At 61.3% G+C, this 57,671-nt stretch carries 49 protein-coding genes and 1 pseudogene (2 of these 50 running past the window's edge); 28 read left to right on the top strand and 22 right to left on the bottom strand.

What is annotated here, in order from left to right:
- The 12 genes from LVD08_RS23220 to LVD08_RS23165 all read left to right on the top strand — a co-directional run.
- A protein-coding gene (locus LVD08_RS23220; RefSeq protein WP_047601084.1) for a quaternary amine ABC transporter ATP-binding protein crosses the window boundary here: on the top strand, window positions 1-172 show its final stretch. It extends 659 nt beyond the left edge of the window; only the last 172 of its 831 coding nucleotides appear in the window; its start codon lies off the left edge, out of view; its stop codon occupies window positions 170-172.
- 153 nt (window positions 173-325) lie between these two features.
- A complete protein-coding gene (hutH, locus tag LVD08_RS23215; RefSeq protein ID WP_247269361.1) occupies window positions 326-1,849 on the top strand; it encodes a histidine ammonia-lyase in 1,524 nt (507 codons plus the stop codon).
- 116 nt (window positions 1,850-1,965) lie between these two features.
- A complete protein-coding gene (gene hutH, locus LVD08_RS23210; protein ID WP_247269360.1) occupies window positions 1,966-3,498 on the top strand; it encodes a histidine ammonia-lyase in 1,533 nt (510 codons plus the stop codon).
- Between the two features lie 102 nt (window positions 3,499-3,600).
- A complete protein-coding gene (gene hutI, locus LVD08_RS23205) occupies window positions 3,601-4,806 on the top strand; it encodes an imidazolonepropionase (protein ID WP_247269359.1) in 1,206 nt (401 codons plus the stop codon).
- A gap of 10 nt (window positions 4,807-4,816) precedes the next feature.
- Window positions 4,817-5,620, top strand: a complete 804-nt coding sequence (gene hutG, locus LVD08_RS23200; RefSeq protein ID WP_247269358.1) for an N-formylglutamate deformylase — start codon at window positions 4,817-4,819, stop codon at window positions 5,618-5,620.
- 227 nt (window positions 5,621-5,847) lie between these two features.
- Window positions 5,848-6,819 (top strand): prolyl aminopeptidase, encoded by a 972-nt coding sequence (gene pip, locus LVD08_RS23195; RefSeq protein ID WP_003220824.1) that lies wholly within the window; start codon window positions 5,848-5,850, stop codon window positions 6,817-6,819.
- Window positions 6,816-7,253, top strand: a complete 438-nt coding sequence (dtd, locus tag LVD08_RS23190) for a D-aminoacyl-tRNA deacylase (RefSeq protein WP_098966789.1) — start codon at window positions 6,816-6,818, stop codon at window positions 7,251-7,253. Before pip ends, dtd begins: the two co-directional genes overlap by 4 nt.
- 307 nt (window positions 7,254-7,560) lie before the next feature.
- Window positions 7,561-9,345, top strand: coding sequence for a glucan biosynthesis protein G (locus LVD08_RS23185; RefSeq protein WP_167734086.1), 1,785 nt, complete (start codon window positions 7,561-7,563; stop codon window positions 9,343-9,345).
- Window positions 9,338-11,908: a glucans biosynthesis glucosyltransferase MdoH gene (gene mdoH / locus LVD08_RS23180; RefSeq protein ID WP_247269357.1), complete on the top strand. Its 2,571-nt coding sequence runs from the start codon at window positions 9,338-9,340 to the stop codon at window positions 11,906-11,908. Before LVD08_RS23185 ends, mdoH begins: the two co-directional genes overlap by 8 nt.
- A 209-nt stretch (window positions 11,909-12,117) precedes the next feature.
- Complete coding sequence (locus LVD08_RS23175) at window positions 12,118-12,915, top strand: transporter substrate-binding domain-containing protein (RefSeq protein ID WP_003220833.1); 798 nt, start codon at window positions 12,118-12,120, stop codon at window positions 12,913-12,915.
- A gap of 130 nt (window positions 12,916-13,045) precedes the next feature.
- Entirely contained in the window at window positions 13,046-14,005 is a 960-nt protein-coding gene (locus LVD08_RS23170) for an amino acid ABC transporter permease (protein WP_247269356.1), read from the top strand.
- The gene (locus LVD08_RS23165) at window positions 13,998-14,732 is read left to right on the top strand and encodes an amino acid ABC transporter ATP-binding protein (protein WP_097086999.1); all 735 of its coding nucleotides are present in this window, start codon (window positions 13,998-14,000) and stop codon (window positions 14,730-14,732) included. The genes LVD08_RS23170 and LVD08_RS23165 overlap by 8 nt, the downstream gene beginning before the upstream one ends.
- A 146-nt stretch (window positions 14,733-14,878) precedes the next feature.
- Here LVD08_RS23165 and LVD08_RS28345 read toward each other — a convergent pair whose 3' ends face one another.
- From LVD08_RS28345 to ubiE, 11 genes and pseudogenes are all read right to left on the bottom strand, one after another.
- On the bottom strand, window positions 14,879-15,592 hold the full coding sequence (locus LVD08_RS28345; protein ID WP_371262571.1) for a methyl-accepting chemotaxis protein: 714 nt from the start codon (window positions 15,590-15,592) through the stop codon (window positions 14,879-14,881).
- Window positions 15,593-15,733: 141 nt separating this feature from the next.
- A pseudogene (locus tag LVD08_RS28340) lies at window positions 15,734-16,678 on the bottom strand (methyl-accepting chemotaxis protein); the annotation flags it as partial.
- A gap of 343 nt (window positions 16,679-17,021) precedes the next feature.
- Window positions 17,022-17,729 carry a 16S rRNA (uracil(1498)-N(3))-methyltransferase gene (locus LVD08_RS23155; protein ID WP_027611294.1) on the bottom strand — a complete coding sequence of 236 codons (708 nt, stop codon included), beginning with the start codon at window positions 17,727-17,729 and terminating at the stop codon, window positions 17,022-17,024.
- Window positions 17,726-18,517 carry a twin-arginine translocase subunit TatC gene (gene tatC / locus LVD08_RS23150; protein ID WP_027611295.1) on the bottom strand — a complete coding sequence of 264 codons (792 nt, stop codon included), beginning with the start codon at window positions 18,515-18,517 and terminating at the stop codon, window positions 17,726-17,728. The genes LVD08_RS23155 and tatC overlap by 4 nt, the downstream gene beginning before the upstream one ends.
- Window positions 18,514-18,978, bottom strand: coding sequence for a Sec-independent protein translocase protein TatB (gene tatB / locus LVD08_RS23145; protein WP_247269354.1), 465 nt, complete (start codon window positions 18,976-18,978; stop codon window positions 18,514-18,516). Before tatB ends, tatC begins: the two co-directional genes overlap by 4 nt.
- Window positions 18,979-18,988: 10 nt before the next feature.
- Window positions 18,989-19,270 (bottom strand): twin-arginine translocase TatA/TatE family subunit, encoded by a 282-nt coding sequence (locus tag LVD08_RS23140; protein ID WP_003220847.1) that lies wholly within the window; start codon window positions 19,268-19,270, stop codon window positions 18,989-18,991.
- 25 nt (window positions 19,271-19,295) lie between these two features.
- Window positions 19,296-19,628: a phosphoribosyl-ATP diphosphatase gene (locus tag LVD08_RS23135; protein WP_007909355.1), complete on the bottom strand. Its 333-nt coding sequence runs from the start codon at window positions 19,626-19,628 to the stop codon at window positions 19,296-19,298.
- Window positions 19,621-20,022: a phosphoribosyl-AMP cyclohydrolase gene (hisI, locus tag LVD08_RS23130; RefSeq protein ID WP_007909357.1), complete on the bottom strand. Its 402-nt coding sequence runs from the start codon at window positions 20,020-20,022 to the stop codon at window positions 19,621-19,623. Before hisI ends, LVD08_RS23135 begins: the two co-directional genes overlap by 8 nt.
- Before the next feature lie 80 nt (window positions 20,023-20,102).
- Complete coding sequence (ubiB, locus tag LVD08_RS23125) at window positions 20,103-21,707, bottom strand: ubiquinone biosynthesis regulatory protein kinase UbiB (RefSeq protein WP_027611297.1); 1,605 nt, start codon at window positions 21,705-21,707, stop codon at window positions 20,103-20,105.
- Window positions 21,704-22,327, bottom strand: coding sequence for a ubiquinone biosynthesis accessory factor UbiJ (locus tag LVD08_RS23120; RefSeq protein WP_247269353.1), 624 nt, complete (start codon window positions 22,325-22,327; stop codon window positions 21,704-21,706). The genes ubiB and LVD08_RS23120 overlap by 4 nt, the downstream gene beginning before the upstream one ends.
- Window positions 22,327-23,097 (bottom strand): bifunctional demethylmenaquinone methyltransferase/2-methoxy-6-polyprenyl-1,4-benzoquinol methylase UbiE, encoded by a 771-nt coding sequence (gene ubiE / locus LVD08_RS23115; RefSeq protein WP_007961779.1) that lies wholly within the window; start codon window positions 23,095-23,097, stop codon window positions 22,327-22,329. Before ubiE ends, LVD08_RS23120 begins: the two co-directional genes overlap by 1 nt.
- A gap of 154 nt (window positions 23,098-23,251) precedes the next feature.
- On the opposite strand from ubiE, the gene LVD08_RS23110 reads away from it, so the two are divergent.
- The 3 genes from LVD08_RS23110 to LVD08_RS23100 all read left to right on the top strand — a co-directional run bounded on the left by LVD08_RS23110 (window position 23,252) and on the right by LVD08_RS23100 (window position 25,109).
- Window positions 23,252-23,527 carry a polyhydroxyalkanoic acid system family protein gene (locus LVD08_RS23110; protein ID WP_003220859.1) on the top strand — a complete coding sequence of 92 codons (276 nt, stop codon included), beginning with the start codon at window positions 23,252-23,254 and terminating at the stop codon, window positions 23,525-23,527.
- A 249-nt stretch (window positions 23,528-23,776) separates the two neighbouring features.
- A complete protein-coding gene (locus tag LVD08_RS23105; RefSeq protein ID WP_027611299.1) occupies window positions 23,777-24,199 on the top strand; it encodes a phasin family protein in 423 nt (140 codons plus the stop codon).
- 10 nt (window positions 24,200-24,209) lie between these two features.
- Window positions 24,210-25,109 carry a phasin family protein gene (locus LVD08_RS23100; RefSeq protein ID WP_247269352.1) on the top strand — a complete coding sequence of 300 codons (900 nt, stop codon included), beginning with the start codon at window positions 24,210-24,212 and terminating at the stop codon, window positions 25,107-25,109.
- A 200-nt stretch (window positions 25,110-25,309) separates the two neighbouring features.
- Here LVD08_RS23100 and LVD08_RS23095 read toward each other — a convergent pair whose 3' ends face one another.
- From LVD08_RS23095 to LVD08_RS23050, 10 genes are all read right to left on the bottom strand, one after another.
- Window positions 25,310-25,930, bottom strand: a complete 621-nt coding sequence (locus LVD08_RS23095; protein ID WP_027611301.1) for a TetR/AcrR family transcriptional regulator — start codon at window positions 25,928-25,930, stop codon at window positions 25,310-25,312.
- A gap of 30 nt (window positions 25,931-25,960) precedes the next feature.
- Window positions 25,961-27,643, bottom strand: a complete 1,683-nt coding sequence (phaC, locus tag LVD08_RS23090; RefSeq protein WP_183783795.1) for a class II poly(R)-hydroxyalkanoic acid synthase — start codon at window positions 27,641-27,643, stop codon at window positions 25,961-25,963.
- Between the two features lie 139 nt (window positions 27,644-27,782).
- Window positions 27,783-28,637: a poly(3-hydroxyalkanoate) depolymerase gene (gene phaZ / locus LVD08_RS23085; RefSeq protein WP_027611303.1), complete on the bottom strand. Its 855-nt coding sequence runs from the start codon at window positions 28,635-28,637 to the stop codon at window positions 27,783-27,785.
- A gap of 150 nt (window positions 28,638-28,787) precedes the next feature.
- Window positions 28,788-30,467, bottom strand: coding sequence for a class II poly(R)-hydroxyalkanoic acid synthase (gene phaC / locus LVD08_RS23080; RefSeq protein ID WP_027611304.1), 1,680 nt, complete (start codon window positions 30,465-30,467; stop codon window positions 28,788-28,790).
- A 257-nt stretch (window positions 30,468-30,724) separates the two neighbouring features.
- Window positions 30,725-31,102 carry a gamma-butyrobetaine hydroxylase-like domain-containing protein gene (locus LVD08_RS23075; protein ID WP_103368729.1) on the bottom strand — a complete coding sequence of 126 codons (378 nt, stop codon included), beginning with the start codon at window positions 31,100-31,102 and terminating at the stop codon, window positions 30,725-30,727.
- A gap of 153 nt (window positions 31,103-31,255) precedes the next feature.
- Entirely contained in the window at window positions 31,256-32,593 is a 1,338-nt protein-coding gene (gene hslU, locus LVD08_RS23070) for an ATP-dependent protease ATPase subunit HslU (RefSeq protein ID WP_007968354.1), read from the bottom strand.
- Window positions 32,594-32,648: 55 nt separating this feature from the next.
- The gene (hslV, locus tag LVD08_RS23065) at window positions 32,649-33,179 is read right to left on the bottom strand and encodes an ATP-dependent protease subunit HslV (RefSeq protein WP_007968352.1); all 531 of its coding nucleotides are present in this window, start codon (window positions 33,177-33,179) and stop codon (window positions 32,649-32,651) included.
- A 234-nt stretch (window positions 33,180-33,413) separates the two neighbouring features.
- Window positions 33,414-34,121, bottom strand: a complete 708-nt coding sequence (locus tag LVD08_RS23060; RefSeq protein WP_095138001.1) for an SPOR domain-containing protein — start codon at window positions 34,119-34,121, stop codon at window positions 33,414-33,416.
- 1 nt (window position 34,122) lies between these two features.
- Window positions 34,123-35,862 (bottom strand): arginine--tRNA ligase, encoded by a 1,740-nt coding sequence (gene argS, locus LVD08_RS23055; protein ID WP_096794688.1) that lies wholly within the window; start codon window positions 35,860-35,862, stop codon window positions 34,123-34,125.
- A 230-nt stretch (window positions 35,863-36,092) separates the two neighbouring features.
- Complete coding sequence (locus LVD08_RS23050; RefSeq protein WP_247269351.1) at window positions 36,093-38,312, bottom strand: primosomal protein N'; 2,220 nt, start codon at window positions 38,310-38,312, stop codon at window positions 36,093-36,095.
- A 285-nt stretch (window positions 38,313-38,597) separates the two neighbouring features.
- On the opposite strand from LVD08_RS23050, the gene rpmE reads away from it, so the two are divergent.
- From rpmE to LVD08_RS23035, 3 genes are all read left to right on the top strand, one after another.
- The gene (rpmE, locus tag LVD08_RS23045) at window positions 38,598-38,813 is read left to right on the top strand and encodes a 50S ribosomal protein L31 (RefSeq protein WP_007968345.1); all 216 of its coding nucleotides are present in this window, start codon (window positions 38,598-38,600) and stop codon (window positions 38,811-38,813) included.
- 41 nt (window positions 38,814-38,854) lie between these two features.
- Window positions 38,855-39,637: a thermonuclease family protein gene (locus LVD08_RS23040; protein WP_247269369.1), complete on the top strand. Its 783-nt coding sequence runs from the start codon at window positions 38,855-38,857 to the stop codon at window positions 39,635-39,637.
- Window positions 39,638-39,820: 183 nt separating this feature from the next.
- The gene (locus LVD08_RS23035; protein ID WP_003220889.1) at window positions 39,821-41,089 is read left to right on the top strand and encodes a malic enzyme-like NAD(P)-binding protein; all 1,269 of its coding nucleotides are present in this window, start codon (window positions 39,821-39,823) and stop codon (window positions 41,087-41,089) included.
- Window positions 41,090-41,333: 244 nt separating this feature from the next.
- On the opposite strand, the gene LVD08_RS23030 is transcribed toward LVD08_RS23035, so the two are convergent.
- A complete protein-coding gene (locus LVD08_RS23030; protein ID WP_409347913.1) occupies window positions 41,334-43,778 on the bottom strand; it encodes a penicillin-binding protein 1A in 2,445 nt (814 codons plus the stop codon).
- Between the two features lie 219 nt (window positions 43,779-43,997).
- Between LVD08_RS23030 and LVD08_RS23025 the strand changes: the two genes are divergently transcribed.
- The 10 genes from LVD08_RS23025 to LVD08_RS22980 form a co-directional block, all read left to right on the top strand.
- On the top strand, window positions 43,998-45,062 hold the full coding sequence (locus LVD08_RS23025) for a pilus assembly protein PilM (RefSeq protein WP_096794691.1): 1,065 nt from the start codon (window positions 43,998-44,000) through the stop codon (window positions 45,060-45,062).
- Window positions 45,062-45,628 carry a PilN domain-containing protein gene (locus LVD08_RS23020; RefSeq protein WP_027611312.1) on the top strand — a complete coding sequence of 189 codons (567 nt, stop codon included), beginning with the start codon at window positions 45,062-45,064 and terminating at the stop codon, window positions 45,626-45,628. Before LVD08_RS23025 ends, LVD08_RS23020 begins: the two co-directional genes overlap by 1 nt.
- Window positions 45,625-46,248: a type 4a pilus biogenesis protein PilO gene (gene pilO, locus LVD08_RS23015; RefSeq protein ID WP_247269350.1), complete on the top strand. Its 624-nt coding sequence runs from the start codon at window positions 45,625-45,627 to the stop codon at window positions 46,246-46,248. Before LVD08_RS23020 ends, pilO begins: the two co-directional genes overlap by 4 nt.
- The gene (locus LVD08_RS23010; protein ID WP_247269349.1) at window positions 46,245-46,772 is read left to right on the top strand and encodes a pilus assembly protein PilP; all 528 of its coding nucleotides are present in this window, start codon (window positions 46,245-46,247) and stop codon (window positions 46,770-46,772) included. The genes pilO and LVD08_RS23010 overlap by 4 nt, the downstream gene beginning before the upstream one ends.
- A gap of 13 nt (window positions 46,773-46,785) precedes the next feature.
- Entirely contained in the window at window positions 46,786-48,864 is a 2,079-nt protein-coding gene (pilQ, locus tag LVD08_RS23005) for a type IV pilus secretin PilQ (protein WP_247269348.1), read from the top strand.
- Between the two features lie 4 nt (window positions 48,865-48,868).
- Window positions 48,869-49,387: a shikimate kinase AroK gene (gene aroK / locus LVD08_RS23000; protein ID WP_027611316.1), complete on the top strand. Its 519-nt coding sequence runs from the start codon at window positions 48,869-48,871 to the stop codon at window positions 49,385-49,387.
- Between the two features lie 151 nt (window positions 49,388-49,538).
- Window positions 49,539-50,639: a 3-dehydroquinate synthase gene (aroB, locus tag LVD08_RS22995; protein WP_210556778.1), complete on the top strand. Its 1,101-nt coding sequence runs from the start codon at window positions 49,539-49,541 to the stop codon at window positions 50,637-50,639.
- A gap of 10 nt (window positions 50,640-50,649) precedes the next feature.
- The gene (locus tag LVD08_RS22990) at window positions 50,650-52,239 is read left to right on the top strand and encodes an AAA family ATPase (protein WP_247269347.1); all 1,590 of its coding nucleotides are present in this window, start codon (window positions 50,650-50,652) and stop codon (window positions 52,237-52,239) included.
- A 349-nt stretch (window positions 52,240-52,588) separates the two neighbouring features.
- Window positions 52,589-57,034 (top strand): glutamate synthase large subunit, encoded by a 4,446-nt coding sequence (gene gltB, locus LVD08_RS22985; RefSeq protein WP_247269346.1) that lies wholly within the window; start codon window positions 52,589-52,591, stop codon window positions 57,032-57,034.
- Between the two features lie 33 nt (window positions 57,035-57,067).
- A protein-coding gene (locus LVD08_RS22980) for an FAD-dependent oxidoreductase (RefSeq protein ID WP_007909438.1) crosses the window boundary here: on the top strand, window positions 57,068-57,671 show its start. 815 nt of this gene lie beyond the right edge of the window; the window shows 604 of its 1,419 coding nt (coding positions 1-604); the start codon lies at window positions 57,068-57,070; the stop codon falls past the right edge of the window.

Raw genomic sequence — 57,671 nt, 5'->3', positions numbered from 1 at the left:
GACCATCGTCTTCATCACTCACGACCTCGACGAGGCCGTGCGTATCGGCAACCGCATTGCGATCCTCAAGGATGGCCGCCTGATTCAGGTTGGCACGCCAAGAGAGATCCTGCATTCGCCGGCAGACGAGTATGTTGACCGGTTCGTGCAGCGGCGGGCGGCGGTGGTTTAGTGGACTAAGGGTGAGACTGCTTTTGTGGCGAGGGAGCTTGCTCCCGCTCGAGCGCGCAGCGGTCGCAAAAATTTTGGGCCTGCTTCGCAGTCCAGCGGGAGCAAGCTCCCTCGCCACAGTTGGTGTATCAACAGAATTGGCATGAGGTTTTAGATGTCCCAGGCTGAAAAAATCATCATCACCGGCAACCCCCTGCGTTGGCAGGACGTGGTCGCCGTCGCCCGTCACGGCGCGCAACTGGAGCTGTCGAGCGAGACCTGGGCGCGCATCGAAAACGCTCAGGCCATCGTTCAGCGCATCGTCGAAAGCGGCGAGCGTGCCTATGGCGTCAACACCGGTCTGGGTGGTTTGTCCAACGTCTCGCTGAAGGACGAACAGCTCAGCCAGCTCTCACGCAACACCTTGCTCAGCCACGCCTGCGGCGTCGGCCCGGTGCTGCCTGATGAGCAGACCCGCGCGATCATCTGCGCCGCAATCCACAACTACAGCCACGGCAAATCCGGCATTCACCGGCGGGTGGTCGAAGCGTTGCTGGCGCTGCTCAATCGCGGCATCACCCCGCAGGTTCCGTCGCAAGGTTCGGTGGGTTACCTGACGCACATGGCGCACATCGGCATCGCGCTGCTGGGCGTGGGCAATGTCAGCTATCGCGGGCAGATCACTTCCGCGCAACAGGCGCTGGCCGAAGAAGGCCTGCAACCGGTGCAGCTCGGGGCGAAGGACGGCTTGTGCCTGGTCAACGGTACGCCGTGCATGACCGGCCTCAGCTGCCTGGCGATTGCCGACGCGACGCGTCTGGTGCAATGGGCCGATGTGATCGGCGCCATGAGTTTCGAAGCGCAGCGCGGGCAGATCGCCGCGTTCGATGCCGAGATCATCGCGCTCAAGCCGCACCCCGGCATGCAGCAGGTCGGTAGCAACCTGCGCGCCTTGCTCGATGGCAGTGAAGTGATCGCGACCAGCAAAGGCATTCGCACTCAGGATGCGCTGAGCATCCGTTCGATCCCGCAGGTACACGGTGCGGCGCGCGACCAACTGGAGCACGCGATCAAACAGGTCGAGGCCGAGCTCAACGGTTGCACCGATAACCCGTTGCTGCTGGGCACGCCGTACAACTTCCGGGTGATGTCGCAGGCCAACCCGCACGGTCAGTCAGTGGCGATGGCGGCGGATCTGCTGGCGATTGCCATGGCTGAAATCGGCTCGATTGCCGAGCGCCGCCTCGATCGTCTGGTCAACCCGCACGTCAGCGGTCTGCCGGCGTTTCTGGTGGCCAATCCGGGGGTGAACTCCGGAATGATGATCGTGCAATACGTCGCCGCTTCGCTATGTGCCGAGAACCGCCAATTGGCGCAGCCGGCGGTGCTCGACAACTACGTCACCTCGGGCCTGCAGGAAGACCACCTGAGCATGGGCACCAGCGCTGCACTGAAGCTGCACCGCGCCCTGGAAAACTGCACGCAGATCCTCGCCATCGAGTACCTGCTGGCGGCACAGGCCTTTGAATTCCTCAAGGAGCAGCGCTTTGGCGCGGGCACTGATCGGGCGTGGCGTCTGCTGCGGGAAACCGTCCCGGCCTACGATCAGGATCGCTGGCTGGCGCCGGATATCGCCGCCGCCGCCAGCGTGCTGAAAAACCCGAATGCGCTGCACAACGTATTACCGAATCTGCACTGACAACTACCCATACCAGCGTGCCAAGGCGCGGATCGTCCACAAGACGAGAAACGACGGATAACGGAATGCTCCGGAGCGACTGGTAGTTAATAACAATGTTCAAAAGGAGCATTTTAATGACTGCGCTGAACCTGATTCCCGGCCAACTGAGCCTGGCCCAACTGCGTGATGTCTATCAGCAACCGGTCAAGCTGACCCTCGACCACAGTGCTGCGGCGCAGATCGAGGCCAGCGTCGCTTGCGTCGAGCAGATCCTTGCCGAGAACCGCACTGCCTACGGCATCAACACCGGTTTCGGCCTGCTGGCTTCGACCCGCATCGCCAGCGAAGACCTGGAAAACCTGCAGCGTTCTCTGGTGCTGTCCCACGCCGCCGGCGTCGGCCAGCCGATCAGCGATGAGCTGGTGCGGCTGATAATGGTGCTCAAGGTCAACAGCCTCAGCCGTGGTTTCTCCGGCATCCGCCGCGTGGTGATCGACGCGCTGATCGCGTTGATCAACGCCGAGGTTTATCCGCACATTCCGCTCAAAGGTTCGGTGGGTGCATCCGGTGACCTCGCGCCATTGGCGCACATGTCGCTGGTGCTGCTGGGCGAAGGCAAGGCGCGTTACAAGGGCGAGTGGATGGAAGCCACCGAAGCGCTGAAAGTCGCCGGTCTGACCCCGCTGACCCTGGCGGCGAAAGAAGGTCTGGCGCTGCTCAACGGTACTCAGGTGTCCACTGCATTTGCCCTACGCGGTCTGTTTGAAGGTGAAGACCTGTTTGCCGGTGCGCTGGCAATCGGCGGTCTGACGGTTGAGGCGGTGCTCGGTTCGCGCTCGCCGTTCGACGCACGTATTCACGCCGCTCGTGGCCAGAAAGGCCAGATCGATGCTGCAGTCGCATATCGCGATCTGCTCGGCGAGCGCAGCGAAGTGTCCGATTCGCACCAGAACTGCGAGAAGGTTCAGGACCCGTACTCCTTGCGTTGCCAGCCACAAGTCATGGGCGCCTGCCTGACCCAGTTCCGTCAGGCCGCCGATGTGCTGGTGGTCGAAGCCAACGCGGTGTCCGACAACCCGTTGGTGTTCGCCGCTGAAGGCGATGTGATTTCCGGTGGCAACTTCCACGCCGAGCCGGTGGCCATGGCCGCCGACAACATGGCCTTGGCCATCGCTGAAATCGGCTCGCTGAGCGAACGCCGTATCTCGCTGATGATGGACAAGCACATGTCGCAACTGCCGCCGTTCCTGGTGGCCAATGGCGGGGTCAACTCCGGCTTCATGATCGCTCAGGTGACCGCCGCAGCACTGGCCAGCGAGAACAAGGCGCTGTCCCATCCGCATTCGGTCGACAGCCTGCCGACCTCGGCCAACCAGGAAGACCACGTGTCGATGGCTCCGGCCGCCGGCAAGCGCCTGTGGGAAATGGCCGAGAACACCCGCGGGATTCTCGCGGTGGAATGGCTGGCGGCGGTGCAGGGGCTGGATCTGCGTAACGGTCTGAAGACTTCGGCCAAGCTGGAGCAGGCGCGGGCGATTCTGCGCAAGGAAGTGCCGTTCTATGAGAAGGACCGCTTCTTTGCGCCGGACATCAATGCGGCGACCGAGTTGTTGGCTTCGCGCTGCTTGAGGGAATTGGTCCCGGCGAAATTGCTGCCTAGCCTGTAATGGCCCCTTCGCGAGCAGGCCCGCTCCCACAGGAGAATGCATTTCAACTGTGGGAGCGACCCTGCTCGCGAAATCGATTTTGAATACTGTGGAGACTAAGGGATGAAAACCCTCTGGCAACACTGCCACGTCGCAACCATGGCGCAGGGCGTCTACTCGATCATCGAGGATGCGGCCATTGTGACGTCCGGTGCGCACATCGAGTGGATCGGTCCGCGCAATCTGCTGCCGTCCGGTGAATACCCGGCGGTCAACGATCTGCAAGGCGCGTGGGTGACCCCGGGCCTGATCGACTGCCACACCCACACGGTGTTCGGCGGCAACCGCAGCGGCGAATTCGAGAAGCGTCTGCAAGGCGTCAGCTATGCCGAGATCGCGGCGCAGGGCGGCGGCATTGCCAGCACCGTGCGCGCCACCCGTGAAGCGAGCGAATACGAGCTGTTCGCCAGCGCCGCCAAGCGTCTGAAAAGCCTGATGCGCGACGGCGTGACCACGGTCGAGATGAAGTCCGGCTACGGTCTCGATCTGGCCAGCGAACGCAAGATCCTGCGGGTCATTCGTCGCCTGGCCAAGGAGCTGCCGATCAGCGTGCGCAGTACCTGTCTGGCCGCCCACGCGCTGCCGCCGGAGTACAAGGATCGCGCTGACGACTACATCGAGCACATCTGCGCCGAGATGCTCCCGGCATTGGCCGCCGAAGGGCTGGTCGATGCGGTGGATGCGTTTTGCGAGTACCTGGCGTTCTCGCCGGAGCAGGTCGAGCGGGTGTTCATCACCGCACAAAAACTCGGCCTGCCGGTGAAGCTGCATGCCGAGCAATTGTCGTCGCTGCATGGCTCCAGTCTGGCCGCACGGTATCACGCGTTGTCTGCCGACCATCTGGAGTTCATGGACGAAGACGACGCCATCGCCATGGCCAAGTCCGACACCGTCGCGGTGTTGCTGCCGGGGGCGTTCTACTTCCTGCGCGAAACCCAGCTGCCGCCGATGGACGCCCTGCGCAAGCACAAGGTCAAGATCGCTATCGCCAGTGACCTCAACCCCGGCACCTCGCCGGCGCTGTCGTTGCGCCTGATGCTGAACATGGCCTGCACCTGCTTCCGCATGACCCCGGAAGAAGCCCTGGCCGGCGCGACCATTCACGCCGCGCAAGCGCTGGGCATGGCTGATACCCACGGTTCGCTGGAAGTCGGCAAGGTCGCGGATTTCGTCGCCTGGCACATCGATCGTCCGGCGGATCTGGCCTATTGGCTCGGTGGTGATCTGGACAAACGCGTCGTGCGTCACGGCGTCGAATCAAGTCTGTAGGAGAGCGGTTGTGGATAAGGTTCTGAGTTTCAAACAAGGTCGCGTACCGCTGCTGATCAGCATGCCGCATGCCGGCGTGCGCCTGACGCCAGCGGTCGAAGCCGGGCTGATCGCGGACGCGAAAAGCCTGCCGGACACCGACTGGCACATTCCGCAGCTCTACGATTTTGCCGAGGAGTTGGGCGTCAGCACGTTGGCCGCCGAGTACTCGCGGTTCGTCATCGACCTTAACCGTCCGTCCGATGACAAGCCGTTGTATGTCGGCGCCACCACAGGCCTGTACCCGGCGACGCTGTTCGATGGCATTCCGCTGTTCCGCGAAGGGCACGAGCCCTCGAAAGCAGAGCGCGCGACCTACCTGGAACAGGTCTGGACGCCGTATCACCGCACCCTGCAACAAGAGCTGGCGCGGCTGAAGGCCGAGTTCGGCTATGCGCTGCTGTTCGACGCGCATTCGATCCGTTCGATCATCCCGCACCTGTTCGACGGCAAACTGCCGGATTTCAACCTTGGCACCTTCAACGGCGCCAGTTGCGATCCACAGCTTGCTGGACAGCTCGAAGCCATTTGCGCACGCCACGGCAACTTCAGCCACGTGCTCAACGGACGCTTCAAGGGCGGCCACATCACCCGCCATTACGGCAACCCGGCCGAGAACATCCACGCCGTGCAACTGGAGCTGTGCCAGAGCACCTACATGGAAGAGTTCGAACCGTTCCGCTACCGCGCCGATCTGGCAGAGCCGACGCGGGTGGTGCTCAAGGAGTTGCTGCAGGGCTATCTGGCCTGGGCAAAGTCGCATTACACCGCATAACCCACTGTGGGAGCGGGCTTGCTCGCGAAGGCGGCGCATCAGGCAACATATGCGTTGAATGACATAGCGCTTTCGCGAGCAAGCCCGCTCCCACAGGTTTTCTATGCAGCAGAAAAATTGTGACTGCGTACGGGCATGCTCATTGACGTAAATCGGGTTTATGATGCCGAACGGCAGAATAATAGAAGTCCCCCCAGGGATGACCTCGACCCCTTACGGAGCGCGCAATGCAGACATTGTTTCCGCAGATCAAACCCCACGCCCGGCACGATCTGGCTGTCGATGACACCCACACGCTGTACGTCGATGAAAGCGGCTCGCCGGAAGGCTTGCCGGTGGTGTTCATCCACGGCGGCCCGGGTGCCGGTTGCGACGCGCAGAGCCGTCGCTATTTCGATCCGAACCTGTATCGCATTGTCACCTTCGACCAGCGCGGCTGCGGACGCTCCACCCCGCATGCGAGCCTGGAAAACAACACCACCTGGGATCTGGTCGCTGACCTTGAGCGTATCCGCAAGCACTTGGGCATTGATAAATGGGTGCTGTTCGGCGGTTCGTGGGGTTCGACCCTGGCGCTGGCCTACGCGCAAACCCACCCGGAGCGCGTACACGGTCTGATCCTGCGTGGGATCTTTCTCTGCCGTCCGCAGGAAATCGAGTGGTTCTATCAGGCCGGTGCCAGCCGTCTGTTTCCCGATTACTGGCAGGACTACATCGCGCCAATCCCGCTGGACGAGCGCGACGATCTGCTCAGCGCCTTCCACAAGCGCCTGGTCGGTAACGATCAGATCGCTCAGATGCACGCGGCCAAGGCCTGGTCGACTTGGGAAGGACGCACCGCGACCCTGCGGCCGAACCCGCTGGTGGTCGACCGTTTCTCCGAACCGCAGCGCGCCCTGTCGATCGCGCGGATCGAGTGTCACTACTTCACCAACAACGCATTCCTTGAGCCGAATCAGTTGATCCGCGACATGGGCAAGATTGCCCATCTGCCAGGGGTGATCATTCACGGTCGCTACGACGTGATCTGTCCGCTGGACAACGCCTGGGAGTTGCATCAGGCCTGGCCGAACAGCGAGTTGCAGGTGATTCGCGACGCCGGTCACGCCGCCTCCGAACCGGGCATCACCGATGCGCTGGTGCGTGCCGCGAGCAACATGGCCCGCCGCCTGCTCGACCTGCCGCCCGAAGAAGCATGAAGGGGCTGTTACAGCGCGTGCGCGGTGCGCGGGTAGAGGTTGCGGGAGAGACAGTCGGCGCGGTGGATCAGGGTTTGCTGGTGCTGGTGGCGGTCGAACCCGACGATACCCGTACCAGCGCCGACAAACTTTTGCATAAGCTGCTTAACTATCGGGTATTCAGTGACGCCGAGGGCAAGATGAATCTGTCCCTGGCGGATGTCGGTGGCGGGTTGCTGCTGGTCTCTCAGTTCACCCTCGCTGCCGACACCAAGAGCGGGTTGCGTCCGAGTTTCTCGACCGCGGCCCCTCCGGCATTGGGCGAGGAATTGTTCGACTATCTATTCAGCAAAGCGAAACAGATGCATGGCACTGTGGCATCAGGTAGATTCGGCGCGGATATGCAGGTGCACCTGGTCAACGATGGCCCGGTAACCTTCCTGTTACAGACATGAAAGCGCTTGAAACAGCTTTTCAAGGGCTTTTCGACTGAAAACAGGCGTTTTTCGCGATAAATACTTTGTTACCCCTGATGCGTTGTCACGCGGGCTACTAGATAATCGCGCGCTATGGGGATCAGCGTTCGCTGTTCCATTTTTGACTTAGGTAGAGACTTGTCTGGATCCGATTGGGGAATCATTTTGCCCCAGCGGAGTCGGAACAATGCTCGCCAACCTGGCATATAGATAGCTGGCCGTTGGTTTTTTGATCTGTTTTCGGCGAGGGTTGCTCGTGATTGTTAGTCCCTGTAATGCAGCAAAAATGTCTGCCAAACGCATGCGAAGTGCCCTGGTAGCCGGCTCGGCGCTCCTGTGCCTGCTCAGCGCCGGCCAGCTTTGGGCGTTCAATCTTGACGATGTATCAGCCAAGGCTAAAGAGCTGGCCGGGCAGAAGTTCGAAGCCCCGCGCAGCAACCTGCCGAACGAATTCCGTGACATGAAGTTCGCGGATTATCAGAAAATCCGCTTCCTCACCGAAAAGGCTGAGTGGGCTGATCAGAAGACACCGTTCAAGCTGTCCTTCTATCACCAGGGCATGCACTTCGACACGCCGGTGAAAATCAACGAAATCACGGCGAACACCGTCGAAGAGATCAAATACGATCCGACCCGCTTCGATTTCGGCGACCTCAAGTTCGATCCGAAGGCCACTGAACAACTGGGCTACGCCGGTTTCCGTGTGCTGTACCCGATCAACAAGGCCGACAAACAAGACGAAATCATGACCATGCTCGGCGCGAGCTACTTCCGCGTCGTCGGCAAGGGTCACACTTACGGTCTGTCGGCCCGTGGTCTGGCGATCGACACCGCACTGCCGTCGGGCGAAGAATTCCCGCGTTTCCGCGAGTTCTGGATTCAGCAGCCGAAGCCGGGTGACAAGCATCTGGTGATCTTCGCCCTGCTTGATTCGCCGCGCGCCACCGGTGCCTATCGCCTGATCCTGCGTCCGGGCAGCGACACCATTGTCGACGTCAAGGCGCAGATGTTCCTGCGTGACAAGGTCGGCAAACTGGGCATCGCACCGTTGACCAGCATGTTCCTGTTCGGCGCCAACCAGCCGTCGAAAGTCCTCAACTACCGTCGTGAACTGCACGACTCCAGCGGTCTGTCGATCCATGCCGGCAACGGCGAGTGGATCTGGCGTCCGCTGAACAACCCGAAACACCTGGCCGTGAGCAACTTCAGCGTCGAGAACCCGCGTGGTTTCGGTCTGCTGCAGCGTGGCCGCGACTTCAGCCACTACGAAGACCTCGACGATCGCTACGACAAGCGCCCAAGCGCCTGGATCGAGCCGAAGGGCGAGTGGGGCAAGGGTACCGTTGATCTGGTAGAGATTCCGACCGCCGATGAAACCAACGACAACATCGTTGCGTTCTGGAGCCCGGAAACCATGCCGGAGCCAGGCAAGCCGCTGGACTTCGCCTACCGCCTGCACTGGACCATGGACGAAGCGGCGATTCACGCCCCCGACAGCGCCTGGGTCAAGCAGACCCTGCGCTCGACCGGTGACGTCAAGCAGTCGAACCTGATCCGTCAACCGGATGGCAGCGTCGCCTACCTGGTCGACTTCGAAGGTCCATCGTTGGCGGCTCTGGCCCCGGATGCCGACGTGCGCAGTCAGGTCAGCGTTGGCGATAACGCCGAACTGGTCGAGAACAGCGTGCGTTACAACCCGGAAACCAAGGGCTGGCGCCTGACCCTGCGCATGAAGATCAAGGACGCGAGCAAGTCCACCGAGATGCGGGCCGCCCTGGTACAGCCAGTGGTCACCGCTGATCTGGCCAAGTCTTCGGTACCGGCGTCGAACTCGTCGGTGGCCAAGGCGGACAAGGTCGCGGCCAAGCAACAAGAGAAAGACGAGAAGGAAGCCAAGGCAGCCGAGGCCAAACAGGCCGACGCCAAGCCAGCCGCAGATGCCAAGGACAAGGCCAACAAAGACGCCAAGCAGCCAGCGGCTGCGAACGCGGCCCCAGCCACACCGGAATCGGCACCGACTGAAGAAGTCCTGACCGAGACCTGGAGCTATCAGTTGCCTGCCGATGAGTAACTCTCAAGTACAGCCAGAGACTCTGTCCGAGTATCTGGCGCATCTGCCGATGACCGACGAGCAGCGCGCGGAACTCGCGGGCTGCCAGTCCTTCAGCGAACTGCACCAGCGTCTGTCGTCGCCGACGTTCGACGCGCCTGCCGAAGCCGCCCAGGCTTCGGTGGGCAAGCGCCTGACCCTGAGCACCGCCGAGGAGCTGGAAGAGGCGGAAATGCTGGTGCTCGACGCCAGCGGTCGGGTCAGCATGAAGGCGACTCCGCCGATCCGTCGGACCAAAGTCGTGCCGGAGCCTTGGCGCACCAATATTCTGGTGCGTGGCTGGCGCCGCCTGACCGGGCGCACCAACCCGCCGCAGCCGCCGAAGGACGAAAACGTCTTGCCGGCAGCGCGCTGGCGCACGGTTGGTTCGATTCGACGTTACATTCTGTTGCTGCTGATGCTCGGTCAGACCATCGTTGCCGGCTGGTACATGAAAGGCATCATGCCGTACCAGGGCTGGTCGTTCGTCGATCTGGACGAAGTGCTGCACCAGCCGCTGCTGCAAACCGCCACGCAAGTGCTGCCGTATGCGCTGCAGACCAGCATCCTGATCCTGTTCGGGATTCTGTTCTGCTGGGTCTCGGCCGGTTTCTGGACGGCACTGATGGGCTTCCTCGAGTTGCTCACCGGTCACGATAAATACCGTATCTCCGGCAAAAGTGCCGGCAACGAGCCGATTCCGAAAGACGCTCGTACCGCGCTGGTGATGCCGATCTGCAACGAAGACGTGCCCCGGGTATTCGCCGGTCTGCGCGCCACCTTCGAGTCGGTCGCCGCTACCGGTGATCTGGATCGCTTCGACTTCTTCGTCCTCAGCGACAGTAACGACACCGATATCTGCGTCGCCGAGCAACAGGCCTGGCTGGACGTCTGCCGCGAAGCCAAAGGCTTTGGCAAGATCTTCTACCGCCGCCGTCGCCGCCGTGTGAAACGCAAGAGCGGCAACCTCGACGACTTCTGCCGTCGCTGGGGCGGTGACTACAAGTACATGGTCGTGCTCGACGCCGACTCGGTGATGAGCGGCGAGTGCCTGACCAGTCTGGTACGCCTGATGGAAGCCACGCCGGACGCCGGGATCATCCAGACCGCGCCGCGTGCGTCGGGCATGGATACCCTGTATGCGCGCATGCAGCAGTTCGCTACCCGCGTGTACGGTCCGCTGTTCACTGCCGGCCTGCACTTCTGGCAGCTGGGTGAATCCCACTACTGGGGTCACAACGCGATCATCCGCATGAAGCCGTTCATCGACCACTGCGCCCTGGCGCCGTTGCCGGGCAAGGGTGCGTTCTCCGGTGCGATTCTGTCTCACGACTTCGTTGAAGCCGCACTGATGCGCCGTGCCGGTTGGGGCGTGTGGATTGCCTACGACCTGCCGGGCAGCTACGAAGAACTGCCGCCGAACCTGCTCGACGAGCTCAAGCGTGACCGTCGCTGGTGCCACGGCAACCTGATGAACTTCCGCCTGTTCCTGGTCAAAGGCATGCACCCGGTGCACCGCGCGGTGTTCCTGACCGGCGTGATGTCGTACCTGTCGGCGCCGTTGTGGTTCTTCTTCCTGGTGTTGTCGACCGCGCTGCTGGCGGTGAACACACTGATGGAGCCGCAGTATTTCCTGGAACCGCGTCAGCTTTATCCGCTGTGGCCGCAATGGCACCCGGACAAGGCGATCGCGCTGTTCTCGACGACCATCGTGCTGCTGTTCCTGCCGAAGCTGTTGAGCATCATCCTGATCTGGGCCAAGGGCGCGAAAGAGTTCGGTGGCAAGTTCAAAGTGACCCTGTCGATGCTGCTGGAGATGTTGTTCTCCATGCTGCTGGCGCCGGTGCGGATGATTTTCCACACCCGTTTCGTGCTCGCCGCGTTCCTCGGCTGGGCCGCTACCTGGAACTCGCCACAGCGTGACGACGACTCCACGCCTTGGAGCGAGGCGGTCAAGCGCCACGGTCCGCAGACCCTGCTGGGCTTCTGCTGGGCGCTGCTGGTGATCTGGCTGAACCCGAGCTTCCTGTGGTGGCTGGTGCCGATCGTCGGTTCGCTGATGCTGTCGATCCCGGTGTCGGTGATTTCCAGCCGTGTCGGTCTGGGCCTGAAGTCCCGTGACGAGAGCCTGTTCCTCATCCCCGAGGAATACAATCCGCCGCAGGCACTGCTGGCGACCGACCAGTACACCCACGAAAACCGCTGGCATGCACTGAACGACGGCTTCATCCGCGCCGTGGTCGATCCGCAGCAGAACGCCCTGGCGTGTTCGCTGGCGACGGCCCGTCACGGTCAGGCCGAGCCGATCGAATGGCTGCGTCAGGAGCGTGTACGTCACGCCCTGAAGGCGGGTCCGGCAGCCCTGAGCAATCATGATCGCCTGCAACTGTTGAGCGATCCGGTGGCCTTGGCGCGTCTGCACGAGCTGGTCTGGGCCGAAGGTCACAACGAGTGGCTGGATGCCTGGCGCGCTTCGGTGAAAGCCGATCCGCATGCGCCGCTGTTGCCACTCAAGCCTGTGAGCTTGCAGGCGCAACCGGCCTGATGAAGAAACCCCGCGAAAGCGGGGTTTTTTTTGATCTCGATAAAAAGAGACCTTCACCCCGGCCCTTGATTGTTAAACAAATCGTCCATTAAACCTTGTGCAAAAAATCGAGTGCGTTAGCATCCGTCCCCGAATTGGCGCGCCCGGACGATCTTGTCCATTTCAGTCGGTTTTCGCGCCGCAATTGCAATGGTTTTGGGGACTTGAAGATGAAGAAGTATCTGTCGATGCTGCTGGTCGGCGTCACGGCACTGGTTGCAGTCAATGCGGCGCACGCTGGTGCAATCGATGACGCGGTCAAGCGCGGCACGTTGAAAGTCGGTATGGATCCGACCTACATGCCGTTCGAAATGACCAACAAGCGCGGCGAAATCATCGGTTTCGAAGTCGACATCCTCAAAGCCATGTCCAAGGCCATGGGCGTCAAGCTCGAGTTGGTGTCCACCGGTTACGACGGGATCATCCCGGCCCTGATGACCGACAAGTTCGACATGATCGGCAGTGGCATGACCCTGACTCAGGAACGTAACCTGCGCCTGAACTTCAGCGAACCGTTCATCGTGGTCGGCCAGACCCTGCTGATCCGCAAGGAGCTGGAAGGCACCATCAAGTCCTATAAAGACCTGAACACCGCCGACTACCGCATCACCTCCAAGCTCGGTACCACCGGCGAGATGGTCGCCAAGAAGCTGATCGCCAAGGCCAAGTACCACGGCTACGACAACGAGCAGGAAGCCGTGCTCGACGTGGTCAACGGCAAGGCTGACGCGTTCATCTACGACGCGCCGTACAACGTGGTCGCGGTGAACAAGGTCGGCGCCGGCAAACTGGTGTTCCTCGACAAGCCGTTCACCTACGAGCCGCTGGCCTTCGGTCTGAAGAAGGGTGATTACGACAGCATCAACTTCATCAACAACTTCCTGCACCAGATCCACGAAGACGGCACCTACGATCGCATCCATGACAAGTGGTTCAAGAGCACCGAGTGGCTCAAGGACATGGAATAACACTGGGTCAGTCAGACCGAGTCGCCCCAATCGCGAGCAGGCTCGCTCCCACATTGGAATGCATTCCCCTGTGGGAGCGAGCCTGCTCGCGAAGAGGCCCTCCAGAGCAACACAAATTCCGGAACCTGCAATGAAACAGAAACAAGCCCAATGGCCCTGGCACGTCCTGACCGTGCTGGTGCTGGTCGGCCTGGCGGGCGCGTTGTATTACGCCACGTCGCTGATGTCCTACGAATGGCGCTGGAACCGCGTGCCGCAGTACTTCGCCTATCAGGCCGAAGAATCCCAGCGTGCCACCGATATCTCCACCGTTACCGAGCTGGTACGCAAGGGCGGTAGCGCGCAGGTCACCCTGCGCAACGACGCCGGTGACGAGCAGCACCTGACCGTCGACGAAAACAGCCTGCAATTCGCTCAGGGCGACGATGTGGCGGAAGGCGACGTCGTGGGCGTGACCCGGCATTGGGCGGCAGGGCCGCTGCTGTGGGGCCTTTGGACCACGCTGTGGCTGTCGGTGGTGTCGGGTGTGCTCGGTCTGCTGATCGGTCTCGTCACCGGGTTGTGCCGCCTGTCGAGCAACCCGACCCTGCGCGACCTTTCGAGCATCTACGTCGAACTGGTGCGCGGCACGCCGCTGCTGGTGCAGATCTTCATTTTCTACTTCTTCATCGGCACGGTGATGAACCTGTCCCGGGAGTTCGCCGGGATCGCCGCGCTGTCGCTGTTTACCGGCGCCTACGTGGCCGAGATTATCCGTTCCGGGGTGCAGTCGATTGCCCGTGGCCAGAACGAAGCGGCGCGTTCGCTCGGTCTGAGCGCGGGCCAGTCGATGCGCCACGTGGTACTGCCGCAAGCATTCAAACGCGTACTGCCGCCGCTGGCCGGGCAGTTCATCAGTCTGGTCAAGGACACCTCGCTGGTGTCGGTGATCGCCATCACCGAGCTGCTGAAAAGCGGCCGTGAAGTCATCACCACCTCGTTCTCGCCGTTCGAGATTCTGTTCTGCGTTGCCGGCCTGTATCTGTTGATTAACCTGCCGCTGTCGAAAATCGCCAGCCGGCTTGAGCGGAGGCTCGCGCAAAGTGATTGAAGTCCGCGAACTGGTAAAAGTTTTCGACACCCGTGGCCAGGTAGTCCGGGCTGTGGATAACGTCAGCACCACGGTGGCCAAGGGCGAAGTGCTGGTGGTGATCGGCCCGTCGGGTTCGGGCAAATCGACCTTCCTGCGCTGCCTCAATGGCCTGGAAGAATTCGACTCGGGTTCGGTGAGCATCGACGGCCTGCAACTGGCCGACCCGAAAACCGACGTCAACGCCTACCGCCGCGAAGTCGGCATGGTGTTCCAGCACTTCAACCTGTTCCCGCACATGACCGTGCTGGAAAACCTCTGTCTGGCGCAGAAAGTCGTGCGCAAGCGTGGGCAGAAGGAAAGCGAGGCCAAGGCCTTGGCGTTGCTGGAGAAGGTCGGTATTGCGCAGAAGGCTCGGGAATATCCATCACGCCTGTCCGGCGGCCAGCAACAGCGCGTGGCGATTGCCCGGGCGCTGGCGATGGACCCGAAAGTGATGCTGTTCGACGAACCGACTTCGGCCCTCGACCCGGAAATGGTCGGTGAAGTGCTGGATGTGATGAAGAATCTGGCCGTGGAAGGCATGACCATGGTTTGCGTGACCCACGAAATGGGTTTCGCCCGGGAAGTGGCGGATCGAGTGCTGTTCTTCGATCACGGCAAACTGCTGGAAGATGCTTCCCCGGCGGAGTTTTTTGATGCGCCGAAGGATCCGCGGGCGCAGGCCTTTCTGCGTCAGGTCCTTTAATTTCAGCGTCTGACCTACCGCTTTCGCGAGCAAGCCCGCTCCCACATTAGACCGCGTCCGCATGGACAACCAGGTCAACTGTGGGAGCGGGCTTGCTCGCGAATGCATCACCTCGGTTCAGAGCGAACCGAGGTTTTCGGATCACCTCAAACCTTGAACCGCCCCACCAGCATCTGCAGATGCGTCCCCAGCCGCGCCAGCTCAACACTCGACGCCGCCGTCTCTTCACTCGCCGCCGACGTCTGATCCGACACATCCCGCACATTCAGCACGCTACGGTTGATCTCCTCGGCCACGGCACTCTGCTGCTCGGCTGCCGCTGCAATCTGCTGGTTCATCGCCTGAATCGCCGAGACGGTGCGGGTGATGCTTTCCAGTGAGCCACCGGCGCGGCGGGTCAGTTCGACGCTGCTGTCGGTCAGGCTGCGGCTGTTGTCCATGATCGTTGCCACTTGCTGGGTGCCGTTCTGCAGGCCGACGATCAGTTCCTCGATCTCTTCGGTGGACTTCTGCGTGCGCTGGGCGAGGCTGCGCACTTCATCGGCGACCACCGCAAAACCACGCCCGGCCTCACCGGCACGCGCTGCTTCGATCGCGGCGTTGAGCGCCAGCAGGTTGGTTTGCTGGGCCACGGACTTGATCACGTCGAGCACGCTGCCGATCTTGTCGCTCTCGCGCTTGAGTTCGCCCATGGCTTCGGTGGAGTGGCCGACTTCGACGGCCAGACGCTCGATCTGCGCGATGGCTTCACCCACCACTTTGTCGCCTTCGCGGGCCTGCTGGTCGGCGGCCACAGCGGCTTCGGAAGCTTCCTCGGCGTTGCGCGCGACTTCCTGCACAGTGGCGGCCATTTCGTTCATGGCGGTGGCGACCTGATCGGTCTCGATCTTCTGATTGTTGACCCCGGCGCTGGTCTGCTCGGTGACCGCCGACAGTTCCTCGGCGGCGCTGGCAATCTGCGTGACGCCGTCGCTGATGCCACCGATCAACTCGCGCAGACCTTGCGTCATGCTCTGCATCGAACGTTGCAACTGGCCGAGTTCGTCGCGACGCTGAGACACCAGGTTGTGGGTCAAGTCGCCGGCAGCCACACGTTCGGCGACCTTCAGGGTCTGGTTCAGTGGAATGATGATCTGCCGGGTGATCGCCCACGCGGCCAGCAAACCGAAGGCCACGGCCAGCAGGGTGGCGATGATCAGCATGTTCTTGGCGTGCGCGGCATCGGTATCGCGCACCACGGTTTGTGATTCGGTGAGCTTCTTGCTGAGGTCGAGGAGGATGTCGCCCTGCGCCGTCATGGTTGCCCCGGCCTTGGCATTGTTCACCTGCGAGTCGCGGAACTGAGCGACCGCCGCGCGATAAGCCTTGATCGAGTCGGTGGCCTGTTGCAGGTTGGCGATGTGCTGTTCGGGCAGTTTCGCCGGCAGGCTGTCGAGGTTTTTCAGTGCATTGTCGATGGCGTCCAGCGCGGGCTGCTCCGCCTCGGCCTTGCCGCTGTAGGTGTAGCCGCGCACCTGATAGCGCGCTTGCTGCAACAGTTTGCTCAGTTCGATCACGCTGTTGAATTGCGCGACGCTGTCACCTTGCAGCATGGATTTCTCGACTTCCGAGACTTTGGCCACGGCATTGTCTGCACTGGCGCCGAGCTTGCTGCGCGCGTCCTCACGCTGCACGGTGGCCTGTGTCATGTCGGCGAAGGCACGTTTGTACTCGGCGACAGCGGCCAGTTGCTGATCGACCATGGCCGCATCTGAGGGCTGCTCGATCAGGCCGCGCGCGGTTTGCAAGCCGCTGGCGAGTTTGGCCAGTAACTCGTTGACCGCGCCCGGGCCTTGTTCGCCGCGACGCGCTTCATAGTCCAGACGCGCCAGGCGCAGGTCCTTGGTCAGCTCGTTGAGGCTGGAGATGAAACCGAGCTTGTCGCCACGGCTGATAATGCCGCCCATGCCGGTCCAGCCGGTAAAGGTAATCAGCAGGGTGAGCAACAGCACCAGGCCGAAACCGGTGCCCAGCTTGCGTTTGACGCTGACGTTCCCAAGATTCTCGGCTAACCAACGGTACATGCGACGACTCCCCTCGGACCACTAATTGGACTTATGGGGACTGTATCGGCTGGGTGATGGCAATCTGTAACCTGATTTGCCCGGGGCGCAGCGACATTGTGGCGAGGGAGCTTGCTCCCGCCCGGCGGCGCAGCCGTCGCAAAACTGGCAAACACATTTTAATCTGAAGAAAGAGCAATGGCCGCTTCGCGCCCAAGCGGGAGCAAGCTCCCTCGCCACAGTACTTTTAGAACAGGCGGGCGAGCAGGGCGGTGACGGCGGTTTCGACGCGCAGGATGCGCTCGCCCAGTTGCACCGGTTGCAGGCCGGATTTGCCCAGCAGGTCGATTTCGTAGGGAATCCAGCCACCTTCGGGGCCGATCGCCAGGGTCACCGGTTCGCTCAACGCACGTGGGCACGGCGGGTAATTGCCGGGATGGCCGACCAGGCCGAGGGTGCCTTCGCTGATCGCTGGCAGACGATCTTCGACGAACGGTTTGAAGCGCTTCTCGATGATGACTTCCGGCAGCACGGTATCGCGGGCCTGTTCGAGGCCGAGAATCAGGTTCTCGCGAATCGCTTCCGGCTCGAGAAACGGCGTCTGCCAGAAACTCTTCTCGACCCGGTAGCTGTTGACCAGAATCACCTTCGACACGCCCATGGTCGCCACGGTCTGGAACACCCGTCGCAGCATCTTCGGCCGTGGCAGGGCCAGCACCAGGGTCAGCGGCAGCTTGGCCGGCGGTGATTGATCGAGGGTGACACGCAACTCGGCTTCACCGGCCTCAAGGCGAAGCAGCTCAGCCGAGCCCATCAAGCCATTGATCCGTCCCACGCGCAGGCTGTCACCGACTTCCGAGCGGTGAACTTCCTGCATGTGGGTCAGGCGCCGGTCACGCAGCACGACGCGGTCGGCCGCGATGAAGTCGGCCTCTTCGAGCAACAGCAGGTTCATGCCTGGGTCGCTGGCGGCTGGTCGTTGTGATCGTCGGCCGGTGTTTCGTCCGGGCGTTCGCGCTTGCTGATCAGGCCGCCGAACAGAATGCCGATTTCAAACAGCATCCACATCGGTACCGCCAGCAGGGTCTGCGAGAAGATGTCCGGCGGGGTGAGGATCATGCCGACCACGAAGCAGCCGATGATTACGTACGGGCGGATCTTCTTCAGGTATTTGACGTCGACCACGCCGATCCACACCAGCAGCACCACGGCCACCGGAATTTCGAACGCGACGCCGAAGGCGAAGAACAGCGTCATGACGAAGTCGAGGTAACTGGTGATGTCGGTCATCATTTCCACGCCGGCCGGGGTGGCGGCGGCGAAGAACTTGAAGATCAGCGGGAACACGAAGTAATAGGCGAACGCCATGCCGGTGTAGAACAGCAGGATGCTCGACACCAGCAGCGGCACGGCGATGCGCTTCTCATGCTTGTACAGGCCCGGCGCGATGAAGCCCCAGATCTGATGCAGGATCACCGGAATCGCGAGGAACAGCGAGACCATCATCGTCAGCTTCAGCGGCGTCAGGAACGGCGACGATACGTCAGTGGCGATCATCGTCGCGCCGACCGGCAGGTACTGGCGCAGCGGCGTCGAGACGAAGGTGTAGATCTGCTGGGTGAACGCGAACAACCCGGCGAAGATGATGAACACCGCCGCCACACAGCGCAGCAGGCGGGTGCGCAACTCGGTGAGGTGCGATACCAGCGGCATGTGCTGGTCGTTTTCAGGGAGATCGCTCATGGGGCTCGCGGCGGCAGAGTAGGGTCGTGAGGCGCTGGTGTGATCGGCGCGGCGGTCGTGGCTACGTGTTCAACTGAGGGTTGTGCAGATACAGGCACGGGTTCTGTCGGCGCTACAGCGGCGGCAGGTGCAGGTGTCGGAGCTGTTACAGCTGGCGCGGCTGGCGCATGAATCGTCTGCTCACCCACATGTTCAACCGGCGCAGGCTCCTGCTGAACCGGCGTGAAAATCTTTCGCGCCTCCTGCTCCAGCGACAGGATGTGCTCGTTGTGCAGTTGCCGACGGATCTCGTCGGCACCGATTTCACGTTCAACTTCCTGTTTGATCGCGTTGAAGCTGCGCTTCAGCCGGCCGACCCACAGGCCGGCGGTGCGCGCAGCGCCCGGCAGACGCTCGGGGCCCAGCACCAGCAGGGCGACGAGGCCGACGAGCAGCAGTTCAGAGAAGCTGATACCAAACATTAGTCAGTGCTCACACGTCTTTGCGGATCGGCTCTTCGACTTTCTGCGCCTGCACGTCGATGGTGTGCGGCGGGTTGGCCTGAGCGGTGGCTTGCGGCTGCACCGGTGGTACTGGCTGCGCAGGCGTCACGGTCGGATCGGCGGCCGGTTTTTCGTCATCGTTCATGGCTTTACGGAAGCCCTTGATCGACTCGCCGACGTCGGTGCCGAGGTTTTTCAGTTTCTTGGTGCCGAACACCAGCACCACGACTACCAGAATGACGATCCAGTGTTTCCAGTCAAAAATGCCCATGTTGCTGTTCCTCTCTAAAAATTGTTCAGGCGGACGGACGCGAGGCTTTCTCGACGTGTCCGGACAGACCGAAGCGACGATCCAGTTCATCCAGCACGGCCTGCGGATGCTGCCCCAGTTGGGCGAGCATGACCATGCTGTGGAACCACAGGTCGGCAGTCTCGTAGATCACATCGCTGCAGTCACCGCTGATGGCGGCGTCCTTGGCGGCAATAATGGTTTCGACCGACTCTTCGCCGACTTTCTCCAGAATCTTGTTCAGGCCCTTGTGATACAGACTAGCTACATATGAGCTGTCGGCCGCTGCGCCTTTTCGCTCTTCGAGCACTTCGGCCAGGCGAGTCAGGGTGTCACTCATGTTTGTGTCCTGCGGAATAGATAGCGTGCGGGTCTTTCAGAACCGGGTCGACTGTCTTCCAGTCGCCGTTTTCGAAGACGCGGTAAAAGCAGCTTTGACGGCCGGTATGGCAAGCGATGTCGCCGATCTGTTCGACCATCAGGATGATCACGTCGGCATCACAGTCCAGGCGCATTTCATGCAGGGTCTGTACGTGGCCGGACTCTTCGCCCTTGCGCCACAGCTTGCCACGGGAACGTGACCAGTAGATTGCACGGTTTTCCGCAGCGGTCAGTTCCAGCGCTTCGCGGTTCATCCAGGCCATCATCAGCACGCGTCCGGTCTTGTGATCCTGGGCAATCGCCGGCACCAGGCCATCTGCGTCCCACTTGATCTCGTCCAGCCAGTTTTTCATCTTCGACTCCGACAGCGAACCCGTACTTCAATTGTCAGGTTCAGGCGTTGAAACAGTGTGCCAGCCGATCAGCGAACTGGCTATCGGCGAACGACCAGATACAAGCCGACGGCCACCATGATGCCCGCCGGCCAATGCCCCAGTTCGTGCAGCGGGCCACCCGCGGCGAGGATCGTCCCGCCAGCCAGATGCGCGCAACCGAGCAGGCGCAGAAACCAGTCGTCCTTGCGTTTGTGCCACGGTGGTGGCGGGTCGTAGGCGTGCGGTTGCGACATGCGTTCGAGCAGGTCGCGGGCCATGTTGGCCAGGTGCGGCAGCTGCTCGAACTGGCTCTGCACGTTGCCGAGCAAGGCTTTGGGGCTGACGCGCTCGCGCATCCAGCGCTCGAGGAAGGGCTGCGCGGTGTTCCACAGATCCAGATCCGGGTACAGCTGACGACCGAGGCCCTCGATGTTCAATAGAGTCTTCTGCAGCAACACCAGCTGCGGCTGGACTTCCATGTTGAAGCGCCGTGCGGTCTGGAACAGGCGCATCAGCACCTGGCCAAATGAAATATCTTTTAACGGTTTTTCGAAGATCGGCTCGCACACGGTACGGATCGCCGCTTCGAATTCATTGAGTTTGGTTTCCGCCGGCACCCAGCCCGAATCGATGTGCAATTGCGCCACGCGGCGGTAGTCGCGCTTGAAGAAGGCGAACAGGTTGCGCGCCAGATAGTCCTGGTCTTCCGGGGTCAGGCTGCCGACGATGCCGCAGTCGATCGCGATGTACTGCGGGCTCCACGGGTTGACGGTGCTGACGAAGATGTTGCCCGGGTGCATGTCGGCGTGGAAGAAACTGTCGCGGAACACCTGGGTGAAAAAGATCTCCACGCCGCGCTCGGCGAGCATTTTCATGTCGGTGCGCTGGTCGGCGAGGGTCGCCAGATCCGTCACCTGAATCCCGTAGATGCGCTCCATCACCAGCACTTTCGGCCGGCACCAGTCCCAATAGACTTGCGGCACATAGAGCAGCGGCGAGCCTTCGAAGTTGCGCTTCAACTGGCTGGCGTTGGCCGCCTCGCGCAGCAGGTCGAGCTCGTCGTAGATGGTTTTTTCGTAGTCCTGCACCACGTCCACCGGGTGCAGCAGGCGGGCGTCGGCGGAGACCTTTTCGGCGGCGCGGGCGAGGATGAACAGCCATGCCAGATCCTGGGCGATCACCGGTTTCAGGCCCGGGCGGATCACCTTGACCACCACTTCTTCGCCGGTCTTCAGTTGCGCGGCGTGCACCTGCGCCACCGAGGCCGAGGCCAGCGGCTCGACGTCGAAACGGCTGAACACTTCGCTGATCTTCTTGCCCAGCTGTTCTTCGATCAGCTTGATCGACAGCTGCGAATCGAACGGCGGCACGCGGTCCTGCAGCAGCATCAACTCATCGGCGATGTCTTCCGGCAGCAGGTCGCGGCGGGTCGAAAGAATCTGCCCGAACTTGATGAAAATCGGCCCCAGATCCTGCAGCGCCAGGCGCAGACGCGCACCACGGCTCAGCTCCAGCGGCTTGCGCGGCAACCAGCGCCACGGCAGCACGTAACGCAGCGCCAGGAGAAACCAGGGCAGCGGCAGCTCGAACAGCAGGTCATCGAGGCGGTAGCGGATCACGACGCGCTGGATGCGCAACAGACGGCGGACGGCAAGCAGCTTCATGCGTTATCGCTTGGGTCGAGGGATCGGGAAAGGCGCTCGAAACGCGCCTCGAGACGTTCCAGATCAAGTTTGATCCGGTCCAGTTCGCTGAATCGCGCTTCGGCTTCGCGCTGCCCGACGAGGGTGCGCGATTCTTCGGCGAGGTATTCGGCGAGGTTCTGGTTGAGGCTGGCAAATCCTTGTTGATACCAGCGTGCGCGGCTGCGCAGGTGACCGCCAATCAGTTGCGTGGCGACCGGTCCGAGCCAGCGCGAGAGTTCGTACTCCCAGTCCAGCTCGAGGTCCTGCAGCACCCCGGCCAGTTCCAGCAGCACGCCGCTGTCACCGTCGAGCTCGACTTCCGGGGCGTGCAGCACCGCGGTCTTGTCTTTGCTCACGGCCAGATTTACCAGGCTCGAGGCCGGGGCGCGCAGGGTGCAGTCGACGCCGGTTTCCCAGTGCGAGGCGAGCATCAGGCCCTCATCGCTGGGCAGGATGAACAGTTGCAGCGCCGGGCTGCGGCAATCGACGGCAATCACTTTGCCGGTCAGATGCGCCAGCCGCGGCAGCGCCGTGCTGTCGAGACGCAGCACCCGGTTCAGACCGAGTTCGACGCTGGCAAGCAGCCCGGTGAGCAACATCAGGGCTTGATGCCGCGGTGCAGGGCGACGATGCCTGCGGTCATGTTGTGATAGGTCACGCGGTCGAAACCGGCGTCGACCATCATCGACTTCAGGGTTTCCTGATTCGGGTGCATGCGGATCGATTCGGCCAGGTAGCGATAGCTTTCCGAGTCGTTGGTGATCAGCTTGCCCATCAGTGGCATGAAGGCGAACGAGTAGGCGTCGTAGGCTTTCGACATCAGCGCGTTGGTCGGCTTGGAGAACTCCAGCACCAGCAGGCGGCCGCCGGGCTTGAGCACGCGCAGCATCGAGCGCAGGGCGTCTTCTTTGTGCGTCACGTTGCGCAGGCCGAAGGCGATGGTCACGCAGTCGAAATGGTTGTCCGGGAACGGCAGTTTTTCCGCGTCCGCCTGAACGAATTCGACGTTGCCCGACACACCCAGGTCCAGCAGGCGGTCACGGCCGACCTTGAGCATCGATTCATTGATGTCGGCCAATACCACCTGACCGGTCGGGCCAACGAGGTGCGAGAATTTTTTGGTCAGATCACCGGTACCTCCGGCGATGTCGAGCACGCGGTTGCCTGCACGCACACCGGACAGTTCGATCGCGAAACGCTTCCACAGACGGTGCATGCCGCCCGACAGAAGGTCGTTCATCAGGTCGTACTTCGCGGCTACGGAGTGGAACACCTCAGCGACTTTTTCCGCTTTCTGGCTTTCCGGAACGTTTTTGAAGCCGAAGTGAGTGGTGGGTTCGGCATCGCTGCCTTTGCGCTGATCAGTCATATCGCTGTCACCAAAAGAGAATGCGCGACATTCTAATCCCCAAGCCATGCTTTGTCTTGGAATGGCTAAAGGTAAGATGGGCGACCTTCGGGACGATTTGCCGCAGACGCGGTCAAGATTTACCGTCACCTATTCATCAAGCAGGAGTCATTCGATGGCCAAAATCAGTGTTGAGCGTGCCCACAGCCTGGGCAAGGAAGCCGCCCGCGAGAAGGCCGACAAGCTGGCGCAGAAACTCTCCGATCAATATGGCCTGGAGCCGCAGTGGTCGGGCGACACCCTGAACCTCAAGCGCTCGGGCGTGAAAGGCGCGGTGCATGTGGCCGACGACTCGATCCGTGTCGACGTGGAACTGGGCATCATGATGTCGGCCATGAGCGGCATGATCAAAGCCGAGATCGAGAAGGCTTTGGATAAAGCGCTGGTCTGATCGCGATTCTTCGGTAACCCGAGATCCCTTGTGGGAGCGAGCCTGCTCGCGAAAGCGGTGTGTCAGTCGACTCGAATATTGACTGATACACCGTATTCGCGAGCAGGCTCGCTCCCACATTTGTTTGGTGGTGCTCCCGCTGTTTATGTCAGTTGTTAGGGTGCCGTTTCTAATTTTTCTCCCTACTTTGTGCCTGAGCCCGACACTTTTGCGGGCAGTTCCTCAAACCTTCTGCGCGTGAGGTGCACCATGGCCAAAGTCATTCTGAAGAAAAAAATCGACGCTTCGACTTCTGCTCTGAGCGACGTCAAATCCTATGCCCGCAAGATCTGGCTGGCAGGCCTGGGTGCCTACACCAAGGTCGGCCAAGAGGGCAGCGACTACTTTCAAGAGCTGATCAAGGCTGGTCAAACTGTTGAAAAGAAAGGCAAAAGAGTCGTCACCGAAAAACTCGAAGCCGCCAATGCCGAGATCGATGAAGCCAAGGATGAAGTCAGCTCGTTCAAAGGTCGCGTCGAAGTTCAGCTCGACAAGGTCGAGAAGGCGTTCGACTCCCGTGTAGCAAGCGCCTTGAATCGTATCGGCATTCCGTCTAAACATGACGTTGAGACACTCTCTGCTAAGCTCGATGAGCTGACGGCATTGCTCGAACGCGTCGCGCGTAAATCTTAAGGAGAACGGGATGGCTGGTAAAAAGAACACCGATAAAGAAGGCAGCTCGTGGATTGGGAAAGTCGAAGACTACTCCCGCAAAATCTGGCTGGCTGGTTTAGGCGTGTACTCGAAGATCGACACTGACGGCAGCAAGCTCTTCGAGTCACTGGTCAAAGACGGCGAGAAAGCCGAGAAGCTCACCAAGTCGGCAGTCGGCAAGAAAGTCGATGCCGCCAAGGATTCCGCTTCTTCGGCCAAATCGCGCATCAGCGGCGTGAAAGATCGCGCACTGGGCAAGTGGGACGAGCTGGAAGGGGCTTTCGACAAGCGCCTGAACAGCGCGATTTCGCGCCTGGGTGTGCCTAGCCGCAATGAAGTCAAAGCGCTGCACAGCAAGGTCGAGACCTTGACCAAGCAGATCGAGAAACTCACCGGTCTGAAAACCCAACCGGTCGCGGCGAAAACCGCAGCGGCCAAACCGGCAGCCAAAACCGCCGCCAAGCCACTGGCTAAAGCGGCTGCGAAACCAGCTGCCAAAGCTGCGGCCAAGCCAGCGGCAAAAACCGCTGCCGCCAAGCCTGCTGCTAAAACGGCCGCTGCCAAACCAGCCGCCAAGGCTGCCGCGAAACCGGTTGCTGCCAAAGCCGCTGCGAAACCTGCGGCCAAGTCCGCGGCCAAACCAGCAGCGAAAACCGCTGCCGCGAAACCGGCTGCCAAACCTGCGGCCAAACCGGCTGCGGCGAAAAAACCGGCAGTGAAAAAACCGGCCGCGCCGAAGGCCGCTGCGCCGAAGCCAGCTGCACCCGCAGCAGCCAAGCCAGCCACCCCGGCAACCCCGGCCAGCGCGTCGAACTCCGCCGCTGCACCGACTCCGGCAGCCACCCCGACTGCTGCATCGACCCCGTCGACGCCAACCAGTCAGTCCTGATTTTTCAGGGCAAAACAAAACGCCCGGCCTGTGAAGGTCGGGCGTTTTTGTTTGTGCAGAGAATCGCTGGAACAGCGCCATTCTCCTGTGGGAGCGGGCTTGCTCGCGAAGGCGGTGTGTCATTCAGCATTGATGTTGGCTGAGCCACCGCTTTCGCGAGCAAGCCCGCTCCCACTGGGGGAGGACAATGTGTAGCCCATTCATTCGTGATCTTCGAGGTACTGCAATGCCATCCGCTCCGTCGCCACTTTCACCGGCGGCAGCAGATGCGGCGCCACCAGCATCATGATCTGGTACACCACCAGTTTGACCTCGCCTTCACGATCGAGAATCCGCTGATAGTCCAGCGAGAACAGCAGGGTCAGGGTGATCTGCTCCACCAGTTGCCCCAACGCCTGGGTGTCACTGACCAGTTGCCCCGAAGCCTTCAACCGCGCCAGCAAGGACGCCAGCGTACGCTTGAGCGCGTTGAGCAGGTTGCGGATGCCCTTGGCCAGTTTCGGCAGGCGCCCGGCGAGGTTCGACAGGTCCTGGAACAGAAACCGGTACTGCGCCAGGCGCTCGACGATCAGGTGCAGAAACAGCCAGTAATCCTCCGGCGCCAGCTCGGCATCCGATGGCGGATCGAGCAGCGGCGCCAGTTCGTTCTGGAAGCGTTCGAACAGGCCGAGAATCAACGGCTCCTTGCCGTGGAAGTGGTAGTAGAGGTTGCCGGGGCTGATCCCCATTTCGTTGGCAACTTCCATGGTGGAGACGTTGGGCTCACCCTTTTCGTTGAACAGTTGCAGAGCACATTCGAGAATCCGGTCGCGGGTTTTCATCCAGTCTTCTTAGAAAAGTTCGGTTAAGCGTCAGCGCACATGCACGTAGGTGCCGGGTGCTGCCTCCATCGGTGGATAATTCGGGTTGCCGAGGGTAAACGTGGTTTCGTGCTGCGTGCCGGAGCGCTGCTGTATCCACTCCAGCCACTGCGGCCACCAACTGCCGTCGACGCGTTTGGCGTCGTAATACCAGGCGCGCGGATCGCTGCTCAGCTTGCCGTTTTCGACGTAATTGGCTTTCGGGTTGCTCGGCGGGTTGAGGATGCTTTGCACATGACCACTGTTGGACAGTACGAAACGTCGCTCGCCACCGAGCAGCAGGGTCGAGCGGTACACCGCGTCCCACGGCGTGATGTGGTCGTTCATGCCGGCCACGCTGAAGCTGTCGACGGTGACTTTCTGCAGATCGATCGGCGTACCGCAGACTTCCAGCCCGCCCGGGTGGGTCAGCGGGTTGTGCTTGAAGAAGTCCAGCAGGTCGCCGTGGAACGCGGCGGGCAGGCGAGTGTTATCGTTGTTCCAGTAGAGAATGTCGAAGGCCGGCGGCTCTTTGCCGAGCAGGTAGTTATTGACGAAGTAGCTCCAGATCAAATCGTTGGGCCGCATCCAGGCGAACACCTTGGCCATGTCGCGACCGTCGAGCACGCCTCGCTGATAGGAGCGGCGTTTGGCCGCTTCGATGGTCTGTTCGTCGGCGAACAGGGTGGTCGGGGTTTCGATCTCACTGTCGAGCAGGCTGACCAGATAGGTCGCACTGGAGATCCGTCGCAGTTGCCGTTTCGCCTGCAGATGACCCTGCAGCGCGGCGATGGTCAGGCCACCGGCGCAGGCACCCATCAGATTCACCTCGCGCGCGCCGGTGATCGCACGGCAGATGTTCATCGCTTCTTCCACCGCTTCGACGTAGGTCGAGAGGCCCCATTCACGGTGGCGCACGTCCGGGTTGCGCCAGCTGATCATGAAGGTCTGCAGACCGTTTTTCAGCGCGTACTGGACGAAGCTATTCTGCGGGCTGAGGTCGAAAATGTAGTACTTGTTAATTTGCGGCGGCACCACCAGCAGCGGCTTGGCGTACTGTTTTTCGCTCATCGGCTTGTACTGGATCAGCTCGAGCATCTCGTTGCGAAACACCACCGCACCGGGGGTGGTCGCGACGGTCTTGCCAACTTCGAACGCCTGCTTGGTAACCTGGCGTGGCAGGCCATCGTTGTGCAGCAGATCATCAAACAGATGGCTCAGGCCGCGCACCAGACTCTGGCCGCCGGAATTGAACAGTTCCTTGACCGCCAGCGGATTGAGCAAGGTATTGGAGGGCGCGACGGCATCGTTGAGCAGGGTGAACGCGAAGTGCGCGCGAGCGCGATCGTCCTCGCTCATGCTGCTTTCATCGATCCAGCTCTTGACCTGTTTCTGCCAGGCCAGATACGCCTGCAGGCTGCGCCGGTAGAACGGATTGAGGCTCCACGCCGGATCGGCGAACCGCGCGTCCTGCGGGTTGGTCGGGTGCAGGGTTTCACCGAGCAGCACGCGACCGAGCTGGCCGCCGAGTTTCAAGGCGTGTTTCGCACTGTGGAGCGGGTTGCGCAGACCGTGGGCGGCGACGCTGCGCAAGGTCGAGAGCAAGTCCCGCCCACGCAGGCCGGTCATTGCACTTTGTGCATTGATGAACACGGCGGGACTGGGCACTACGCCCGTCGCAGGTTTGTCGCGCATGACTCAACACTCCTTCGTCTTCAGGTCAAAAACAAACTCACCGAACCAGAACACCATAGTCGCTGTTACGGGTTGCTGCCTGCGCGGCGTCCTGCCGCGCACGTTGTTCAAAACCCTGCATAAAGCCTGCCGCCGTGATTTATCCGCCCAGCGGGGTCGGGTGCGGGTGCATCACGGCGCGCTGCCGTTCCTCCTCAAGGAATTTCATGATGATCGGCGCCACGGCTTCGGCGCGGGTGATCAGGAACAGATGACCGTCGTCGATGATGTGCAACTGGGCGTTGGGGATGCGCCAGGCGAGCATGCGCATGTTGATCAGCGGGATCAGTGGATCGTCGTCGCCGGCCAGCACCAGGGTCGGCTGATGGATCTTGTGCAGCCAGTGAATGCTGGTCCAGCCGAGGCCGGCGAACAGCTGCCAGTAGTAACCGAGCTTGCCCGCCGAACGCACTTTCGCTGCATGGCTGGCGGCCAGCGTCGGGTCGCGGCGGAACGAGCCGCCGTAGATCAACGGCGCAATGCGGATCACGTGCGATGGCTGGATGTAACGGCGTGGGCTGGCCATCATCCACAGCACTTTCGGCTTGCCCGGCACCATGAAGGCGCCGGCCGCGGTCGCCGCCAGCACCAGTTTCTTGCAGCGTTCGGGGTAGTCGTGGGCGAATTGCTGCGCCAGCGCGCCGCCCCACGACACGCCGATCACATTGACCTGGCCGTAGTCGAGGTAGTCGAGCATCCGCGCCGTCAGCTTCGCCAGCCCGGGAAAGCGATAAGGCCGGTTGGGCGTCGACGAGCCGCCGACACCGGGCACGTCGAAGGCGATCACTTCCAGATCCGGGTCCAGCGCCGCGACAAACGGAAACACCAGCTCCAGGTTGGCGCCGATGCCGTTGAAAATCAGCAAGGGCGTCAAATGAGGCTTGCCGGGGCGTACCGCGGTGCGGAGGGTCTGCCCATCCAGATCGACGGTACGGAAAATGAACGGTTGCGGCATGCTTCAGGCCCTGTGGGTCAATCTCAATATCACCCCGAATCCTGTGGGAGCGAGCCTGCTCGCGAAGGCGTCGTGTCAGCCAGCATCAATGTTGATTGCATGACCGCTTTCGCGAGCAGGCTCGCTCCCACAATGACAGGGTGGTGTCAGTTACCGCTCGTGAACATATGTGCCCGGCGATGCTTCACCTGGCGCGTACGCCTTGTTGCCGAGTTTGGTTGGTGCTTTTTTCAGATTACCCGAGCGCTCGGCCTGCCACGCCTGCCAGTACAGCCACCAGGAATCGGTGTGCTTGGTCGAGTTCTCTTGCCATTCGTCGGCATTGGCGGCCATGCCTTCGCTGGTCATGTAGCGCGATTTCGGGTTGCCCGGCGGGTTCAGGATGCTCTGGATGTGCCCGCTGCTCGACAGCACGAACTCGACCTTGCCGCCAAATAGCTGCGCCGACTTGTAGCAGGACTTCCACGGGGTGATGTGGTCGTTGGTGCCGGCCAGCGAGAAGATGTCGGCGGTGACCTGCTTGAGGTCGATCGGCGTGCCGCACACTTCCAGTGCATTGGGGCGGATCAGTGGGTTGTTTTTGAACATCTCGATCAGGTCGCCGTGGAACGCGGCCGGCAACCGGGTGGTGTCGTTGTTCCAGAACAGGATGTCGAACACCGGCGGCTCGTTACCGAGCAGATAGTTGTTGACCCAGTAGTTCCAGATCAGGTCGTTGGGGCGCATCCACGCGAAGACCTTGGCCATGTCTTTGCCTTCGAGCACGCCGGCCTGATATGAGTGACGCTTGGCGGTCTCGAGGGTCTGCTCGTCGACGAACAGGGCGACGTCGCTGTCCAGGGTGGTGTCGAGGACGCTGACCAGCAGGGTCAGGGCGTTGACCTTCTTTTCGCCGAGGGCGGCATAGTGGCCGAGCAGGGCGGTGCAGGTGATGCCGCCGGAACAGGCACCGAGCATGTTCACGTCTTTGCTGCCGGTGATGGCGGTGACCACGTCGACTGCTTCCTTCAGCGCATCGATGTAGGTCGACAGGCCCCACTCGCGCTGGGCCTTGGTCGGGTTACGCCAACTGACAATGAAGGTCTGCACGTTATTACGCAGGCAGAAGCGCGCCAGACTCTTGTCCGGGCTCAAATCGAAAACGTAGAACTTGTTGATCTGTGGCGGCACCACGAGCAGTGGCCGCTCATGGACCTGTTCGGTGATCGGCTTGTACTGGATCAGCTCCAGCACGTCGTTGCGAAACACCACCGCGCCTTCGGTCACGCCAAGGCTCTTGCCGACCTCGAACGCGCCCATGTTGACCTGGCTCGGCATGCCGCCGTTGTGCACCAGATCCTTGGCCAGATGCGAGAGGCCATCGAGCAGGCTTTTGCCGCCGGTCTCGAAGAAGCGTTTGACCGCCGCCGGGTTGGCGGCGGTGTTGGTCGGGGCCATGGCTTCGGTCATCAGGTTGATCACGAAGTGGCCGCGCGCGATGTCTTTGGGTGACAGGCTGCTGTCGTCGATCCAGGAATGGAGCTCCTTGCGCCACGCCAGGTAAGTTTGCAGATAACGTTTGTAGAGCGGGTTCTGACTCCACGCCGGATCAGCGAAGCGACGATCATCGCTGGCCGGTTGCAGTTCGGATTTGCCGAACAGCACATTCTTCAGTTCAAGACCGAAATGGGTCACGTGCTTGACGCTATGGATCGGTTGTTTGATGGCCTGGGTCAGCACCATTCGAGCAGAGGCCAGCAGATCCTTTCCGCGCAGCCCAACGACGGGATTAAGCCCCAGGGTGTTTTCCGAGGCTTGGTACTTCAGGTCATCGTTATTCTTGTTACTCATCTACGACGCTCCATTGTCCTGAGACGAGTACCCGTTTTCTGCTGTGCAGTTCCACAGCGAATGCCAGGTACTACTGCTCGGGTGACCGTTAATTCTGCATAGCTGCTTTACAGTCGTAGAGCACTGCAGGGAACTTGCCAGCTCCATTGGTTACCCGAGTTTAATTTTTTTCGCAAGCAGGCCGATCCTCGGCCACACAGCAGAGCATTCAAACAGATGAATTTAGAAAATGCCCTCTAAAGAGCAAGAGTCTCGGACTAGAGCATCAGCTTGACGATTGACTGGTCCGGATCGCGGGTTTTCCCGGCCGCTTTGAGCTCGGCCAGATAATCGGCCCAGAGTGCGTCATGACGTCGCCCCAGCTCGTAGAGATAATCCCAGGTGAACAGGCCGCTGTCGTGACCGTCGTCGAAGGTCAGTTTCAGTGCGTACTGACCGGCCGGTTCCAGGCCGCTGAGGCCGACATTGAGCTTGCCGAATTGCAGGATCGGTTTGCCGTGGCCCTGGACCTCGGCGGAAGGGGAATGCACGCGCAGGAATTCGGCGGGCAGGGTGTACTCCTCGCCGGACGCGTATTTGAGCGTCAGGGTTTTCGAGGCTTTGTGCAGTTTGATGTCGGTGGGGATTGAGGTCATGGTCTGGCGTCCGTTGTGTGGGCGACCCTGATTCAAATGTGGGAGCGGGCTTGCTCGCGAATGCGGTGTGTCAGCCAACATGGGTGTCGACTGGCACGGCCTCTTCGCGAGCAAGCCCGCTCCCACAGGGTCCGCTACCGCTGTAAGTATGGCTTACAGGATATAACGGGACAGGTCTTCGTTCTGCGCCAATTCGCCCAGATGGCTGTTGACGTACGCAGCGTCGATCAGGATCGGCTTGTCGTCATGCGCACTGGCCAGGTCGCCGGCACTGAACGATACCTCTTCCAGCAGACGCTCAAGCAGTGTGTGCAGACGACGGGCACCGATGTTCTCGGTCTTCTCGTTGACCTGCCAGGCGATCTCCGCCAGACGCTTGATGCCTTCCGGCTGGAACTGAATGTTCAGGCCTTCGGTTTTCAGCAGCGCGCAATATTGCTCGGTGAGCGATGCGTGCGGCTCGCTGAGGATGCGCTCGAAGTCTTCCGGGCTCAGCGCCTTGAGCTCGACACGGATCGGCAGACGGCCCTGCAGCTCCGGCACCAGATCGCTCGGCTTGCTCAGGTGGAACGCACCGGAGGCGATGAACAGGATGTGGTCGGTCTTGACCATGCCCAGCTTGGTGTTGACGGTGCAGCCCTCGATCAGCGGCAGCAGGTCGCGCTGTACGCCTTCACGGGACACGTCGGCGCCGCCGACATTGCCGCGCTTGGCGACCTTGTCGATTTCGTCGATGAACACGATGCCGTGTTGCTCGACCGCTTCCAGCGCCTTGGCCTTCAACTCTTCTTCGTTGACCAGACGCCCGGCCTCTTCGTCGCGCACCAGTTTCAGCGCTTCTTTGACCTTGAGCTTGCGCGCTTTCTTCTTGCCCTTGCCCATGTTGGCGAACAGGTTCTGCAGCTGGCTGGTCATTTCTTCCATGCCAGGCGGCGTGGCGATTTCGATACCGGCCACTTCGGCGACTTCGATCTCGATTTCCTTGTCGTCCAGCTGGCCTTCGCGCAGGCGCTTGCGGAACAGCTGACGGGTGTTGGAATCGCTGCTCGGTGCTTCTTCATTGCTGAAGCCCATGCGTGCAGGCGGCAGCAGTGCGTCGAGGATACGGTCCTCGGCAGCGTCTTCGGCACGGTGGCGTACGCGGGTCATTTCCTGCTCGCGGAGCATCTTGATCGCGGCGTCGGCCAGATCACGGATGATCGATTCGACGTCACGGCCGACGTAGCCGACTTCGGTGAATTTGGTCGCTTCGACCTTGATGAACGGCGCGTTGGCCAGTTTTGCCAGGCGACGGGCGATCTCGGTTTTACCGACACCGGTCGGGCCGATCATCAGGATGTTCTTCGGGGTCACTTCAACACGCAGCTCTTCAGGCAGCTGCATGCGGCGCCAGCGGTTGCGCAGGGCAATCGCGACAGCGCGCTTGGCATCGTCCTGGCCGATGATATGGCGGTTGAGTTCGTGGACGATTTCGCGGGGAGTCATGGACATAATAATTGACGGTCCTCAAGCAGAAACAAGCCGTGGCACTTAGGCCGCGTCAGGCTTATTCAGCGAGATCCTGCTCCTCAATGGTCTGGGTGTGGTTGGTGAATACACAGATGTCGCCGGCGATACCGAGGGCAGTTTCGACGATCTCACGGGCCGACAGGTCGGTCTTTTTCAACAGCGCGCTGGCTGCGGCTTGCGCGTAGGCGCCGCCGGAACCCATGGCGATCAGGCCGTCTTCGGGTTCGACCACGTCACCGTTGCCGGTGATGATCAGCGAGGCGTCCTTGTTGGCGACCGCGAGCATGGCTTCGAGGCGGCTCAGGGAGCGGTCGGTGCGCCATTCTTTGGCGAGTTCGACAGCGGCGCGGATCAGGTGGCCCTGATGTTTCTCAAGCTGGCCTTCGAAACGTTCGAACAGAGTGAAGGCGTCGGCGGTGGCACCGGCGAAACCGGCGATGACCTGGCCGTGGTACAGGCGACGCACCTTTTTGGCGTTGCCTTTCATCACGGTGTTGCCGAGAGAAACCTGGCCGTCGCCGCCCATGACGACTTTGCCGTGGCGGCGGACTGAAACGATGGTGGTCAAGGGAAGAGTCTCCACGCAGCGGGGCGAAAATGCCTTATGCCCATTCATATGGGGGTGCTGGATAGGATTTCAACCGGGGAGGGCGCAGGGGGACGAACGGCGGAGGACAGACCGGGAATATGTTGTGCCGGTTATGACGCCTTCGCGAGCAGGCTCGCTCCCACAGGGACTGCGTGATTCCTGTGGGAGCGAGCCTGCTCGCGAATGAACGATGACGCGATGCGACTGACGGAATCAGCGGCTCTGGCGTTGTTGTAACAACAGGTTGCTGAAGCCGCTGCCGGCCAGTTGTTTTTGCGCAGTCGTCAGCTGTTCGCGGTTGCTGAACGGGCCGACCAATACGCGGTACCAGGTTTCATCCTTCACCGTGCCCGACTCAACCGAAACAGCCTGGCCCAGCAGAATGATCTGCGCCCGCACCTTGTCCGCGTCCGCCTCTTTGCGGAACGAGCCGGCCTGGAGGAAAAACTTGGTCACCGGCGCCGCTTTCGCCACCGGTGGCGCTGGCGGCGGGGTAATACCTGACAGCGCAGCCTGCGCCCGCGCGGTGTCGATCTTCGCCGCTTCCGCCGGGGTGACCGGCGTGGTCGGCACTTGTGGCGTCGGCAGGGTTTTCTCCGGCACGGCATCCGGCGGCACGATCACTTCCGATTCCGGCAGCAAGGTGTAGAAGTCGTACTTCGGCTTCACCGGTTGCGTCGGGCTCGGCGGAGTCTTGTTGGCCTCAGCGATCTTCGACGCTTTCTGCTGTTGCGCCTGCTCGATTTTCTCGCGCTTGACTGTGTCGCTGCCCTTGCCCGGCTCCAGTTTCATCAGGAACACGATGAACGCACCGACCGTCAGGCCGATGGCCATCCACAGCCAGCCCGGGATCGGTTGCTTTGCAGGAGCTTGGTAACGGCTGGCGCCACGCTTGGGTGCAGGTTTTTTCTTGGCAGCCAACTTACATTTGCTCCAGGACTTTCAGGCCCAGCAGCTCCAGGCCTTGTTTAAGGGTTCGACGCGTCAACTCGGTCAGACGCAGACGGCTTTGCATCTGTTCTGGTGTTTCAGCTTTCAGGATCGGGCAGTTCTCATAAAAGCTGGAGAACAGGCTGGCCAGATCGTAGAGGTAAGTGCACAGAATATGCGGAGTGCCTTTTTCCGCGACGCCGTTCAGCACTTCACCGAATTGTGCCAGTTTGGTGCCCAGCTCCTGTTCCAGCTCGGCTTCGAGGACAATTTGGCCCTGGACCTCGCTGAAGTCTTTGTCCAGTTTGCGGAATACGCCGGCAGCGCGGGTGTAGGCGTACAGCAGGTATGGCGCGGTGTTGCCTTCGAAATTCAGCATCAGGTCGAAGTTGAAGCTGTAGTCGCTGGTGCGATGCTTGGACAAGTCGGCGTATTTCACGGAGTCGATACCGACGACTTTCGCGATTTCGTGCAGAGTTTTGACCGGTAATTCCGGGTTCTTTTCTTGTACGAGTTTGAACGCCCGATCCTCTGCTTCGATCAGCAGGTCAACGAGTTTCACGGTGCCGCCATCACGGGTTTTGAAGGGACGGCCGTCGGCGCCGTTCATGGTGCCGAAGCCCATGTGCTCCATTTCCATCGGATGGGTGACGAAGCCGGCCTTGCGCGCCACGGCGAACACTTGCTGGAAGTGCAGGGCCTGACGCTGGTCGACGAAGTACAGCGCGCGATCGGCTTTCAGCTTGCCGCTGCGGTAGCGTACGGCTGCCAGGTCAGTGGTGGCATAGAGGTAGCCGCCGTCAGCCTTGACGATGATCACCGGCAGCGGGTCGCCGTCGGCGTTCTTGAACTCGTCGAGGAACACGCACTGGGCGCCGTTACTTTCGACCAGCATGCCCGCCGCTCTCAGGTCGTTGACCACGTTGATCAGGTCGTCGTTGTAGGCGCTTTCGCCCATCACGTCGGCCATGGTCAGTTTGACGTTGAGCTTTTCGTAGATGTCCTGGCAGTGAGAAAGGGAAATGTGGGTAAAGCCCTTCCATGCCTTGATGCACTCTTCATCTCCTGCTTGTAGATCGACTACCAGCTTCCTGGCGCGATCGGCAAACACTGGATCTTCGTCGAAACGTTTTTTCGCGGCGCGGTAGAATTCTTCCAGATCCGACAGTGCGCTTTTGAGCATGTCTGGATGATCTTCCAGCATTGCCATCAGCATGCCGAACTGGGTGCCCCAGTCGCCCACGTGGTTCTGGCGGATCACTTCGTCGCCGAGGAACTCAAGTACGCGCGCCACGCCGTCGCCGATGATGGTCGAGCGCAAATGACCGACATGCATCTCTTTAGCCAAGTTCGGTGCCGACAAATCGACCACGGTGCGCTGTACAGGACCAGCCTTGCGCACGCCAATGCGCTCGTCAGCCAAAGCGGCTTCGAGGCGATTGGCCAGCGCCTGAGTGTTCTGGAAGAAATTGATGAAGCCTGGACCGGCGATTTCGGCCTTGGTGACGTTCTCGTCGGCCGGCAGCGCAGCGATGATTTTCTCCGCCAGATCGCGCGGCTTCATGCCCGCAGGCTTGGCCAGCATCATGGCGATGTTGCTGGCGAAGTCGCCGTGGGTTTTGTCGCGGGCGTTCTCCACCTGAATCGCCGGCGACAGGCCTTCAGGCAACACACCTTCGTTGACGAGTTGGGTGAGGGCTTGTTGGATCAGCTGGCGAATGGTGTCTTTCATGGTCTTCTCTTTCGACCGCAAGCGCGGCGGCGCATCGATGCGCGGGTGGAAAAACTGGGCATTATCCGTTGCGAAGACGGGCTTGCCAACCTTAGCAGGCAGCTTATGGATATGTGGTGACAATTCGGGCCTCTTCGCGAGCAAGCCCGCTCCCACAATGGATCAGCGGCGTTCATTTGTCTGGCTCATACCCTGTGGGAGCGGGCTTGCTCGCGAAGGCGATTTTCAGATCAATACAGATCCACGGGATCGACATCCAGCGACCAGCGCACCGCCCGCCCGCTCGGCATCTGCTCCAGTTCCAGCAACCAGTTGGCGAGCAACCGATGCAGCGGGGCCCGGGCTGCCGCCTGCACCAACAACTGTGCACGATAGCGACCGGCTCGGCGCTCCATCGGCGCCGGCACCGGCCCGAGCAATTCGATGCCGCTCAGATTCTGCTCGACCAGCAAGCGTTCGGCCGCGCTGCATGCCTCATCGAGAAAACCTTCGGCCTGCCCCGGTTTGTGCGCTTCGGCACGCAACAGGGCCAAGTGTGAAAACGGTGGCAGTCCGGCAGCCCGGCGCTCGCTCAAGGCCTGCTCGGCGAAAGCGAAGTAACCCTGCTCGGTCAGTTGCACCAACAAAGGATGGTCTGCCAGGTGCGTCTGGATGATCACCTTGCCCGGCTCCTCCGCCCGCCCGGCGCGCCCGGCGACCTGCACGATCAATTGCGCCATGCGCTCGCTGGCACGGAAGTCGCCGGAGAACAGTCCGCCGTCAGCATCCAGAATCGACACCAGCGTAACCCGGGGGAAGTGGTGCCCCTTGGCCAGCATTTGCGTGCCGACCAGAATGCACGGCTGGCCTTTCTGAATCGTCGCGAACAGTTGATTCATCGCGTCCTTGCGCGAAGTGCTGTCGCGGTCGACGCGCAGCACCGGGTAGTCCGGGAACAGAATCGCCAGGCGCTCTTCGGCGCGTTCGGTGCCGGCGCCCACCGGCCGCAGATCGACTTTGTTGCACTTGGGGCATTGGCGCGGCGTGCGCTCGACGTTGCCACAGTGGTGGCAGCGCAGTTCGCCGTAGCGCTGGTGCACGGTCATTCGCGCATCGCAGCGTGAGCACTCGGACATCCAGCCGCAATCGTGGCACAGCAACGTCGGCGCAAAGCCGCGCCGGTTGAGAAACACCAGCACCTGCTGGCCGGCCGCGAGGGTCTGGCCGATGGCTTGTTGCATCGGCCCGGAAATGCCGCTGTCCAGCGGACGGCTTTTCACGTCCAGCCGCAGGAACCGTGGTTGCTTGGCACCGCCGGCTCGCTCGTTGAGACGCAGCAGGCCATAACGACCGGTGTAGGCGTTGTGCAGGCTTTCCAGTGAAGGCGTGGCGGACCCGAGGACGATCGGGATGTTTTCCTGTCGCGCGCGCACCAGTGCCAGATCCCGGGCGTGGTAGCGCAGGCCTTCCTGCTGTTTATAGGAGCCGTCGTGTTCTTCGTCGATGATGATCAGCCCCGGGTTCTTCATCGGGGTGAACAGCGCCGAGCGAGTGCCGATAATAATGTCGGCCTCGCCGTCGCGGGCAGCGAGCCAGGCGTCGAGGCGCTCGCGGTCGTTGACCGCCGAATGCAGCAGGGCGATGCGCGCATTGAAGCGCTGCTCGAAACGCGCCAGGGTCTGCGGGCCGAGGTTGATCTCCGGGATCAGCACCAGCGCCTGCTTGCCGGCTTCGAGGGTTTCGCGGATCAGTTGCAAATAGACTTCGGTCTTGCCGCTGCCGGTGACGCCCGCCAGCAGATACGCGTGATAACTGTCGAACCCGGCGCGGATCGCTTCGTAAGCGGCGCGTTGTTCGGTATTGAGCGGCAGTTCCGGTTGCGCCAGCCAGTGTTCATGGCGCACGCCGGGGGCGTGCCGGCGGATCTCCACCTGCACCAGGCCCTTGGCCAGCAGCAGGTCGAGGCTGTCCTTGCTCAACATCAGTTTGCTCAACAACTGATGGGCGACGCCGTGCGGGTGCTGCGCCAGCGTCGCCAGCGCTTCCCGTTGCCGTGGCGCGCGGGCGATGCGCGGATCATCAAGGCTGGCGCCCGGCGCGACCGACCAGAAACGCTCCTGACGGGCTTCGGCCGGTTCGCCCTGACGCAGCAATACCGGCAGTGCCCAGCTCAAGGTGTCGCCGAGGCTGTGCTGGTAATACTGCGATGTCCACAGGCACAGCTTGAACAGCGCGGGCGGCAGCGGCGGCTCGGTATCGAGCAGGGCCAACGCCGGCTTGAGTTTCTCCAGCGGCACGTCGCTGGTATCGGTGATCTCGACCAGAATCCCGACCATCTCCCGCCGCCCGAACGGCACCCGCAGGCGCATGCCCGGCTGCAACTGGGCACGCAACACCCCGGCCGGCGCCCGATAGTCGAACAGGCGGCGCAGGGGCGAAGGCAGGGCGAGGCGCAGAATGGCGTCGGGCACGCGGGGAGTCTCTATCAACACGAAAGAAGGGCGAACGCAGATCAATTGTGGGAGCGGGCTTGCTCGCGAATGCGGTGTGTCAGGCACCGTAATATTGGCTGACACAGCGCATTCGCGAGCAAGCCCGCTCCCACAGGGAATCGCGCAATGGGCCGGGAGCCTAGCAGACGGTCGGTCTCAGGGACAGCTTGCGCGATTGACATTGTCTGGTAGAATCCGCGGCCTAATTACGTGCGGTATTCAACAATAGTGTTGGGTGGCGGCACGCTAGCTGAGGAAGACATCATGAAAGCTGATATCCACCCGAATTACCCAGAAGTTGCAGTAACCTGCAGCTGCGGCAACAAGTTCGAAACCCGTTCGACCTTCGGCAAAGCCCTGGCGATCGACGTTTGCAACGAGTGCCACCCGTTCTACACCGGTAAGCAGAAGACTCTGGACACCGGTGGCCGCGTTCAGAAGTTCGCCGACCGTTTCGGTGCCTTCGGCGCCAAGAAGTAAGATTGGTCATTCTGGAAAACTTCGACGGTTTCTCCAGGCTGATGAAAAAGGCGTCCCTTGTGGGCGCCTTTTTTGTGTCCGCGATTTGGCTGTCCGCTGCCCAGGCATTTTGCCCCACGCCTGCCGGCCTCAGCAGCGTCAGCGTCCAGCGCGTGGTCGATGGCGACACGCTACGCCTGAGCGATGGGCGCAGTGTGCGGATGATCGGTCTCAACACGCCGGAGTTGGGCAAGCAGGGCCGCAGTGACGAACCCTTCGCCGTGGCGGCACGTAAACGCCTTGAAGTACTGGTGGCGGACAGCGGCGGTCGGGTCGGTCTGCTCCCAGGCAAGCAGGCCAAAGACCATTACGGTCGCACCCTCGCGCATGTCTACAGCACCAACGGCACCAATCTTGAAGCGCAAATGCTCGCCGACGGCCTTGGTTTTCAGGTGGCGGTGGCACCGAATGTCGATCTTGTGGCCTGTCAGCAGGCGGCCGAACGCAGCGCCCGGCAGGCCGGTCGGGGCCTGTGGCGCCAGTCACCTGTACTGAAAGCGGAGCAGATCCGCACTTCGGGTTTCGCCGTGGTCAGTGGGCGTGTGAGCAAGGTTCAGCGCAATCGCGGCGGAATCTGGATCGAGTTGCAGGACTCGGTTGTACTGCGCGTTGCACCCAATCTCGTCAGACAATTCGACAACGCCTGGTTGCAGACGCTGCAGGGCAGGCAGATCGAGGCTCGCGGCTGGGTCGTTGATCGTTCGCGGCGTGGCGGGTTGAAACCGGGTCAGGCGCGTTGGTTGTTGCCTTTGACTGATCCGTCGATGCTGCAAAACACTCACTGAAGAAAAATTGTAGACATTTTTTCTGTCGATTGTGAACAGTCAAGCCCTTGTGCGCCGTGGCTCTTGGCCCAAAGTCGTAGGACAGGGCGCTTGACAGGGGTGACCGCTCAGTCTTGTGGGGACTTTGCGAGGCGCGTATCCTCGCTGACCAGTCTGTCCAACAGTAAAAAGCGGAATGCCAAAATGTCTGATCTGAAAACTGCCGCTCTCGAATATCATGCCAATCCTCGTCCAGGGAAGCTGAGTGTCGAGCTCACCAAGGCCACTGCTACCGCCCGCGACCTGTCGCTGGCCTACAGCCCCGGCGTAGCTGAACCAGTGCGTGAGATCGCCCGCGATCCTGAACTGGCCTACAAATACACCGGCAAGGGCAACCTGGTTGCAGTCATTTCCGATGGCACCGCGATTCTGGGCCTGGGTAACCTCGGCCCACTGGCCTCCAAGCCAGTGATGGAAGGTAAAGGTGTACTGTTCAAGCGCTTCGCCGGCATCGACGTATTCGACATCGAAGTCGACTCCGAAAGCCCGCAAGCCTTCATCGACACCGTAAAACGCATCTCCATCACCTTCGGTGGCATCAACCTGGAAGACATCAAGGCGCCTGAGTGCTTTGAGATCGAACGTGCTCTGATCGAGCAGTGCGACATTCCGGTATTCCACGATGACCAGCACGGCACCGCGATCGTGACCGCTGCGGGCATGATCAACGCCCTGGAAATCGCCGGCAAAACCCTGCCGGAAGCCAAAATCGTCTGCCTCGGCGCCGGCGCTGCGGCCATCTCCTGCATGAAGTTGCTGGTGAGCATGGGCGCAAAAATCGAAAACATCTTCATGGTTGACCGTACCGGCGTGATCCACTCCGGCCGTGATGACCTGAACCAGTACAAAGCCGTGTTCGCTCACGCCACCGACAAGCGCAGCCTGGCTGATGCTCTGAAAGGCGCTGACGTGTTCGTCGGTCTGTCCGGCCCGAACCTGCTGAGCGCTGAAGGCCTGCTGTCGATGGCGGCCAACCCGATCGTCTTCGCCTGCTCGAACCCGGATCCGGAAATCTCCCCGGAGCTGGCACACGCCACCCGCAGCGACGTGATCATGGCCACCGGTCGTTCCGACTACCCGAACCAGGTCAACAACGTTCTGGGCTTCCCGTTCATCTTCCGTGGTGCCCTGGACGTTCGCGCCAAGCGCATCAACGAAGAAATGAAAGTGGCTGCGGCCAACGCCCTGCGCGAACTGGCCAAACTGCCAGTGCCACAGGACGTGTGTGACGCCTACGGTGGTGCGCCGCTGGAATTCGGTCGTGAGTACATCATTCCGAAGCCAATGGACAAGCGCCTGATCACCCTGATCTCCGACGCTGTGGCCAAGGCTGCGATCGAGACCGGTGTGGCGACCCTGCCGTATCCGAAGAACTACCCGCTGAAAAGCGTGGATGACGTGTTCAACGGCTAAGCCGTTGTAGCGCTTCAACGAAAGCCCCGGCTTGTGAGAGTCGGGGCTTTTTTGTGCCTGTGTGATTTGTGGTGTTCTTCAGTGCCTCTTCGCGAGCAAGCCCGCTCCCACAGGTTTTGTGGCTACAACTCGCTCACTGTGGGAGCGGGCTTGCTCGCGAAGAGGCCGGCCCAGACAACATAAAATCACAGGCATAAAAAGCCCCGCACTTCTTTCGAAGGCGGGGCTTTTTGGGGCGCATTGATCAGAACAGATCGATCGGCGCCTGCTCATCCGCCGGCAGCGGACTGCCCGGTACGGCGCCGTTGCCCAGCTCATTCACCGAGGGCGGCGTGTCTTCGGACTTGAACAGCTCGAAGTAGGCGCCCGGCGTGCTCGGCGTTGCCGCACGACCGCTGACCGGATCCACCCGCAGGCTGAGAATGCCTTCCGGCTCAGGCTGTACGTGCGGCGGCTTGTCCTTGAGCGCGGCAGACATGTAGTTCATCCAGATCGGCAACGCCACGGTGCCACCGAACTCGCGGCGACCGAGGCTTTCCGGCTGGTCGAAGCCGGTCCACACGGTGGTCACGTAATCGGCGTTGTAACCGGAGAACCATGCATCCTTCGATTCGTTGGTGGTACCGGTCTTGCCCGCGATATCGCTGCGACCCATGGCCAGTGCGCGGCGCCCGGTGCCGAGCTTGATCACGTCCTGCAGCATGCTGTTGAGGATGTACGTGGTGCGGCCATCGACGATCCGCTCAGCCACGGCCGGCGCTTGTGGCGCGGCGGCAGCGCCCGGTGCTTCACCCGGAACCGGAGCGGCGTTGACGGTGATCGGCTGAGACTCCGGCGCGGCAAGGCCATCGGTCGCCGAGCCACCCTGTGGCACGGTCGGCGGGTTGGCGACGAACAGCGTGTCACCGTTGCGGCTTTCGATCTTGTCGATGATGTACGGGGTGATCTTGTAGCCGCCGTTGGCGAAGGTGCTCCAGCCGGTAGCGATCTCCATCGGGGTCAGGGTCGCGGTGCCCAGCGCCAGCGACAGGTTCGGCGGCAGGTCCTGCTTGTTGAAGCCGAAGCGGGTGATGTAGTCGATGGTCTTGCCCACACCCATCGCCTGCAGCAGACGGATCGACACCAGGTTACGCGACTTGTACAGCGCCTCGCGCAGACGGATCGGGCCGAGGAAGGTGTTGGTGTCGTTCTTCGGCCGCCAGACTTTGTCCAGGTACTCGTCGACGAACACGATCGGCGCGTCGTTGACCAGGGTCGCGGCGGTGTAACCGCTGTCCAGCGCAGCGCTGTAGACGAACGGCTTGAAACTCGAACCCGGCTGACGCTTGGCCTGCAGGGCGCGGTTGTAGTTGCTCTGCTCGAAGGCGAAACCACCGACCAGCGAGCGAATCGCGCCGTTCTGCGGATCCAGCGATACCAGCGCGCCTTGCGCCTGCGGGATCTGGCTGAATTTCAGCGAATTGTTCGGCTGACGCTGCACGCGAATCAGGTCGCCGACCTGCGCCACATCCGACGGCTGACGCGGTGCGGCGCCCATGCTGTTGGTGTTGAGGAACGGCCGCGCCCATTTCATGGTGTCCCAGGCGACGTGCTCTTCGCCGGTACGGGTCAGCACCTGCAAGCCATTCTTGTCGACCTGGGTGACGATGGCCGGCTCCAGGCTGCTGATGGTGCGCTGCTTGGTCAGCTCGGTCGCCCAGGCTTCGTGAGTCTTGCCCGGCAGGCGCGACTCGGGTCCGCGGTAGCCATGGCGCTGATCGTAGGTCATCAAGCCTTCGTGCAGCGCGGTGTTGGCCATTTCCTGCAGGTTGCTCGGCACCGTGGTGGTGACGCGGAAACCTTCGGTGTAAGCGTCGCTGCCATAGCGACCGACCATTTCGGCACGGGCCATTTCGGCGATGTACGGTGCGTTCACTTCCGGGGTCGGCACGTGATAGCTGGCGTTCAGCGGCTCGTTGATCGCGGCGGTGTAGTCAGCCTCGGAAATCTTCCCGAGCTTGTACATGCGTCCGAGAATCCAGTCGCGACGCTCCTTGCTGCGCGCCGGGTTGGCCAGCGGGTTGAAGCGCGACGGGGCTTTCGGCAGGCCGGCGATCATCGCCATCTGCGCCAGGCTGACGTCGCGGATCGACTTACCGTAATACACCTGCGCCGCCGCCTCGATGCCGTAGGCGCGGTTACCCAGATAAATCTTGTTCACGTACAGCTCGAGGATCTCGTCCTTGGTCAACTGCCGCTCGATCTGCAGGGCCAGAAGAATCTCGGTGGTTTTGCGCGAGAAGCTGCGTTCGCTGGTCAGGAAGAAGTTCTTCGCCACCTGCATGGTGATGGTGCTGCCGCCGGACTGAATGTGCCCGCTTTTCACCAGTTGGGTCGCGGCACGCATCAGGCTGCTCGGATCGACGCCATAGTGGTTGGCGAAATTGTCGTCTTCAGCACTTAGTAACGCATTAATGAAATTGGGTGGAATGTCGGCGAAACGGATCGGAGTACGGCGCATTTCGCCAAATTCTGCGATCAATTTGTTGTCGCTGCTGTAGACCCGGAGCGGAATCTGCAACTGAATGCTTCTCAGCGCCTCCACAGACGGCAAACCCGGACTAAGGTAAAGAAACGCGCCGCTGAGACCTAAAAGCAGTCCGCAGAAAACGGCGACGATGGACCAACCGAAAAATTTCAGCAGACGAATCAAGGCTTTTGAACATCCAGGGCAAAGAATGAATTGGGCGACAGGGTTCCGGTAACACACAGAACAACCTGGGCCGGCAGTAAAAAGCGGAAAAAAACGCTGGGCATTATAAGCACTTTTCTGCTGGGGGCGTCATTTGCGCTTCTGTCAAGACGGGGTGAAGGAACGCAATGCGTATTACAGAGTCCGTAACTCACGGAAAGTCATAGGGAATTGGTAGTGCTGGGACTCTTCAAGAAAAAGACCAATACGTTACTGGGGATCGACATCAGCTCCACTTCGGTGAAGCTGCTGGAGTTGAGCCGTCAGGGCGACCGCTACCGGGTCGAGGCCTACGCGGTAGAGCCGCTGCCGCCCAACGCCGTGGTCGAAAAGAATATCGCCGAGCTCGAAGGCGTGGGCCACGCCTTGTCCCGGGTGCTGGTCAAGGCACGCACCGGGCTCAAGAGCGTGGCGGTGGCGGTGGCCGGTTCTGCGGTGATCACCAAGATCATCGAGATGGACGCCGGGCTGACCGATGACGAGCTGGAAAACCAGCTCAAGATCGAAGCCGACCAATACATTCCCTATCCACTGGACGAAGTCGCCATCGATTTCGAAGTCCAGGGCGTGTCGCCGCGCAACCCGGAGCGGGTCAGCGTGCTGCTGGCCGCCTGTCGCAAGGAAAACGTCGAAGTCCGCGAAGCGGCGCTGGCGCTGGCCGGGCTGACCGCGCGCGTGGTCGATGTCGAGGCCTATGCGCTAGAGCGCTCGTTCGGTCTGCTCGCCACTCAACTGGCAGCCTCGCAGGAACGCCTGACCGTGGCGGTGGTGGACATCGGCGCGACCATGACTACCCTCAGCGTCCTGCATAACGGCCGCATCATCTATACCCGCGAGCAACTGTTCGGTGGCCGGCAACTGACCGAGGAAATCCAGCGCCGCTACGGCCTGACTGTCGAGCAGGCCGGGCTGGCGAAAAAGCAGGGCGGTCTGCCGGACGACTATGTCAGCGAGGTATTGCAACCGTTCCGTGATGCTCTGGTGCAGCAGGTCTCGCGCTCGTTGCAGTTCTTCTTTGCCTCCGGGCAGTACAACGCCGTCGATCACATCCTGTTGGCCGGCGGCACCGCCTCGGTGCCGGGGCTGGATCGGCTGATCGAACAGCGTCTGGGCACCCCGACCCAGGTCGCCAACCCGTTTTCCGACATGGCCTTGAGCAGCAAGGTCAACGCCGGGGCCCTGGCCAGTGACGCGCCGGCCCTGATGATTGCCTGCGGGCTCGCGCTCAGGAGTTTCGACTGATGGCGCGGATCAACCTTCTCCCCTGGCGTGAAGAGCGCCGCGAAGAGCGGCGCAAACGCTTTCTGCTGATTCTGATCGGGGTCTTCGTCGGCTCGGTGGGCGCGGTGTTCATCGCCGATCAGATCGTCGGCACCGCCATCGAGCGGCAGACAGCACGCAATGACTACATTGGCAAACAGATCGCCGTGGTCGACGAACGGATCAAGCAGATCAGCGAACTCAAGGCACGGCGCCAGCAACTGGTCGAGCGCATGCGCATCATCCAGGACTTGCAGGGCAACCGGCAGATCAGCGGGCGGATCTTCGACCAACTGGCGCGCACGCTGCCGGACGGGGTGTATTTCACCAGCGTGAAATTGCTCGGCAAGACGCTGTCGATCAGCGGCGCGGCGGAGTCGAACAACCGCGTTTCGGAGCTGATGCGCAATCTGGATGCTTCCGACTGGTTCGATGCGCCGAGTCTTAATGAAGTGAAAGCGACGACTGCCGGTCAGGTGGATCAGGCCAACGTCTTTCAGCTGACCGTGCGTCAGACCCAGCCAGCCGCGACGGAGGGCGACAAATGAAGCCGTCCGAATGGCTGCAAAATCTGCGCAATATTGACTTCAACGATCTGGACACCAGCAATATCGGCTCCTGGCCGGCCGCGGTGAAAACCATCGCGGGAGCGTTGCTGGCGGTGCTGGTGTTGGCGCTTGGCTATAACTTTTTCATCAGCGACGTGGAAAACCAGCTGGAAGCCAAGCGTCAGGAAGAGGACACCTTGAAGGAGCAGTTCGCCAGCAAGGCGCACATGGCCGCCAACCTGGAGCTGTACACCCAGCAGATGAAGGAGATGGAGAACTCCTTCGGCGTGCTCCTGCGGCAGTTGCCCAGCGACACCGAAGTCCCGGGATTGCTCGAAGACATTACCCGTACCGGGCTGGGCAGCGGTCTTGAATTCGAAGAGATCAAGCTGCTGCCGGAGGTGACCCAGCCGTTCTACATCGAGCTGCCGATCCAGATCACTGTCACCGGGGCTTACCACGACCTCGCGACCTTCGTCAGTGGCGTCGCCGGGTTGCCACGGATCGTCACCTTGCACGATTTCGAACTGGCACCGGCCAATCCCGACGGCGGGACGAAGCTGCGCATGAGCATCCTCGCCAAGACCTACCGCTATAACGACAAGGGGTTGGACAAATGACCCCGATCCGTTATTTCGCCCTGTCAGTGCTGGTGCTCGGCCTCAGTGGTTGCGGCAGCAGTGACGAATTCAGCGACCTCGACGCCTACATGAACGAAGTGCGTCTGCGCCCGGCCGGCCGGATCGAGCCGACGCCGACCTTTCATTCCTATCCCACCTTTACCTACAGCGCGGCCAACCTGCGCAACCCGTTCTCGCGCCAGGTGCGCGTCGATCTGGCCGGGCAGCAGCGTGGCTCGCGCAACGTCAAACCCGACCCCAACCGGGTCAAGCAATACCTCGAAGGTTTCAACATCGAGCAGTTTGAAATGGTCGGCACGATCTCCAATGCCAGCGGCTCCTTCGCCTTGCTGCGCGGGGCGGGTGCAGTGCATCGGTTGAAAGTCGGCGACTACCTGGGGCGCAACGACGGGCGCATTGTCGCCATCAGCGCCACTCAGGTCGATGTGGTCGAGATCGTGCCCGACGGCGAAGGCGCCTGGCTGGAACGTCCGCGCACCATTCCTTTGAAAGAGCACTCATAGTGGAAGTCGAACAATGAACAGGATTTTCTCCACCCTCGGTTTTTCGCTATGGATAGCGCTGCTTTCACCGATGGTTCAGGCGGCCAGCCTCAAGACGCTGGATGTCGCGGCGTTACCGGGTGATCGCATCGAGTTGAAGCTGTCGTTCGACAGCCCGCCACCGCAACCCAAGGGCTACACCACCGAATCGCCGGCGCGAATCGCCCTGGATCTGCCGGGTGTCGCCAGCCAACTGACGAGCAAGACCCGCGATCTGGGCAGCGGTAACGCGCGAACCGCCACAGTGGTGGAAGCCAACGACCGCACGCGCCTGATCATCAATCTGACGCAACTGACGCCCTACACCTCACGGGTCGAGGGCAACAATCTGTTCGTGGTGGTCGGGCAGGGCGCCAAGCCTGCTGCACCACGGCCAGCCACTGCTGCACCACGACCGGTCGCGGCTCCAGCGCCGGCGAAGGCTTATACCCCCGTCGCCAAAACCATTCGTGGCGTCGACTTCCAGCGTGGCACCGCGGGAGAGGGCAACGTCGTCATCGACCTGTCGGATCCGACCATCGCCCCGGACATCCAGGAGCATGACGGAAAGATCATCCTCAGCTTCGCCCGCACGCAGTTGCCCGACAGGCTGCGGGTGCGCCTCGACGTCAAGGACTTCGCCACGCCGGTGCAGTTCGTCAACGCTGCCGCCACCGGTGATCGTGCGGTCATCACCGTCGAACCCAGCGGTACGTTCGACTATTCCACCTACCAGACCGACAACAAACTGACCGTCAGTATTCGCCCGATGACGGTCGATGACCTGCAAAAGCGCAACGCTGACCGCAACAGCTACAGCGGCGAAAAGCTTTCGCTGAATTTCCAGGACATCGACGTGCGTTCGGTGCTGCAACTGATCGCCGACTTTACCAACCTCAATCTGGTGGCCAGCGATACGGTGCAGGGCGGGATCACCCTGCGTCTGCAGAACGTGCCGTGGGATCAGGCGCTTGATCTTGTGTTGAAAACCAAAGGGCTGGACAAGCGCAAGATCGGCAACGTGTTGCTGGTGGCGCCGGCCGACGAAATCGCCGCCCGTGAACGCCAGGAGCTGGAGTCGCAGAAACAGATCGCCGAACTGGCGCCGCTGCGCCGCGAACTGCTGCAAGTGAATTACGCCAAGGCCGCGGACATCGCCAAGCTGTTCCAGTCGGTGACCAGCGCCGAGGCGAAAATCGACGAGCGTGGCTCGATTACCGTCGATGAGCGCACCAACAACATCATTGCCTACCAGACCCAGGATCGCCTCGACGAACTGCGGCGGATCGTGGCGCAACTGGATATTCCGGTGCGCCAGGTGATGATCGAGGCGCGGATCGTCGAGGCCAACGTCGATTACGACAAGAGTCTGGGCGTGCGCTGGGGCGGTTCGATCCAGAACAAGGGCAACTGGAACACCTCGGGGGTCAGTAACGGCACCTCGACCACCATTGGCACACCGGGCAGCACCAGTACCAACTCGCCGTTCGTCGACATGGGCACGGTGGGTAATACCTCGGGGATCGGCATCGCCTTCATTACCGACAATGTGCTGCTCGATCTTGAGCTGACCGCCATGGAGAAGACCGGCAACGGTGAGATCGTCTCGCAGCCCAAAGTGGTCACCTCCGACAAAGAGACGGCGAAGATCCTCAAGGGCACCGAGATTCCGTATCAGGAAGCCAGCTCCAGCGGTGCGACGTCGGTGTCGTTCAAGGAGGCTTCGCTGTCGCTGGAAGTGACGCCGCAGATCACCCCCGACAACCGCATCATCATGGAGGTCAAGGTCACCAAGGACGAACCGGACTACCTGAACAAAGTGCAGGATGTACCGCCGATCAAGAAGAACGAGGTCAACGCCAAGGTGCTGGTGAACGACGGCGAGACCATCGTGATCGGGGGCGTTTTCTCAAATACTCAAAGCAAGGTCGTAGATAAGGTGCCATTTCTTGGCGATGTGCCGTATCTTGGCCGCCTTTTCCGGCGTGATGTGGTTTCGGAGAAAAAATCCGAGCTGCTGGTATTTCTCACTCCGCGTATCATGAATAACCAGGCGATTGCTGTGAGTCGTTGATTCTGTGCGAAATTTGATTCTTGTAGGACCGATGGGCGCTGGAAAAAGCACCATCGGCCGGTTGCTGGCCAAAGAGCTGCGCCTGCCGTTCAAAGATTCCGACAAGGAAATTGAACTGCGCACGGGCGCCAATATCCCGTGGATCTTCGACAAGGAAGGCGAGCCCGGCTTTCGTGACCGTGAGCAGGCGATGATCGCCGAGCTGTGCGCGTTCGACGGCGTGGTGCTGGCGACCGGCGGCGGCGCGGTGATGCGTGATGCCAACCGCAAGGCCCTGCACGCGGGCGGACGGGTGGTGTATCTGCATGCCTCCGTCGAGCAGCAGGTCGGGCGTACGTCGCGCGATCGCAATCGTCCTTTGCTGCGCACCGCCGATCCGGCGAAAACCCTGCGAGACCTGCTCGAGATCCGCGATCCGCTTTATCGGGAGATCGCCGATCTGGTGGTGGAAACCGACGAACGGCCACCGCGCATGGTGGTGCTCGACATTCTCGACCGTCTGGCGCAGCTGCCACCCCGTTAAAGCGCCGCCGGAAATGCGCTATCCTCGGCGTCCTGTCACAGCCGCCGAGGTTGTGGCGGATGGCGTGCGAGCGGCGTCAGATTCGCTATAGGCCGCAGACAACCAATAATTCAGGGCAGGACGCCTGCTTCCATCTTCACTGTGGGGACACATGCAGACACTCAAGGTCGATCTAGGCGAGCGCAGCTACCCGATTCATATTGGCGAAGGTTTGTTGGATCAGCCCGAGTTGCTGGCGCCGCATATCCATGGGCGGCAAGTGGCAATCATCTCCAACGAGACCGTTGCGCCGCTCTATCTCGAACGTCTGACCCGCAGCCTTGCGCAGTTCTCGGTGATCTCGGTGGTGCTGCCGGACGGCGAAGCCTTCAAGAACTGGGAAACCCTGCAACTGATCTTCGACGGCCTGCTGACTGCCCGTCACGACCGCCGCACCACGATCATCGCCCTCGGCGGCGGTGTCATCGGTGACATGGCCGGTTTTGCCGCCGCCTGCTACCAGCGCGGTGTCGATTTCATCCAGATTCCTACCACGCTGCTGTCCCAGGTCGATTCGTCGGTGGGCGGCAAGACCGGTATCAACCATCCGCTGGGCAAGAACATGGTCGGCGCGTTCTATCAGCCGAACGTGGTGCTGATCGATACTGCATCGCTGAAAACCCTGCCGGAGCGTGAACTGTCCGCCGGTCTGGCCGAAGTCATCAAGTACGGTCTGATCTGCGACGAGCCGTTCCTGGCCTGGCTCGAAGACAACGTCGACGCTCTGCGCGCGCTGGACCAGAAGGCCCTGACCTACGCCATCGAGCGTTCCTGCGCGGCCAAGGCGGCAGTGGTCGGTGCCGATGAGAAGGAAACCGGAGTGCGCGCCACGCTCAACCTCGGCCACACCTTCGGCCACGCCATCGAGACCCACATGGGCTATGGTGTCTGGTTGCATGGTGAGGCGGTGGCCGCTGGCACCGTGATGGCGCTGGAGATGTCCGCGCGTCTGGGCTGGATCAGCGAGCAGGAACGTGATCGCGGCATTCGTCTGTTCCAGCGTGCCGGTCTGCCGGTGATTCCGCCGGAAGAAATGACCGAAGCCGATTTTCTCGAACATATGGCAATTGATAAAAAAGTGATCGACGGTCGTCTGCGCCTGGTGCTGCTGCGCCGGATGGGCGAAGCGGTGGTGACCGCCGATTATCCGAAAGAGGTTCTACAGGCCACGCTGGGAGCGGATTACCGCGCTCTGGCTCAGCTTAAAGGTTAATAAGATTCCGATGACTAGTTTGCATGCCGACGAGGCGTTCCTCGGCCATTTCCAGTTAAGTCACGACCCTTTCGCGCCGCGGGTGCCGGGCTTCAAATTCTTCCCGGCCCAGCGCAAACCGGTGCTGGGGCAATTGCACCACCTGGCGCGTTACAGCCAGTTGCTGCTGGTGGTCACCGGCCCGCAGGGCAGCGGCAAGACCTTGCTGCGTCAGGCGCTGGTGGCCAGCACCAACAAGCAATCGGTACAAAGCGTTGTCGTGTCGGCCCGTGGAGCTGGCGATGCCGCCGGCGTGCTGCGTCAGGTGGCTCAGGCACTGAACGTGGCTCAGGCCGAAGTTGGCGCGATTCTGGATCAGGTGGTGCAGCTCGCGCTTACCGGCCAGGAGGTCTATCTGCTGGTGGATGACGCCGAGCAGCTCGACGAATCCGCGCTCGAAGCGCTGATGGCGCTAGGGGCCGGTGCACCGGAAGGTCGCCCGCATGTGTTCCTGTTCGGTGAGTCGTCGCTGATCGCGCAACTGGAGGCCTTGCACCTCGAGGAAGAGCGCTTCCACGTCATCGAACTGCAGCCGTATACCGAAGAAGAGACCCGCGAATATCTCGACCAACGGCTCGAAGGTGCGGGCCGGGGTGTCGAACTTTTCACCGCGGATCAGATCTCTGAGATTCACGAAAGCGCCGAGGGTTGGCCTGGTAACATCAACCAGGTCGCTCGCGATGCACTGATCGAAGTCATGATTGCCAGCCGCTCTGCGGTCAAGCGTCCAAGTATGGGGTTCAACATGCCGAAGAAACACGTATTGGCGATTTCCGCCGTCGTTGTGGTCGCGGTCGCCGCCGCCTGGCTGATGCCGGGTCGCAACAAGGCGCCAACCACCGGCGCACCTGCCAACGAACAGGCACAACTGCCATTGGGCCAAGGCGCCAATGGCGGCGCACCGAACGTCGAGTTCGCCGGCAATACCCAGCCGATGCCGCTGCCGCTGGTCGGCAACTCGCAGCCGGTGATGCGCGGCCCGTTGGCTGAAGCTGCGGGTGGCATCACTGAAGGTGACGACGGCGTGCCTGTCGAAGGCTCCAGCGCAACACCGCCGACCGTAACGACTTCCGCACCACCGGCAGGTGTTCCGGCTGGCCCGGCGCCAACCCCGGTTCCGGCACCCGCGGCCAAGCCGACCCCGGCACCGACTCAGGTCGCCACCGCCAAGCCTGCTCCGGCAGCGCCAGCGGCCAAGCCGGCTCCGGCCCCGGCCAAGCCTGTTGCGGCTGCCAAACCGGCCGAGAAGCCGGTTACCGTGGCCAAGGCTGCCGGTGGCAGCTGGTACGCCGGTCAGCCGACCAGCAATTACGTGGTGCAGATCCTCGGCACCAGCTCCGAAGCGACCGCACAGAACTTCGTCAAGGAACAGGGCGGCGAGTACCGTTATTTCAAGAAAGTCCTTAACGGCAAGCCGCTTTACGTGATCACCTACGGCAACTTCGCCAATCGTGATGCAGCCGTTTCTGCCATCAAGGCCTTGCCAGCGAAGGTTCAGGCTGGTAAACCTTGGCCTCGCACTGTCGCCAGCGTCCAACAGGAACTGGCAACAACTCGCTGAAGATTCGGCGGCCTTACCCAGGCCGCCTCTCCAAGCACCTCAAAATTTCTACGAGTGCGCGCTTCCTTCCAGGTCGCGTGCCTTGTGGTGTCTGCGTCACAGTAGTCTTTGAGTCGTTGCAGTCAAAATTAAAAAAGTTTTGACTAGCACAGCAGATCGCTTTAAACCTTTCACAAATGCGACATGAATTTGCGACATTTCGTCGTCAAATTTGTGAGCCTCTGTGTCGCTGTGTACAATGACCACCCTTTTGCCCCCGCAAAGCCGGCGTACGTTCGGCGCGGCAAGCAAGTGGTTGAATTGAAAAGAAATTTGCCTCGTAAAGAGGCAGCCTGGTGAGAAAGTGTCTATGAAAGCAGGTCTGTACCAACCAGATGAATTCAAGGATAACTGCGGTTTCGGCCTGATAGCCCATATGCAGGGCGAGCCCAGTCATACCCTTTTGCAAACGGCCATCGAGGCCCTGACCTGCATGACCCACCGCGGTGGGATTAATGCCGACGGCAAGACCGGTGACGGTTGCGGTCTGCTGATTCAAAAGCCTGACGCGTTCCTGCGGGCGATTGCCCAGGAAAACTTCAGCGTCGAGCTGCCCAAGCAATATGCCGTGGGCATGGTCTTCTTCAACCAGGATCCGGCCAAGGCCGAAGCCGCTCGCGAGAACATGAACCGCGAGATCCTCGCTGAAGGCCTGCAACTGATCGGCTGGCGCAAAGTGCCGATCGACACCAGCGTCCTCGGCCGACTGGCCCTCGAGCGCCTGCCGCAGATCGAGCAGGTGTACATCGGCGGTGAAGGCCTGAGCGATCAGGACATGGCGGTCAAGCTATTCAGCGCCCGTCGTCGCTCGTCGGTGGCCAACGCCGCCGACACCGACCACTACATCTGCAGCTTTTCGCACAAGACCATCATCTATAAAGGCCTGATGATGCCGGCCGACCTGGCCGCGTTCTATCCGGACCTGGGTGACCAGCGCCTGCAAACCGCGATCTGCGTGTTCCACCAGCGCTTCTCTACCAACACCTTGCCGAAATGGCCGCTGGCCCAGCCATTCCGCTTCCTCGCCCACAACGGTGAGATCAACACCATTACCGGTAACCGTAACTGGGCGCAGGCCCGTCGGACCAAGTTCACCAACGATCTGATGGATCTGGAAGAGCTCGGCCCGCTGGTCAACCGTGTCGGTTCCGACTCCTCGAGCATGGACAACATGCTCGAACTGATGGTCACCGGTGGCATCGACCTGTTCCGTGGCGTGCGGATGATCATTCCGCCAGCGTGGCAGAACGTTGAAACCATGGACCCGGATCTGCGTGCGTTCTACGAGTACAACTCGATGCACATGGAACCGTGGGACGGCCCGGCCGGCGTGGTAATGACCGATGGTCGTTACGCGGTGTGCCTGCTCGATCGTAACGGTCTGCGTCCGGCACGCTGGGTTACTACCACCAACGGTTTCATCACCGTTGCCTCGGAAATCGGCGTCTGGAACTACCAGCCAGAGGACGTGATTGCCAAGGGCCGTGTCGGTCCGGGGCAGATCCTCGCCGTGGACACCGAAACCGGGCAGATCCTCGACACCGACGCAATCGACAACCGTCTGAAATCCCGTCATCCGTACAAGCAATGGTTGCGCAAGAATGCCCTGCGCATCCAGGCGACCATGGAAGACAACGACCACGGTTCGGCGTTCTACGATGTCGATCAGCTCAAGCAATACATGAAGATGTATCAGGTCACGTTTGAAGAGCGCGATCAGGTACTGCGTCCGCTTGGCGAACAAGGCTACGAAGCCGTCGGCTCGATGGGCGACGACACGCCGATGGCCGTGCTGTCGCAGCGTGTGCGCACGCCGTACGACTATTTCCGCCAGCAGTTCGCGCAGGTCACCAACCCGCCGATCGACCCGCTGCGTGAAGCGATCGTGATGTCGCTGGAGATCTGCCTCGGTGCCGAGCGCAACATCTTCCAGGAATCGCCGGAGCACGCCTCGCGCGTGATCCTCAGCTCGCCAGTGATCTCGCCGGCCAAGTGGCGCTCGCTGATGAACCTCGACCGCCCGGGTTTCGAGCGGCAGATCATCGACCTCAACTACGACGAAAGCGTCGGCCTCGAAGCGGCGATCCGCAACGTCGCCGATCAGGCTGAAGAAGCCGTGCGTGCCGGTCGTACCCAGATCGTTCTGAGCGACCGTCATATCGCCCCGGGCAAACTGCCGATCCACGCTTCGCTCGCCACCGGCGCGGTGCACCACCGTCTGACCGAAAAAGGCCTGCGCTGCGACTCCAACATCCTGGTTGAAACCGCCACCGCACGCGATCCGCATCACTTCGCCGTGCTGATCGGCTTCGGCGCCTCGGCGGTCTATCCGTTCCTCGCGTACGAAGTGCTGGGCGACCTGATCCGTACCGGTGAAGTACTGGGCGACCTCTACGAGGTGTTCAAGAACTACCGTAAAGGCATCACCAAAGGCCTGTTGAAGATCCTGTCGAAGATGGGCATTTCGACCATCGCGTCGTATCGCGGTGCTCAGTTGTTCGAAGCCATCGGCCTGTCCGAGGAAGTTTGCGAGCTGAGCTTCCGTGGCGTGCCGAGCCGCATCAAGGGTGCGCGTTTCGTCGACATCGAAGCCGAGCAGAAAGCACTGGCCACCGAAGCCTGGAGTCCGCGCAAGCCGATCCAGCAGGGCGGTCTGCTGAAGTTCGTCCACGGTGGCGAATATCACGCGTACAACCCGGACGTGGTCAACACCCTGCAAGCCGCCGTGCAGCAGGGCGACTACGCCAAATTCAAGGAATACACCTCGCTGGTGGACAACCGTCCGGTGTCGATGATCCGCGACCTGTTCAAGGTCAAGACCCTCGATACGCCGCTGGACATCAGTGAAATCGAACCGCTGGAATCGGTGCTCAAGCGCTTCGACTCCGCCGGTATCTCGCTGGGCGCCCTGTCGCCGGAAGCTCACGAAGCCCTGGCCGAAGCCATGAACCGCCTCGGTGCGCGTTCCAACTCCGGCGAAGGCGGCGAAGACCCGGCACGCTACGGCACCATCAAGAGCTCGAAAATCAAGCAGGTTGCGACCGGCCGTTTCGGCGTGACCCCGGAATACCTGGTCAACGCCGAAGTGCTGCAAATCAAGGTCGCCCAGGGCGCCAAGCCGGGCGAGGGCGGGCAACTGCCGGGCGGTAAAGTGAACGGGTTGATCGCCAAACTGCGTTACGCAGTACCGGGCGTGACCCTGATTTCGCCACCGCCGCACCACGACATCTATTCCATCGAAGACTTGTCGCAGCTGATCTTCGACCTGAAACAGGTCAACCCGAAGGCGCTGGTCTCGGTGAAACTCGTGGCTGAAGCAGGCGTCGGCACCATCGCCGCCGGTGTGGCCAAGGCCTATGCGGACTTGATCACTATCTCCGGTTACGACGGTGGCACCGGTGCTTCGCCGCTGACCTCGATCAAATACGCGGGTGCACCGTGGGAACTCGGCCTGGCCGAAACCCACCAGACCCTGCGCGGCAACGACCTGCGCGGCAAGGTTCGGGTCCAGACCGACGGCGGCCTGAAAACCGGCCTCGACGTGATCAAGGCAGCCATCCTCGGCGCTGAAAGCTTCGGCTTCGGCACCGCGCCGATGATCGCGCTGGGCTGCAAATACCTGCGTATCTGCCACCTGAACAACTGCGCCACCGGCGTCGCGACCCAGAACGAGAAGCTGCGCAAGGATCACTACATCGGCACCGTCGACATGGTGGTGAATTTCTTCACCTACGTCGCCGAAGAAACCCGTGAGTGGCTGGCCAAGCTGGGCGTGCGTTCCCTCGAAGAGCTGATCGGCCGTACCGATCTGCTGGAAATCCTCGAAGGCCAGACCGCCAAGCAGCATCACCTGGATCTGACTCCGCTGCTGGGCAGCGACCACATCCCGGCGGACAAGCCTCAGTTCTGCGGCGTCGAGCGCAACCCACCGTTTGACCAGGGCCTGCTGGCCGAGAAAATGGTCGAGATGGCGACGTCGGCGATCAACGACCTCAGCGGCGCCGAGTTCGATCTGGACATCTGCAACTGCGACCGTTCGATCGGCGCACGGATCTCCGGCGAAATCGCGCGCAAGCACGGCAACCAGGGCATGGCCAAAGCGCCAATCACCTTCCGCTTCAAGGGCACTGCGGGTCAGAGCTTCGGCGTGTGGAACGCCGGCGGTCTGAACATGTACCTGGAAGGCGACGCCAACGACTACGTCGGCAAAGGCATGACCGGTGGCAAGCTGACCATCGTGCCGCCGAAGGGCAGCGTTTATAAGACTCAGGAAAGCGCCATCATCGGCAACACCTGCCTGTACGGCGCCACGGGCGGCAAGCTGTTCGCCGCCGGCACCGCAGGCGAGCGTTTCGCCGTGCGCAACTCCGGTGCCCACACGGTTGTGGAAGGCACTGGCGATCACTGCTGTGAGTACATGACCGGTGGTTTTGTCTGCGTTCTGGGCAAGACCGGTTACAACTTCGGCTCTGGCATGACCGGCGGTTTCGCCTACGTGCTCGACCAGGACAACACCTTCGTTGACCGGGTCAACCACGAACTGGTGGAAATCCAGCGGATCAGCGGCGAGGCGATGGAAGCCTATCGCAGCCACCTGCAGAACGTGCTGAACGAGTACGTCGCGGAAACCGACAGCGAGTGGGGTCGTGAGCTCGCCGAGAACCTCGATGACTACCTGCGTCGTTTCTGGCTGGTCAAGCCGAAGGCTGCCAACCTGAAGTCGTTGCTTTCCAGCACCCGTGCCAACCCGCAGTGATATGCGCCTGAAGAGTTTGATGAGGTTTTAACAATGGCTGAACGTCTGAATAACGACTTCCAGTTCATCGATGTCGGGCGCAAGGATCCGAAGAAGAAACTGTTGCGTCAACGCAAGAAAGAGTTCGTGGAAATCTACGAACCGTTCAAACCCCAGCAGTCGGCCGACCAGGCCCACCGCTGCCTGGGTTGCGGCAACCCGTATTGCGAATGGAAGTGCCCGGTGCACAACTTCATTCCGAACTGGCTGAAGCTGGTGGCCGAGGGCAACATCCTCCAGGCCGCCGAGCTGTCGCACCAGACCAACACCCTGCCGGAAGTCTGCGGCCGGGTGTGCCCGCAGGATCGTCTGTGCGAGGGTGCCTGCACCCTTAACGACGGCTTCGGCGCGGTGACCATCGGTTCGGTCGAGAAGTACATCACCGACACCGCGTTCGCCATGGGCTGGCGCCCGGACATGTCCAAGGTCAAACCGACCGGCAAGCGTGTCGCGATCATCGGCGCAGGCCCGGCGGGTCTCGGTTGTGCCGACGTGCTGGTACGCGGCGGCGTGACGCCGGTGGTGTTCGACAAGAACCCGGAAATCGGCGGTCTGCTGACCTTCGGCATCCCCGAGTTCAAGCTCGAGAAAACCGTGC

Origin of the sequence: Pseudomonas sp. YL2 (assembly GCF_023063025.1) — a bacterium.
GTDB lineage: Bacteria > Pseudomonadota > Gammaproteobacteria > Pseudomonadales > Pseudomonadaceae > Aquipseudomonas > Aquipseudomonas putida_A.
Note: the sequence above shows the minus strand (reverse complement) of the source record. Positions and strands in the feature narration are given on the sequence as shown.

Coding starts and splice junctions, on each gene's coding strand:
- LVD08_RS28345 (WP_371262571.1), bottom strand. CDS start 15,592: ATGAACGAAATGGCCGCCACTGTGCAGGAAGTCGCGCGCAACGCCGAG.
- LVD08_RS23105 (WP_027611299.1), top strand. CDS start 23,777: ATGGCCAAAGTCATTCTGAAGAAAAAAATCGACGCTTCGACTTCTGCT.
- phaZ (WP_027611303.1), bottom strand. CDS start 28,637: ATGCCGCAACCGTTCATTTTCCGTACCGTCGATCTGGATGGGCAGACC.
- LVD08_RS23095 (WP_027611301.1), bottom strand. CDS start 25,930: ATGAAAACCCGCGACCGGATTCTCGAATGTGCTCTGCAACTGTTCAAC.
- LVD08_RS23035 (WP_003220889.1), top strand. CDS start 39,821: ATGTCTGATCTGAAAACTGCCGCTCTCGAATATCATGCCAATCCTCGT.
- mdoH (WP_247269357.1), top strand. CDS start 9,338: ATGAGTAACTCTCAAGTACAGCCAGAGACTCTGTCCGAGTATCTGGCG.
- pilO (WP_247269350.1), top strand. CDS start 45,625: ATGAAGCCGTCCGAATGGCTGCAAAATCTGCGCAATATTGACTTCAAC.
- hutH (WP_247269360.1), top strand. CDS start 1,966: ATGACTGCGCTGAACCTGATTCCCGGCCAACTGAGCCTGGCCCAACTG.
- pilQ (WP_247269348.1), top strand. CDS start 46,786: ATGAACAGGATTTTCTCCACCCTCGGTTTTTCGCTATGGATAGCGCTG.
- LVD08_RS23110 (WP_003220859.1), top strand. CDS start 23,252: ATGGCCAAAATCAGTGTTGAGCGTGCCCACAGCCTGGGCAAGGAAGCC.
- LVD08_RS23175 (WP_003220833.1), top strand. CDS start 12,118: ATGAAGAAGTATCTGTCGATGCTGCTGGTCGGCGTCACGGCACTGGTT.
- ubiB (WP_027611297.1), bottom strand. CDS start 21,707: ATGAAGCTGCTTGCCGTCCGCCGTCTGTTGCGCATCCAGCGCGTCGTG.
- LVD08_RS23155 (WP_027611294.1), bottom strand. CDS start 17,729: ATGAACCTGCTGTTGCTCGAAGAGGCCGACTTCATCGCGGCCGACCGC.
- LVD08_RS23040 (WP_247269369.1), top strand. CDS start 38,855: ATGAAAAAGGCGTCCCTTGTGGGCGCCTTTTTTGTGTCCGCGATTTGG.
- ubiE (WP_007961779.1), bottom strand. CDS start 23,097: ATGACTGATCAGCGCAAAGGCAGCGATGCCGAACCCACCACTCACTTC.
- rpmE (WP_007968345.1), top strand. CDS start 38,598: ATGAAAGCTGATATCCACCCGAATTACCCAGAAGTTGCAGTAACCTGC.
- argS (WP_096794688.1), bottom strand. CDS start 35,862: ATGAAAGACACCATTCGCCAGCTGATCCAACAAGCCCTCACCCAACTC.
- aroB (WP_210556778.1), top strand. CDS start 49,539: ATGCAGACACTCAAGGTCGATCTAGGCGAGCGCAGCTACCCGATTCAT.
- LVD08_RS23140 (WP_003220847.1), bottom strand. CDS start 19,270: ATGGGCATTTTTGACTGGAAACACTGGATCGTCATTCTGGTAGTCGTG.
- tatB (WP_247269354.1), bottom strand. CDS start 18,978: ATGTTTGGTATCAGCTTCTCTGAACTGCTGCTCGTCGGCCTCGTCGCC.
- phaC (WP_027611304.1), bottom strand. CDS start 30,467: ATGAGTAACAAGAATAACGATGACCTGAAGTACCAAGCCTCGGAAAAC.
- hutI (WP_247269359.1), top strand. CDS start 3,601: ATGAAAACCCTCTGGCAACACTGCCACGTCGCAACCATGGCGCAGGGC.
- LVD08_RS23120 (WP_247269353.1), bottom strand. CDS start 22,327: ATGTTGCTCACCGGGCTGCTTGCCAGCGTCGAACTCGGTCTGAACCGG.
- LVD08_RS23170 (WP_247269356.1), top strand. CDS start 13,046: ATGAAACAGAAACAAGCCCAATGGCCCTGGCACGTCCTGACCGTGCTG.
- LVD08_RS23010 (WP_247269349.1), top strand. CDS start 46,245: ATGACCCCGATCCGTTATTTCGCCCTGTCAGTGCTGGTGCTCGGCCTC.
- LVD08_RS23020 (WP_027611312.1), top strand. CDS start 45,062: ATGGCGCGGATCAACCTTCTCCCCTGGCGTGAAGAGCGCCGCGAAGAG.
- gltB (WP_247269346.1), top strand. CDS start 52,589: ATGAAAGCAGGTCTGTACCAACCAGATGAATTCAAGGATAACTGCGGT.
- hutH (WP_247269361.1), top strand. CDS start 326: ATGTCCCAGGCTGAAAAAATCATCATCACCGGCAACCCCCTGCGTTGG.
- dtd (WP_098966789.1), top strand. CDS start 6,816: ATGAAGGGGCTGTTACAGCGCGTGCGCGGTGCGCGGGTAGAGGTTGCG.
- phaC (WP_183783795.1), bottom strand. CDS start 27,643: ATGCGCGACAAACCTGCGACGGGCGTAGTGCCCAGTCCCGCCGTGTTC.
- LVD08_RS23075 (WP_103368729.1), bottom strand. CDS start 31,102: ATGACCTCAATCCCCACCGACATCAAACTGCACAAAGCCTCGAAAACC.
- hisI (WP_007909357.1), bottom strand. CDS start 20,022: ATGAAAAACTGGCTGGACGAGATCAAGTGGGACGCAGATGGCCTGGTG.
- LVD08_RS23100 (WP_247269352.1), top strand. CDS start 24,210: ATGGCTGGTAAAAAGAACACCGATAAAGAAGGCAGCTCGTGGATTGGG.
- LVD08_RS23185 (WP_167734086.1), top strand. CDS start 7,561: ATGTCTGCCAAACGCATGCGAAGTGCCCTGGTAGCCGGCTCGGCGCTC.
- tatC (WP_027611295.1), bottom strand. CDS start 18,517: ATGAGCGATCTCCCTGAAAACGACCAGCACATGCCGCTGGTATCGCAC.
- pip (WP_003220824.1), top strand. CDS start 5,848: ATGCAGACATTGTTTCCGCAGATCAAACCCCACGCCCGGCACGATCTG.
- LVD08_RS23135 (WP_007909355.1), bottom strand. CDS start 19,628: ATGAGTGACACCCTGACTCGCCTGGCCGAAGTGCTCGAAGAGCGAAAA.
- hslU (WP_007968354.1), bottom strand. CDS start 32,593: ATGTCCATGACTCCCCGCGAAATCGTCCACGAACTCAACCGCCATATC.
- LVD08_RS22990 (WP_247269347.1), top strand. CDS start 50,650: ATGACTAGTTTGCATGCCGACGAGGCGTTCCTCGGCCATTTCCAGTTA.